This is a genomic window from Tenacibaculum sp. SDUM215027, from assembly GCF_050566205.1.
GTDB lineage: Bacteria > Bacteroidota > Bacteroidia > Flavobacteriales > Flavobacteriaceae > Polaribacter.
In genome coordinates, this window is record NZ_JBNXUE010000004.1 from 288358 (window position 1) to 346028 (window position 57671).

At 31.4% G+C, this 57671-nt stretch carries 58 protein-coding genes, 1 other RNA gene, 1 pseudogene and 1 riboswitch (1 of these 61 running past the window's edge); of the genes and pseudogenes, 29 read left to right on the top strand and 31 right to left on the bottom strand.

From position 1 onward, the window contains the following. Nucleotides 1-320 carry the 3' portion of a carboxymuconolactone decarboxylase family protein gene (locus tag ACQYZ7_RS11360; protein WP_303508322.1) on the top strand. It extends 28 nt beyond the left edge of the window, so 320 of the gene's 348 nt are visible here — the last part of the coding sequence; its start codon lies beyond the left edge, outside the window; the stop codon is at nt 318-320. A gap of 87 nt (nt 321-407) precedes the next feature. Next, a pseudogene (gene lptB, locus ACQYZ7_RS11365) lies at nt 408-1142 on the top strand (LPS export ABC transporter ATP-binding protein); the annotation flags it as partial. Between the two features lie 559 nt (nt 1143-1701). Here lptB and ACQYZ7_RS11370 read toward each other — a convergent pair. Continuing rightward, nucleotides 1702-2454 carry a CDP-alcohol phosphatidyltransferase family protein gene (locus ACQYZ7_RS11370; RefSeq protein ID WP_430729858.1) on the bottom strand — a complete coding sequence of 251 codons (753 nt, stop codon included), beginning with the start codon at nt 2452-2454 and terminating at the stop codon, nt 1702-1704. Between the two features lie 99 nt (nt 2455-2553). Here ACQYZ7_RS11370 and ACQYZ7_RS11375 point away from each other — a divergent pair, with 99 nt between their 5' ends. Together ACQYZ7_RS11375 and ACQYZ7_RS11380 are read left to right on the top strand one after the other, a co-directional pair. Further along, on the top strand, nt 2554-3531 hold the full coding sequence (locus ACQYZ7_RS11375; RefSeq protein WP_430729859.1) for a YheT family hydrolase: 978 nt from the start codon (nt 2554-2556) through the stop codon (nt 3529-3531). An 82-nt stretch (nt 3532-3613) separates the two neighbouring features. Beyond that, nucleotides 3614-4801 (top strand): DUF4105 domain-containing protein, encoded by a 1188-nt coding sequence (locus tag ACQYZ7_RS11380; protein ID WP_430729860.1) that lies wholly within the window; start codon nt 3614-3616, stop codon nt 4799-4801. Here the strand turns inward: ACQYZ7_RS11380 and aroQ are convergent. The 3 genes from aroQ to ACQYZ7_RS11395 form a co-directional block, all read right to left on the bottom strand. Continuing rightward, nucleotides 4778-5194 carry a type II 3-dehydroquinate dehydratase gene (gene aroQ, locus ACQYZ7_RS11385; protein ID WP_430729861.1) on the bottom strand — a complete coding sequence of 139 codons (417 nt, stop codon included), beginning with the start codon at nt 5192-5194 and terminating at the stop codon, nt 4778-4780. The two genes, ACQYZ7_RS11380 and aroQ, sit on opposite strands and share 24 nt — an antisense overlap. Nucleotides 5195-5292: 98 nt before the next feature. Then, nucleotides 5293-5775 carry an outer membrane beta-barrel protein gene (locus ACQYZ7_RS11390; RefSeq protein ID WP_430729862.1) on the bottom strand — a complete coding sequence of 161 codons (483 nt, stop codon included), beginning with the start codon at nt 5773-5775 and terminating at the stop codon, nt 5293-5295. A 196-nt stretch (nt 5776-5971) separates the two neighbouring features. Further along, nucleotides 5972-6463 carry a hypothetical protein gene (locus tag ACQYZ7_RS11395; protein ID WP_430729863.1) on the bottom strand — a complete coding sequence of 164 codons (492 nt, stop codon included), beginning with the start codon at nt 6461-6463 and terminating at the stop codon, nt 5972-5974. A gap of 98 nt (nt 6464-6561) precedes the next feature. On the opposite strand from ACQYZ7_RS11395, the gene ACQYZ7_RS11400 reads away from it, so the two are divergent. Next, the gene (locus ACQYZ7_RS11400; RefSeq protein WP_430729864.1) at nt 6562-7476 is read left to right on the top strand and encodes a tyrosine recombinase; all 915 of its coding nucleotides are present in this window, start codon (nt 6562-6564) and stop codon (nt 7474-7476) included. 28 nt (nt 7477-7504) lie between these two features. Here ACQYZ7_RS11400 and ffs read toward each other — a convergent pair. Beyond that, nucleotides 7505-7603: signal recognition particle sRNA small type (gene ffs, locus ACQYZ7_RS11405), an RNA gene on the bottom strand. A 175-nt stretch (nt 7604-7778) separates the two neighbouring features. Between ffs and ACQYZ7_RS11410 the strand changes: the two genes are divergently transcribed. The 4 genes from ACQYZ7_RS11410 (at nt 7779) to ACQYZ7_RS11425 (ending at nt 12908) form a co-directional block, all read left to right on the top strand. Then, nucleotides 7779-8300: a DUF4199 domain-containing protein gene (locus tag ACQYZ7_RS11410; RefSeq protein WP_430729865.1), complete on the top strand. Its 522-nt coding sequence runs from the start codon at nt 7779-7781 to the stop codon at nt 8298-8300. 79 nt (nt 8301-8379) lie between these two features. After that, complete coding sequence (locus ACQYZ7_RS11415; protein ID WP_430729866.1) at nt 8380-9336, top strand: glycosyltransferase family 2 protein; 957 nt, start codon at nt 8380-8382, stop codon at nt 9334-9336. Nucleotides 9337-9369: 33 nt separating this feature from the next. Next, nucleotides 9370-11079, top strand: coding sequence for a phospho-sugar mutase (locus ACQYZ7_RS11420; protein WP_430729867.1), 1710 nt, complete (start codon nt 9370-9372; stop codon nt 11077-11079). Then, complete coding sequence (locus ACQYZ7_RS11425) at nt 11079-12908, top strand: ABC transporter ATP-binding protein (RefSeq protein WP_430729868.1); 1830 nt, start codon at nt 11079-11081, stop codon at nt 12906-12908. The genes ACQYZ7_RS11420 and ACQYZ7_RS11425 overlap by 1 nt, the downstream gene beginning before the upstream one ends. Before the next feature lie 56 nt (nt 12909-12964). Here the strand turns inward: ACQYZ7_RS11425 and ACQYZ7_RS11430 are convergent, their stop codons facing one another. The 3 genes from ACQYZ7_RS11430 to ACQYZ7_RS11440 are packed head-to-tail and all read right to left on the bottom strand — an operon-like array spanning nt 12965 to nt 15906. Further along, entirely contained in the window at nt 12965-14389 is a 1425-nt protein-coding gene (locus ACQYZ7_RS11430; RefSeq protein ID WP_430729869.1) for a CCA tRNA nucleotidyltransferase, read from the bottom strand. Between the two features lie 4 nt (nt 14390-14393). After that, nucleotides 14394-14939, bottom strand: coding sequence for an L-threonylcarbamoyladenylate synthase (locus ACQYZ7_RS11435; protein WP_430729870.1), 546 nt, complete (start codon nt 14937-14939; stop codon nt 14394-14396). A 10-nt stretch (nt 14940-14949) separates the two neighbouring features. Next, nucleotides 14950-15906, bottom strand: coding sequence for a Stealth CR1 domain-containing protein (locus ACQYZ7_RS11440; protein ID WP_430729871.1), 957 nt, complete (start codon nt 15904-15906; stop codon nt 14950-14952). A gap of 418 nt (nt 15907-16324) precedes the next feature. Here ACQYZ7_RS11440 and pseB point away from each other — a divergent pair, with 418 nt between their 5' ends. The 5 genes from pseB to pseI are packed head-to-tail and all read left to right on the top strand — an operon-like array spanning nt 16325 to nt 21220. Next, complete coding sequence (gene pseB / locus ACQYZ7_RS11445) at nt 16325-17356, top strand: UDP-N-acetylglucosamine 4,6-dehydratase (inverting) (RefSeq protein WP_430729872.1); 1032 nt, start codon at nt 16325-16327, stop codon at nt 17354-17356. After that, nucleotides 17356-18507, top strand: a complete 1152-nt coding sequence (gene pseC, locus ACQYZ7_RS11450) for a UDP-4-amino-4,6-dideoxy-N-acetyl-beta-L-altrosamine transaminase (protein WP_430729873.1) — start codon at nt 17356-17358, stop codon at nt 18505-18507. Before pseB ends, pseC begins: the two co-directional genes overlap by 1 nt. After that, the gene (gene pseF / locus ACQYZ7_RS11455) at nt 18500-19195 is read left to right on the top strand and encodes a pseudaminic acid cytidylyltransferase (RefSeq protein WP_430729874.1); all 696 of its coding nucleotides are present in this window, start codon (nt 18500-18502) and stop codon (nt 19193-19195) included. The genes pseC and pseF overlap by 8 nt, the downstream gene beginning before the upstream one ends. Next, a complete protein-coding gene (locus ACQYZ7_RS11460; protein ID WP_430729875.1) occupies nt 19185-20204 on the top strand; it encodes a GNAT family N-acetyltransferase in 1020 nt (339 codons plus the stop codon). Before pseF ends, ACQYZ7_RS11460 begins: the two co-directional genes overlap by 11 nt. Continuing rightward, nucleotides 20201-21220 (top strand): pseudaminic acid synthase, encoded by a 1020-nt coding sequence (gene pseI / locus ACQYZ7_RS11465; RefSeq protein WP_430729876.1) that lies wholly within the window; start codon nt 20201-20203, stop codon nt 21218-21220. Before ACQYZ7_RS11460 ends, pseI begins: the two co-directional genes overlap by 4 nt. A 106-nt stretch (nt 21221-21326) precedes the next feature. Here the strand turns inward: pseI and ACQYZ7_RS11470 are convergent, their stop codons facing one another. Genes ACQYZ7_RS11470 through ACQYZ7_RS11480 form a run of 3 tightly spaced genes read right to left on the bottom strand, consistent with a single transcriptional unit; the run spans nt 21327 to nt 23270 of the window. After that, a complete protein-coding gene (locus ACQYZ7_RS11470; RefSeq protein WP_430729877.1) occupies nt 21327-22340 on the bottom strand; it encodes a hypothetical protein in 1014 nt (337 codons plus the stop codon). 9 nt (nt 22341-22349) lie between these two features. Then, the gene (locus ACQYZ7_RS11475; protein WP_430729878.1) at nt 22350-22439 is read right to left on the bottom strand and encodes a Stealth CR1 domain-containing protein; all 90 of its coding nucleotides are present in this window, start codon (nt 22437-22439) and stop codon (nt 22350-22352) included. 15 nt (nt 22440-22454) lie between these two features. Beyond that, nucleotides 22455-23270 carry a 2,3,4,5-tetrahydropyridine-2,6-dicarboxylate N-succinyltransferase gene (locus ACQYZ7_RS11480; RefSeq protein ID WP_430729879.1) on the bottom strand — a complete coding sequence of 272 codons (816 nt, stop codon included), beginning with the start codon at nt 23268-23270 and terminating at the stop codon, nt 22455-22457. 119 nt (nt 23271-23389) lie between these two features. Between ACQYZ7_RS11480 and ruvX the strand changes: the two genes are divergently transcribed. The 6 genes from ruvX to ACQYZ7_RS11510 all read left to right on the top strand — a co-directional run bounded on the left by ruvX (nt 23390) and on the right by ACQYZ7_RS11510 (nt 28431). Beyond that, nucleotides 23390-23800, top strand: coding sequence for a Holliday junction resolvase RuvX (gene ruvX / locus ACQYZ7_RS11485; protein WP_274639970.1), 411 nt, complete (start codon nt 23390-23392; stop codon nt 23798-23800). A gap of 54 nt (nt 23801-23854) precedes the next feature. Beyond that, nucleotides 23855-24439, top strand: a complete 585-nt coding sequence (gene def, locus ACQYZ7_RS11490; protein WP_430729880.1) for a peptide deformylase — start codon at nt 23855-23857, stop codon at nt 24437-24439. Nucleotides 24440-24467: 28 nt separating this feature from the next. Then, on the top strand, nt 24468-24890 hold the full coding sequence (locus ACQYZ7_RS11495; protein WP_430729881.1) for a DUF5606 domain-containing protein: 423 nt from the start codon (nt 24468-24470) through the stop codon (nt 24888-24890). Between the two features lie 3 nt (nt 24891-24893). After that, nucleotides 24894-25673: a nucleoside triphosphate pyrophosphohydrolase gene (mazG, locus tag ACQYZ7_RS11500; RefSeq protein ID WP_430729882.1), complete on the top strand. Its 780-nt coding sequence runs from the start codon at nt 24894-24896 to the stop codon at nt 25671-25673. 322 nt (nt 25674-25995) lie between these two features. Continuing rightward, on the top strand, nt 25996-26721 hold the full coding sequence (locus tag ACQYZ7_RS11505; protein ID WP_430729883.1) for a (S)-benzoin forming benzil reductase: 726 nt from the start codon (nt 25996-25998) through the stop codon (nt 26719-26721). Between the two features lie 108 nt (nt 26722-26829). Further along, nucleotides 26830-28431: a YecA family protein gene (locus ACQYZ7_RS11510; protein WP_430729884.1), complete on the top strand. Its 1602-nt coding sequence runs from the start codon at nt 26830-26832 to the stop codon at nt 28429-28431. 83 nt (nt 28432-28514) lie between these two features. Here the strand turns inward: ACQYZ7_RS11510 and priA are convergent, their stop codons facing one another. The 3 genes from priA to ACQYZ7_RS11525 all read right to left on the bottom strand — a co-directional run bounded on the left by priA (nt 28515) and on the right by ACQYZ7_RS11525 (nt 31867). Continuing rightward, nucleotides 28515-30938, bottom strand: coding sequence for a replication restart helicase PriA (gene priA / locus ACQYZ7_RS11515; protein ID WP_430729923.1), 2424 nt, complete (start codon nt 30936-30938; stop codon nt 28515-28517). 143 nt (nt 30939-31081) lie between these two features. Beyond that, entirely contained in the window at nt 31082-31303 is a 222-nt protein-coding gene (locus ACQYZ7_RS11520; protein WP_430729885.1) for a VF530 family DNA-binding protein, read from the bottom strand. An 18-nt stretch (nt 31304-31321) separates the two neighbouring features. Further along, nucleotides 31322-31867, bottom strand: coding sequence for a TlpA family protein disulfide reductase (locus tag ACQYZ7_RS11525; RefSeq protein ID WP_430729886.1), 546 nt, complete (start codon nt 31865-31867; stop codon nt 31322-31324). A 224-nt stretch (nt 31868-32091) separates the two neighbouring features. On the opposite strand from ACQYZ7_RS11525, the gene gcvT reads away from it, so the two are divergent. Continuing rightward, the gene (gene gcvT, locus ACQYZ7_RS11530) at nt 32092-33174 is read left to right on the top strand and encodes a glycine cleavage system aminomethyltransferase GcvT (RefSeq protein ID WP_430729887.1); all 1083 of its coding nucleotides are present in this window, start codon (nt 32092-32094) and stop codon (nt 33172-33174) included. Nucleotides 33175-33447: 273 nt separating this feature from the next. Here gcvT and ACQYZ7_RS11535 read toward each other — a convergent pair whose 3' ends face one another. Genes ACQYZ7_RS11535 through ACQYZ7_RS11550 form a run of 4 tightly spaced genes read right to left on the bottom strand, consistent with a single transcriptional unit; the run spans nt 33448 to nt 37760 of the window. Continuing rightward, a complete protein-coding gene (locus ACQYZ7_RS11535) occupies nt 33448-34554 on the bottom strand; it encodes an efflux RND transporter periplasmic adaptor subunit (protein WP_430729888.1) in 1107 nt (368 codons plus the stop codon). Between the two features lie 22 nt (nt 34555-34576). Beyond that, nucleotides 34577-35821 carry an ABC transporter permease gene (locus ACQYZ7_RS11540; protein WP_430729889.1) on the bottom strand — a complete coding sequence of 415 codons (1245 nt, stop codon included), beginning with the start codon at nt 35819-35821 and terminating at the stop codon, nt 34577-34579. Nucleotides 35822-35823: 2 nt separating this feature from the next. After that, nucleotides 35824-37053 carry an ABC transporter permease gene (locus ACQYZ7_RS11545; protein WP_430729890.1) on the bottom strand — a complete coding sequence of 410 codons (1230 nt, stop codon included), beginning with the start codon at nt 37051-37053 and terminating at the stop codon, nt 35824-35826. 2 nt (nt 37054-37055) lie between these two features. After that, the gene (locus ACQYZ7_RS11550) at nt 37056-37760 is read right to left on the bottom strand and encodes an ABC transporter ATP-binding protein (protein WP_430729891.1); all 705 of its coding nucleotides are present in this window, start codon (nt 37758-37760) and stop codon (nt 37056-37058) included. Nucleotides 37761-37908: 148 nt separating this feature from the next. On the opposite strand from ACQYZ7_RS11550, the gene ACQYZ7_RS11555 reads away from it, so the two are divergent. After that, nucleotides 37909-38322, top strand: coding sequence for a thiol-disulfide oxidoreductase DCC family protein (locus ACQYZ7_RS11555; RefSeq protein WP_430729892.1), 414 nt, complete (start codon nt 37909-37911; stop codon nt 38320-38322). Nucleotides 38323-38386: 64 nt separating this feature from the next. Here the strand turns inward: ACQYZ7_RS11555 and ACQYZ7_RS11560 are convergent, their stop codons facing one another. The 3 genes from ACQYZ7_RS11560 to ACQYZ7_RS11570 all read right to left on the bottom strand — a co-directional run bounded on the left by ACQYZ7_RS11560 (nt 38387) and on the right by ACQYZ7_RS11570 (nt 42506). Beyond that, complete coding sequence (locus ACQYZ7_RS11560) at nt 38387-39457, bottom strand: YncE family protein (protein ID WP_430729893.1); 1071 nt, start codon at nt 39455-39457, stop codon at nt 38387-38389. Between the two features lie 3 nt (nt 39458-39460). Next, complete coding sequence (locus ACQYZ7_RS11565) at nt 39461-41332, bottom strand: TonB-dependent receptor domain-containing protein (RefSeq protein ID WP_430729894.1); 1872 nt, start codon at nt 41330-41332, stop codon at nt 39461-39463. Nucleotides 41333-41363: 31 nt separating this feature from the next. After that, nucleotides 41364-41558, bottom strand: a riboswitch (cobalamin riboswitch). A gap of 9 nt (nt 41559-41567) precedes the next feature. Then, nucleotides 41568-42506 carry an ABC transporter substrate-binding protein gene (locus ACQYZ7_RS11570; RefSeq protein WP_430729895.1) on the bottom strand — a complete coding sequence of 313 codons (939 nt, stop codon included), beginning with the start codon at nt 42504-42506 and terminating at the stop codon, nt 41568-41570. Nucleotides 42507-42607: 101 nt separating this feature from the next. Here ACQYZ7_RS11570 and ACQYZ7_RS11575 point away from each other — a divergent pair, with 101 nt between their 5' ends. The 6 genes from ACQYZ7_RS11575 (at nt 42608) to ACQYZ7_RS11600 (ending at nt 47098) form a co-directional block, all read left to right on the top strand. Beyond that, on the top strand, nt 42608-43111 hold the full coding sequence (locus ACQYZ7_RS11575) for a bifunctional adenosylcobinamide kinase/adenosylcobinamide-phosphate guanylyltransferase (RefSeq protein WP_430729896.1): 504 nt from the start codon (nt 42608-42610) through the stop codon (nt 43109-43111). Between the two features lie 3 nt (nt 43112-43114). Next, complete coding sequence (cobT, locus tag ACQYZ7_RS11580) at nt 43115-44152, top strand: nicotinate-nucleotide--dimethylbenzimidazole phosphoribosyltransferase (protein ID WP_430729897.1); 1038 nt, start codon at nt 43115-43117, stop codon at nt 44150-44152. A 2-nt stretch (nt 44153-44154) separates the two neighbouring features. Further along, complete coding sequence (locus ACQYZ7_RS11585) at nt 44155-44925, top strand: adenosylcobinamide-GDP ribazoletransferase (protein ID WP_430729898.1); 771 nt, start codon at nt 44155-44157, stop codon at nt 44923-44925. Continuing rightward, nucleotides 44910-45437 carry an alpha-ribazole phosphatase gene (cobC, locus tag ACQYZ7_RS11590; RefSeq protein WP_430729899.1) on the top strand — a complete coding sequence of 176 codons (528 nt, stop codon included), beginning with the start codon at nt 44910-44912 and terminating at the stop codon, nt 45435-45437. The genes ACQYZ7_RS11585 and cobC overlap by 16 nt, the downstream gene beginning before the upstream one ends. A gap of 12 nt (nt 45438-45449) precedes the next feature. Then, nucleotides 45450-46562: an ABC transporter substrate-binding protein gene (locus tag ACQYZ7_RS11595; protein WP_430729900.1), complete on the top strand. Its 1113-nt coding sequence runs from the start codon at nt 45450-45452 to the stop codon at nt 46560-46562. Nucleotides 46563-46687: 125 nt separating this feature from the next. After that, nucleotides 46688-47098, top strand: coding sequence for a DUF6896 domain-containing protein (locus ACQYZ7_RS11600; RefSeq protein ID WP_430729901.1), 411 nt, complete (start codon nt 46688-46690; stop codon nt 47096-47098). Nucleotides 47099-47144: 46 nt separating this feature from the next. On the opposite strand, the gene ACQYZ7_RS11605 is transcribed toward ACQYZ7_RS11600, so the two are convergent. The 8 genes from ACQYZ7_RS11605 to ACQYZ7_RS11640 all read right to left on the bottom strand — a co-directional run bounded on the left by ACQYZ7_RS11605 (nt 47145) and on the right by ACQYZ7_RS11640 (nt 54109). Continuing rightward, on the bottom strand, nt 47145-47753 hold the full coding sequence (locus ACQYZ7_RS11605) for an alpha-ketoglutarate-dependent dioxygenase AlkB family protein (RefSeq protein ID WP_430729902.1): 609 nt from the start codon (nt 47751-47753) through the stop codon (nt 47145-47147). 68 nt (nt 47754-47821) lie between these two features. Continuing rightward, nucleotides 47822-48061, bottom strand: a complete 240-nt coding sequence (locus tag ACQYZ7_RS11610; RefSeq protein ID WP_430729903.1) for a hypothetical protein — start codon at nt 48059-48061, stop codon at nt 47822-47824. A 63-nt stretch (nt 48062-48124) separates the two neighbouring features. After that, the gene (locus ACQYZ7_RS11615) at nt 48125-49321 is read right to left on the bottom strand and encodes a hypothetical protein (protein WP_430729904.1); all 1197 of its coding nucleotides are present in this window, start codon (nt 49319-49321) and stop codon (nt 48125-48127) included. 84 nt (nt 49322-49405) lie between these two features. Further along, a complete protein-coding gene (locus ACQYZ7_RS11620) occupies nt 49406-51853 on the bottom strand; it encodes a M1 family aminopeptidase (protein ID WP_430729905.1) in 2448 nt (815 codons plus the stop codon). Between the two features lie 118 nt (nt 51854-51971). Then, nucleotides 51972-52532, bottom strand: a complete 561-nt coding sequence (locus ACQYZ7_RS11625) for a DUF4252 domain-containing protein (protein ID WP_430729906.1) — start codon at nt 52530-52532, stop codon at nt 51972-51974. A gap of 54 nt (nt 52533-52586) precedes the next feature. Further along, the gene (locus tag ACQYZ7_RS11630; protein ID WP_430729907.1) at nt 52587-53102 is read right to left on the bottom strand and encodes a DUF4252 domain-containing protein; all 516 of its coding nucleotides are present in this window, start codon (nt 53100-53102) and stop codon (nt 52587-52589) included. A 40-nt stretch (nt 53103-53142) separates the two neighbouring features. Next, nucleotides 53143-53613, bottom strand: coding sequence for a hypothetical protein (locus tag ACQYZ7_RS11635; RefSeq protein WP_430729908.1), 471 nt, complete (start codon nt 53611-53613; stop codon nt 53143-53145). Then, nucleotides 53600-54109: an RNA polymerase sigma factor gene (locus ACQYZ7_RS11640; RefSeq protein ID WP_430729909.1), complete on the bottom strand. Its 510-nt coding sequence runs from the start codon at nt 54107-54109 to the stop codon at nt 53600-53602. Before ACQYZ7_RS11640 ends, ACQYZ7_RS11635 begins: the two co-directional genes overlap by 14 nt. A 158-nt stretch (nt 54110-54267) precedes the next feature. Here ACQYZ7_RS11640 and ACQYZ7_RS11645 point away from each other — a divergent pair, with 158 nt between their 5' ends. After that, the gene (locus ACQYZ7_RS11645; protein WP_430729910.1) at nt 54268-55716 is read left to right on the top strand and encodes a S41 family peptidase; all 1449 of its coding nucleotides are present in this window, start codon (nt 54268-54270) and stop codon (nt 55714-55716) included. A 52-nt stretch (nt 55717-55768) separates the two neighbouring features. Here ACQYZ7_RS11645 and ACQYZ7_RS11650 read toward each other — a convergent pair whose 3' ends face one another. Then, nucleotides 55769-56662: a DUF72 domain-containing protein gene (locus tag ACQYZ7_RS11650; RefSeq protein WP_430729911.1), complete on the bottom strand. Its 894-nt coding sequence runs from the start codon at nt 56660-56662 to the stop codon at nt 55769-55771. Next, entirely contained in the window at nt 56659-57618 is a 960-nt protein-coding gene (locus tag ACQYZ7_RS11655; RefSeq protein WP_430729912.1) for a patatin-like phospholipase family protein, read from the bottom strand. The genes ACQYZ7_RS11650 and ACQYZ7_RS11655 overlap by 4 nt, the downstream gene beginning before the upstream one ends. Between the last annotated feature and the right edge of the window lie 53 nt (nt 57619-57671).

Below are 57671 nucleotides of genomic sequence, written 5' to 3' on the forward strand. Positions count from 1 at the left end.
ACTACCGTGCTAAAATGAACGAAAAAATTTTAGCATCAGATAATAAAGTAATCAAACGTATTTTTAACTTAGACACTAATGCTTTTACAGAAGGGCATTTACCTGTTAAAACTAAAGAATTACTAGGTTTGGTAGCATCTGCAGTGCTACGTTGCGATGATTGTATTGCTTATCATTTAAAAACAGCATACGAAAATGGAGTAACCAAAGAAGAAATGATGGAAACTATGAGTATTGCTACATTAGTTGGTGGAACTATTTTAATTCCTCATTTACGAAGAGCTGTAGAGTTTTGGGAAGCTTTAGAAAAAGACGCTTAATTTATACTTATATTGATTTAAGAAGTTTTTAAGAAACAGTTTTGTTACTTTTATACTTTAAACAATTCCATTTTTCAACAATAATAAATGAAGTTAAGAGCAGACAACATACAAAAGATATACGGTAGTAGAAAAGTAGTAAAGGGAATATCTCTGGAAGTTGAACAAGGTGAAATTATTGGGTTACTTGGTCCTAATGGAGCTGGTAAAACTACTTCTTTCTATATGATTGTAGGTATGATTAAACCTAATGATGGTCATATTTTTTTAGATAACGAAGAAATTACTACAGATGCTATGTATAAACGTTCTCAAAAAGGAATTGGTTATTTAGCACAAGAAGCTTCTGTTTTTAGAAAATTATCTGTAGAGGATAATATTATGTCTGTTCTTGAATTTACAGATAGAACTAAAACCGAAAGAAAACAACGTTTAGAAGAGTTAATTGATGAGTTTAGTTTGGGACACGTGCGTAAAAACCGTGGTGATTTATTATCAGGTGGTGAACGTCGTAGAACAGAAATTGCACGTTGTTTAGCTTCTGATCCTAAATTCATTTTATTAGATGAGCCTTTTGCAGGAGTTGATCCTATTGCGGTGGAAGATATTCAAGGAATTGTGGCACAACTAAAAAATAAAAATATTGGTATTTTAATTACCGATCACGACGTACAAGCAACTTTAGCTATTACTGATAGGACATACTTAATGTACAATGGAGGTATTTTAAAAGAAGGAACTCCTGAAGAGCTGGCTGAAGATGAAACTGTTCGTAGGGTATATCTTGGAAAGGATTTTGAGCTTAAAAAGAAGAAATTTGATAATAATCAAGCTGTAACACAAAATCATTTCATAATTGAGAACGCAAAAGAAGAAGATCTTTTCTCCTCTTTTTCTAAAGTTTATCATAACCAAAACTTAAAAGATGGTTTTAAGCTGTATAGAAAAAAAGGGAATACTAATTCTTTTCTTGTTATACCTGCGGATAATATGAGCTTCATCGATTTCTGTAATTTATGCATTGATATAGAGAATTTAAGTGTAAAAGGGAATATCAAAGTGTCTGATCATAGCTACAAAAAAATAGCTAATTATAATGATTGGTGTAACTTTGAAATAGGTTCAGATAAAGTTACATTAACCAATAGAAATAACGAAAGCTGGGATATCTACAAAAAAGGAGATTTTACGAAAAATAAACTTATGGATAAAGTCTTTACTGAAGATAAAATATCTTTAGAAAATTATCATTTCATAAGTAACATTTTTGAACCTCAAAAAAACACCTAAAAAATAATTTTCAAAATCAAAACAAAAAAACACGTTGATTCACAACGTGTTTTTTTGTTTCATTTAAGATATAACCTTATTTTTTTGAATTCTATTTTGAAGAAAGTTTTTTATCTGAGTTATTTACAATGGATAATACCACATATGAAAGAATAATCATTGGAATGGCAACAATTTTTAAAGTGATAATTAATATAATTGATAAAACTAAAAACACGTACTTAATCACGTTATCTTTAAAATGAAAGTTTTTAAATTTTAAAGAAAATAACGGAATTTCAGCATTCATTAAATATGTAAATAATACTGTAATTAATATTAAAAAATATTGATTCTCAATTAAACCTATTAAAAACGATTCTTTATCAAACTGAGCAATTAAAGGTAGAGAAATCACAAACAAACTCATTGCTGGTGTAGGAACTCCTATAAAACTATCCGACTGGCGTTCATCAATATTAAATTTTGCTAAGCGGTATCCAGCACCCAATGTTAGTAACAACCCTAAATATGGTAAATTACTTCCTGTTGCACCATATTCGTCTACTCCAAAATATCCAACAGCATCAACATCTAAAGCATTTACTAGCATCTGCATCATTACGATTCCTGGTACTACCCCACTCGTTACCATATCTGCCAAACTATCTAACTGTTTTCCTAATTCACCTTGTACTTTTAACATACGAGCAGCAAATCCATCAAAAAAATCAAAAAGAATCCCTAGCATTACTAAAATTGCTGTTGCAAAAAAATCACCTTTAATAGCAAAAACAGTAGCAATAGTACCACATAACAAATTTCCTAAAGTCAGTAAGTTGGGTATATATTTTTTGATATTCATAGTATTCTTAATTTATAGCGAAAATAAGAAATCATTTAATCAGTTTTACATTTAAGTCTTTTTTTATCATATTTGTTAAAAACCGCTAGTACGAAAAACATGCCTATAATTACCAAAACATTTTTCCCCAGTTTACCCTTTAGAAGTGCACATTTTAATACGGTATATCGTCCTTTGTTTATGAAAGACACAATTAATTACCATCGAAAAAGAGTTACTACTTGGGATGCTGATTTTATTGATTTAGACTTTTCTTTCATAGGTTCTAAGACTTTGGTTTTACTAATTCATGGATTAGAAGGTAGTTCAGAGTCAAATTATATGATTACGACATCTAACCATTTAAACAGTATAGGCTTTGATACAGTTTGTATGAATTTAAGAGGATGTAGCGGAGAGGATAATTTACTTTTAGAAACTTATCATAGTGGAAAAACAGATGATGTTGATTTTGTTATTAAACATTTAACTAATAATTATAACTACGAGAACATTATAATTATTGGCTTTAGTTTAGGAGGAAACTTAACTTTAAAATACTTAGGAGAATATAGCGACATACCTTCAGAAGTAAAAGGAGGTGTCGCTGTTTCTGTTCCAGTAGATTTAACTTCTTCTCAAGCAGAACTAAATAAACTAAAAAACAAAATTTATCTCAGTGAGTTTTTACGCACTATGAAATTGAAACTGCTACAAAAAGCAGAAAAGTTTCCTGATTTTAAACTGAATAAGGAATTACTATTCAAGGCAAGTAAATTCAGACATTTAGAAAAACAGTACACTGTGCCTGTTTTTGATTTTAAGAGTTCGGAAGATTATTGGCAAAAAGCAAGTGCCAAACCTTTCATTCCTGAAATAAAAGCCCCTACATTACTTATAAATGCCTTAGATGATAGTTTTTTATCGCAAGAATGTTATCCTGTAAAAGAAGCAAAAGAAATGAAGAATTTTCATTTACTAACTCCTAATTATGGTGGTCATGTTGGATTTATGTCTTCTTTTTCTAACACAGAAAACAGATGGTTAGAACAACAAATAGCTCAATTTATTCGAGAGACTATCGGAATAACACACTAAAACAATAACATTAAAAAGCTTTAGTTATGTTAATTGTATTTATGATATTTGTAAAACACCAATACATATCTTGTTAGAATTTATGATGATAAAAAAATATACTTTTTTTCTTTTAGCCTTACTTAGTATAAACACTGTTTTTTCTCAAAAAGTAAACTCATTAGGGTTATCTAAGTTCTCTCAAATAAGTATTATCACTTCAGGTCCTGGAGAAGAATTATACGAAAAATTTGGTCATACTGCTATTAGGGTAAAAGATCCTGTTTTACAATTAGATTTACTTTACAATTATGGTATTTTTGATTTTGATGACCCCAACTTTTACGTAAACTTTACGAAAGGTTTTATGAAATATAAATTGGCTCGTTACCCATTTCATCTATCATTAAAAAGCGCACAACAAGATGAACGTTGGGTTAAAGAGCAAATTTTAAATTTAACACAGCAACAAAAAAATGAGTTTTTTCAATTTTTAGAAACAAATGTGCTGCCCAAAAACGCAAGCTATTTTTACGACCCTTATTTTGATAATTGTGCTACCAGACCTCGTGATATTATTCAGAAAATTACAGGTGATAATTTAGTTTTCAAGGATGATTTTGTTACAGAAAATTTATCATTAAGGCAGTTAATGAATAAAGAAATTAACCCTAATACATGGGGTAGTTTAGGAATCAATATTGCTTTAGGGAATAGGTTAGATAAAGTAGCCCCCCCAATAGAATACCTATACTTACCTGATTATGTTTTTGAAGCTTTAAAGTCGTCAAAAATAATGAAAAATGGTAAAGAAGAAGACTTAATACAAAAGACAACTATTTTATTAGACTTTAAAGAAAAACAATCAAAAAGTGATACTTTTAGTCCGTTTTTAGCATTTTTTTTGTTTTCTTTATTTGGATTATTCATCACTTATAAAGACTTTCTAAACTCTAAAAGAACCAAGTGGTTAGACTTTATATTGTTTTTTACAACAGGAATTTTAGGTTTTTTGATTGTTTTCCTATGGTTTTTTACCAATCATTCGACCGCTCCTAATAACTTTAATTTTTTATGGGCTTTTGCTCCTAATCTACTTATCTCTTTTATCTTATTAAAAAATAGCCTACCAAAATGGGTCAATGTCTATGTCAAGGTTTTACTAGTACTTTTAATACTTACACCTTTTATTTGGCTTACTAAAGTACAGCTATACACATACCCTATAATTCCCTTATTTATATTATTGGGAGTTCGCTATTGGTATTTACAGAAAACTTTGAATCGCTAGTTCATATCCTTGTAAACCAAATCCAAAAATAACTCCTTTAGCGTTCGGGGCTATATAACTAACATGGCGAAATTCTTCTCTAGCGTGTATATTTGAAATATGCACTTCAACCACAGGGCTTTCTATACCTTTTACAGCGTCACCAATACCAACAGAAGTATGGGTGTAAGCTGCTGCATTTAGAATGATACCATCATAATCAAAACCCACTTCATGCAATTTATCTATTATTTCTCCTTCGATATTCGACTGAAAATATTCTAAATTTGCATTAGTATAATTATTCTTTAGTTCCTTAAAAAAATCTTCAAAAGAATTTGATCCGTAAATTTCAGGCTCTCTTTTCCCTAACAAGTTTAAATTAGGTCCGTTGATTATAACTATTTTTTTCATCCTTAATATTTATAAGGTAAAAATACTCTTTTTAACTTTTAAGCATAAAAAAAGGAAGCAAATTTGCTTCCTTTTTCTTCTTATTGTAAAATTTCTTACTATAAAGAGAAAGAATAAGTTCCTCCAATTCCAATTGTAGCTGGAGTAGAATTACCGAAATCAGTGTCTAATACAACACTTGTATAATCTACATGTAAGTTAATTTTTTCAGTTACTTGGTAACCAACGATTGGTCTAAAGTAAAAACCACTTTCAATACCAGAAGGTCTAACTCCAATACCGTACCCTAAGTCAGCTCCTACTGAAAATTTATCAGCAAAACTATAACGACCTGCTACAGATACTGGAATAAAAGCAGCATCAGCTCCATCTTGTTGAAAATGTAAGTAAGACACAGATGGTCCTACTTTAAAACCTTCAGCAACATCAAATAAATAATTAGCTTCAATTGCTCCTGTTACATTAGCTTCTTCAGCATCACCAACAGGTAATCCAATAGTACCACCAACGTTTAATTGTCCTTCTTGTGCGTTAACAGCTAAACCGAAAGCCATCATAGCAACTACTAAAAATTTTTTCATAATTTTTGTTTTATAAGTTTTGTTTTGAGCCGGCAAAGATACATTTAATTAAGAATCTAGTTGCTCTTTTTTTTTAAAAAAAGTCTTACAAATGTATTTAAAACCCTAAACTACTAATAACAAACCACTTATATTTAAAATAAAAAAAAAGGAAGCAAATTTGCTTCCTTTTTTTATTTCACTTTTTTGTTTATTCTTAGAAATACAAAGCAAAACCTATAAGCCCTTGAAAAACACCATCTTGATTATCTAAACCTACATTATATCTAACAGCTGGTTTCAAGCTTACGTTTTCTCCTAAAAACCATGCATAACCTGCTTGTAAACCTAACCACTTTAGTTCACTACCTGTGTTTCCTGTGAAATCTACACTTACAGGGAATTGGCTCCCAATATAATATTCAGCACCTATTTTATATACAAATGCATCAGATGAACCATTGTCTCCGTAACCCATTCCTGCTTTTATAGCTAAATCGTCTGCCACAAAATAACCTCCATCTAAACCTAAACTCCATTGCGTATTTCCATTCGAAGTAGCCAAAGAAAAAGAAGTGTTTCCTGTAGTTGCTGAACCTGTGTTCGCTTCAATAACCCACTTTCCTTTAACTGTTTGTCCGTTAGTTTCTTGTGAATTCGCAGTAAAACCTGCAGCTACCATAGCAATTACTACTAATAATTTTTTCATAATTTTTAAATTTATAATTTTAAGTTTGTGCTGCAAAAATAATTTTATTTTTACATCTATCAATATGCTTTTTTAAAAAGAATAGCTATTTTTTTATAATGAACTGGAACCAAGCAATATCCGATTATATCAATTTTTTAAAAATTGAAAGAGGACTTTCGAAAAACTCTATTGATAGCTATCAAAGGGATATAAAAAAACTTGTTTTGTTTCTAGATACATTAGATTCAGCACCTTCTCCAATTCATATAAATTCTGAAATACTACAAAACTTCATTTATGAAACAAGTAAAGTAATCAATGCTCGTACTCAAGCACGATTGATTTCTGGATTACGTAGTTTTTTTGGCTATTTAATTTTTGAAGATTATCGACAAGATAATCCAACCGATTTAATTGAAAGCCCAAATATTATAAGGAAACTCCCTGACACCTTAGAAAAAGAAGATATAGATAAATTAATTGCTGCTATCGATTTAAGTCATCCACAAGGAGAGCGCAACAAAACTATTATTGAAACAATTTATAGTTGTGGTCTTCGTGTAAGTGAGTTAATCAACCTACAACTATCTGATTTATTTTTTGAAGAAGGTTATATACAAATACTGGGTAAAGGAAATAAATACCGTTTTGTACCTATACATATTACCACGATTCGCAGACTTAACTTTTATATTAGTGAAATTAGATCTCAAGTAACACCTAAAAAGGAGGATGAAGATACCGTTTTCTTAAACAGAAGAGGAAAACGATTAACACGACAAATGATATTTATTATTTTAAAAGAATTGGCTCAGAAAATAAATCTAAAAAAAAGTATTGGTCCACATACATTAAGACACTCCTTTGCTACATATTTACTAAAAAATGGAGCAGATTTACGTGTTATTCAACAATTATTAGGACATGAAAGTATTACTACAACAGAAATATACGTGCATTTAGATAATAGCTACCTTAAAGAAGTGGTTGAATTACATCACCCTAGAAGTAATTTGAATTTAAAAGAATAAGAAAATAAACGAAACTATCGGGTACAAAAAAAGGCAAGCTACCTACATCACACCGCTACAACCTAATACCCTTGCTGCGTTCCCGCCCTGGGGGATTCAAAGGGAGCTGGTTGTGTAGGACTTGCCGATGCAAATTTACAACCATTTTTTCGTAAAAAACAACAAAATTTGCATAAAAATTTTGTAACATTTCTAAGTTTTTGAATACTAATAATTTGTTGTCTATATTTTTTGCTTTTAGCAGTAAAAAATAAACATAACAGTAAAAAGAATATATTTGTATCACTAACTAAATTCACAAAATGGAAAATCAAGCAAACAGTAAAAACATTATTTTAAACTACGGATTATATTTAGGAGGAGCTTCTATTTTAATAGCTCTTATAAAATATGCTTTAGGAATGCAGTATATACAAGAATTTATTTCAGGTATTGCAGGTTTTATAGCTCTTGTAGCTTTTATTATTCTTGGTATTAGAAAATATAAATCTAATAATAATGAACTTATTTCATTTGGTAAAGCATTAAAAGTTGGATTAGGTATTACATTAATAGCTACATTAGTTATTATAACTTATTATGCCATTTTTGCTTTTGTAATAGAACCTAACTTTATGAATAATACTATAGAGATGCAAAAAGTTATTTGGGCAGATAGTTTTGGAATGACTCCAGAGCAAATTGAAGAAAGTGAAAACCAATCAAGAAAATTCTTCTTCCTTTCTTTATTCGGTGGCGTATTTATAATGAATATGTTCTTAGGCGGAGTAACTTCTCTCATTGCAGGTGCTGTTATGAAAAAAACAGAAGAAGAACAATATTAATATAGTTTTAAATAGATAAATGTTTTACGTATAACGAATACTTTGTAACTTTACCTTCTTTAAACACTGAACAAAATATATGGATATATCGGTAGTAATACCACTTCTTAACGAAGAGGAATCTTTACCAGAATTATACGATTGGATTGCAAAAGTTATGCAATCCAATCAGTTTTTATATGAACTTATCTTTATTGATGATGGCAGTACTGATAATTCATGGAAAATAATAGAGGAGTTATCACAAAGGCATCAAGAAGTAAAAGGTTTACGATTTCAAAGGAATTATGGTAAATCTCAAGCTTTAGACGCTGGTTTTGGATTAACTCAAGGAAGAGTAGTTATTACCATGGATGCGGATTTACAAGATAGTCCTGATGAAATTCCTGAACTTTATAAATTAATTATTGAAGAGAACTTCGATTTAATATCTGGTTGGAAAAGGAAACGTTACGATAATGTTGTAACCAAAAATATTCCCTCAAAATTATTCAACTGGGCAGCTCGCAAAACTTCAGGCTTAAAGTTACACGACTTTAACTGTGGATTAAAAGCTTATAAAAATGAAGTTGTTAAAGCAGTTAAAGTTAGTGGTGAAATGCATCGCTATATTCCTGTGTTAGCAAAAAATGAAGGGTTCAACCGTATTGATGAAAAGGTAGTACAACACCAAGCTCGTAAATATGGAGTAACTAAATTTGGAATGGATCGTTTTGTTAACGGGTTTTTAGACCTAATCACCATTTCATTTCTTTCAAAATTTGGAAAAAGACCAATGCACTTTTTTGGCTTATGGGGAACGCTAATGTTTATCTTTGGTTTTTTCTCAGCTTTCTTTATAGGAGCTATGAAAATTTACCAGCTTTCTACAGGAGTAAAAGCCATACTAGTAACTAGTAATCCGTGGTTTTACATTGCCTTAACCTCAATGATTTTAGGTACTTTACTTTTTTTGGCTGGCTTTTTAGGTGAGCTAATCATCAAAAGTAATCCGCAACAAAAACACTATATAATCAAAGAAAAACTGAACTTTTAAACCCGTATCTTTGTACGTTTTTTAATTTGATCCATGAAAGAGATTTTAAACAAAGCCAAACAATGGCTATCTGATACATTTGATTCAGAAACACAACAAGAAATTCAGCAGTTAATTGATACTAATGCTGACGATTTAGCCGATCGTTTTTATAAAAATTTAGAATTCGGAACAGGTGGAATGCGCGGAATTGTAGGTGCAGGAACCAACCGAATTAATAAGTACACTTTAGGTAAAGCTACTCAAGGTTTAAGTAATTACTTACACAAAGTACACTCTAATAAGGAATTGAAAGTAGCTATAGGATATGATTGTCGTCACGACAGCAAGTGGTTAGCCAAAATTGTTGCTAATGTATTATCTGCAAACAACATAAAGGTTTATCTGTTTGAAGATATACGCCCTACTCCTGAGCTTTCATTTGCTGTAAATTATTTAGATTGTGATGCAGGAATTGTACTAACTGCTTCTCACAATCCACCTGAATACAACGGTTATAAAGTGTATTGGAATGATGGTGGACAAATTGTTCCTCCACAGGATCAAGGAATTATAGATGAAGTAAATTCACTGGCTTTTGCAGAAATTAATTTTAATGTGAAAGATGAATTAATTACTTCTATTGGAAATGAAGTTGACGAAGCTTTTTGGAAAGCTTCCTTAAAAAATGGAACTTTTGATGTAAAAGAGCGTGAAAATTTAAAAATTGTATTTACTTCATTACACGGAACTTCTATTAAATTAATTCCTGAAGTTTTAAAACGCGCTGGTTATACGCAAGTTCATATTGTTGAAGAGCAAGCTATTCCAGACGGTGATTTCCCTACAGTTAAATCTCCAAACCCAGAAGAACCAGCTGCTCTTAAAATGGCTGTTGATTTAGCGAATAAAATTGATGCAGATATTGTGTTAGGAACCGACCCTGATTCAGATAGAATTGGAATTGCTGTTCGTGACACTGAAGGAAATATAAAATTACTAAATGGAAATCAAACCATGAGTATGATGACCGACTTTTTAATTAATGACTGGAAAAAACAAGGTAAATTAAACGGAAATCAATTTGTAGGTTCTACAATTGTTTCTACCAATTTAGTAAATGAAATTGCCAATTCTTACGGAGTTGAAACTAAAGTTGGGTTAACTGGTTTTAAATGGATAGCTAAAATGATTAAAGACTACCCTGAACTTAATTTTATTGGCGGTGGTGAAGAAAGTTTTGGGTATATGGTTGGTGATTTTGTTCGTGATAAGGATGCGGTTACTTCTGCCTTATTAGCTTGTGAAATAGCCGCTGATGCGAAAGCTAATAGCAGTTCTTTCTATAAAGAATTGTTGAATTTATACACACGTCATCACCTTTATAAAGAACATTTAATTTCTTTAGTTAAAAAAGGAATGGATGGTGCGCAACAAATCAAACAAATGATGGTTGATTTACGTTCCAATCCGCTAACAGAAATTGATGGCTCTAAAGTTGAGTACTTGTATGATTATCAATCTTCAATAAGAAGAAATTTACTAACTGGAGAAGAAACAACAATCGATATTCCTAAATCAAATGTATTGATTTATCATACCGAAGATGGAACCAAAATTGCTGCGCGACCAAGTGGTACTGAACCTAAAATTAAATTTTACTTTAGTATTAAAAGTAAATTAAGTGATCTTTCAAATGCTAAGAAAGTAGAAAAAAAGCTAGACAACAAAATTCAACGTATTATTAAAGAACTTAACTTATAATGCAAAATTTCAAACGAATATTAAAATACACATACCCTTATAAAAAGCATGCCTTTTTAAACATCTTATTCAATATACTTTATGCTATATTTAATGTTTTATCAGTCCTTGCATTTATTCCTGTACTAGGTATATTATTTAATAGTACTGAAAAAGTTAGTGCTCCACCAAAATATAATGGGTTTACAAGTGTATCAAATTACATTCAAGGCAGTTTAAATTATAAGGTTTCTCAATTAATTGAAAACGGAGGAGTTGAGGATGCATTATTATTAGTCAGTGGTCTAACATTATTCTTATTCTTTTTTAAAAATTTATTTAGATATTTAGCTTCATATTTTATTGTTTTCTTACAAATGGAGACAGTTCGTGACTTAAGAAATGTGTTGTTTGAAAAATACATTAGTTTACCCTTATCTTTCTTTTCTGAAAAACACAAAGGAGATGCTATTTCAAGAATAACTGCTGATATTAATGAAATTCAAGCCTCATATTTATCTTCTTTGGAAGCTTTAGTACGTGAACCTTTAACTATAATCCTTACGTTAATATCTATGTTTTTAATTAGCGTAAAGCTTACACTTTTTGTCTTTATTTTATTACCAGTTTCAGGATTAATCATCTCTACTGTTAGTAAAAAGCTAAAAGCAACCTCACTATTATTACAAAGAGAAAATGGGAATTTTCTTTCTATTATTGAAGAAAGTCTCTCTGGTTTAAAAATTATTAAAAGTTTTACTGCCGAAAATTCTTTTATAAAGAAATACAATAAAACAGTAAACGATTTATACAGACTTACCACATCTGTCTGGCAAAGAAAATTAATAGCTTCTCCATTAAGTGAATTTTTAGGTACACTCACTATTGTTGCTATTTTATGGTTTGGAGGTCGCTTAGTACTCACTAATAATAGTGAATTACAACCACAACAATTTTTCGCTTATATTGGTTTATTTTACCTTATTCTAAACCCTGCCAAAGCTATTTCTACAGCCTTTTATGCTATTCAAAAAGGAAATGCTTCGGCAGAAAGAATTCTAGAAATTTTAGATACTGAAAACGCTATCAAAGACACAAAAAGTGCACAAGTAAAAACATCTTTTGAAACAGAAATTGAATTTAAAAATATTTCTTTTAAATATGAAGACGAATATGTTTTAAAAAATTTTTCTCTTAAGGTTCCTAAAGGACAAATGGTTGCTCTAGTTGGACAGTCTGGTAGTGGAAAGTCTACTCTGGCCAACTTATTAACCCGTTTTTATGATGTAAATGAAGGGGAAATATTATTTGACGAAATAAACATAAAAAACATTCAAAAACACTCTTTGCGTCAATTAATGGGGATGGTAACCCAAGACTCTATCTTATTTAATGATACTATAAAGAATAACATTACTTTGGGAATTGAAAATAAAGCTGATAAAGAAACTATAGAGGCTGCTAAAATTGCCAATGCTCATGAGTTCATAAAAGACTTACCTAATGGTTATGATACCAATATTGGGGATAGCGGAAATAAACTTTCAGGTGGACAAAAACAACGTTTAAGTATTGCACGTGCAGTTCTTAAAAATCCACCAATTATGATTTTAGACGAAGCTACTTCTGCTTTAGATACTGAATCAGAAAAACTAGTACAAGACGCTTTAGAAAAAATGATGCAAAACAGAACCTCTGTTGTGATTGCGCATCGTTTATCTACCATTCAAAAAGCAGATATGATTGTAGTCATGAAAAAAGGAAAAATTGTAGAACAGGGAACTCACGAAGAATTAATATCTAAAAGTGGAACTTACAAAAAGCTTGTAGAAATGCAATCTTTAGGGTAACAAATAAAAAAGAGAGGCAAATGCTTCTCTTTTTTATTATGATGTGTCTATTTTATTTACTCACTTATTTTCAACCCTAATTGTACTCCTTTTTCTAACATAAATTGATAAGAAGCATCATGTTCATTTGGAATCTTACCATCTAAAATTGCTTCTTTTATAGCTTCTTTTATCTGACCAATTTCTCTACACGGTTGTAAATTAAAAGTTTTCATAATTTCTTCCCCTGTAATTGGTGGCTGAAAATTACGTACTCTATCACGTTCTTCTACTTCTTTAATTTTATCTCTAACGATTTCAAAGTTCTTATGATAACGTTTAAATTTCTTCGGATTTTTTGTTGTGATATCAGCTTCACATAAAGTCATTAATGATTCTACATCATCACCAGCGTCAAAAATTAAACGTCTTACCGCTGAATCAGTTACTTCACTTGCTAAAACAATTGGGCGAGAGCTCAGTAATACCATTTTTTGAACAAACTTCATCTTATTGTTCAATGGCATTTTTAAGCGCTTAAATAATTTGTACACCATTTTAGCCCCCACAAATTCATGTGAATGAAAAGTCCATCCTATTTTTTTATGGTAACGTTTAGTCGGTGCTTTACCTATATCATGCAACAGTGCTGCCCAACGAAGCCATACATCATCAGTATTTTTAGCAATATTATCGACTACTTCTAACGTATGGTAAAAATTATCTTTGTGTTTTTGCCCTTCTACCTCTTCTACTCCTTTTAAAGCTATCAATTCAGGTAGAAATCTTTCTAACAGTCCTGTTTTTTCAAGTAGTAAAAAACCAATTGATGGAACTGGGGCCTCTAATATTTTATTCAACTCAACCACAATACGCTCACGAGTAATAATATCAATTCTCGTTGTATTTTTTGTGATTGCGTTTAACGATTTCTCTTCTATTTCGAAATTTAATTGTGTTGCAAATCTAATAGCACGCATCATACGCAACGGATCGTCAGAATATGTAATATCTGGACCTAACGGCGTTCTTATAATTTTAGACTCTAAATCAGCTATTCCTCCAAAAGGATCTAATAGCAAGCCAAAATTATCTTCATTCAAACTCAATGCTAATGCATTGATAGTAAAATCACGTCTGTTTTGATCGTCTTGTAACGTTCCTTCAGAAACTTTAGGGTTTCTACTATCTTCTGAATACGATTCTTTACGAGCACCTACAAACTCTATTTCAACGTCTTTATAACGCAGCATAGCTGTTCCGTAGGTTTTAAACACCTGAACTTTTGGTTTATTTGGTAATAAATTCGCCACTTTTTGAGCTAATTCTATTCCACTACCTACCGCTACAACATCGATATCTTTTGCCGTTCCTCGTTGTAAAATAAAATCACGGACAAAGCCACCAATTACGTAACTTTCTAGTTGTAATTCTTTAGCTGCTTTGGATATATATTGAAATATTTCGGCGGAAATCGCTTCCTTAAAATATTGTTCTTGCATACAATTATTCTCTAATCACAATAACATTGTTTCCTTCAATTTTTAATATGGTTGAAGACTTTTCTGTTACTTTATCTTGATGCAAATTTACCACATAATCTACATTCTTTAAAATTGCTTGGCTTATTTCTGAAAATGATTTTGGTGTGGGCTCTTCACTAACGTTTGCTGATGTTGAAACAATAGGTTTCCCTAATTCGTTAATCAACTGAATACAAAACTCATCTTGTGGTATTCGTATCGCAATTGTATTATCTAAAGCAATAGTATTTAATGCTAACCCTTTAGGATTATTATAAATAATAGTAGTTGGTTTTTCTGCTTTATTTAAAATTTGAATTGCTTTTTCGGGTATATATTCAACATACTCTTGTAGCATTTCAATAGAGGCTACTAAAATGATTAAGCTTTTAGACTCTTCTCTATTCTTTAATTCATAGATTTTTTTTACCGCTTCTTCATTTGTAGCGTCACATCCTAGTCCCCAAACAGTATCGGTTGGATATAGAATAGTTTTCCCAGATTTTAGGTTATGTATAACTTCATCCATAATTTTATAACTATTCACCTAGTCTATACTTGTCTTCTAACCAATTTAAAAAGAAATTTCGTTTATCCGTTGGACACTGATCTAAACTTTGCAAGTTTAAAAATAACTTATTTGGATTATTTGCTGTTACTTTTAGCTTAAACTTAGACCACAAAAAAGACTTGTCTTTATGTATGTAAATCAACTGATAATCTTTCTTTAAAACACAGGTTTTATTTTTAATTTCAATATGGTTTGCCAATCCTTGTGGAGTAAACTGAGCTACGTTTCTAAACTTATACTTCACATTGTTAATCTCCGCTTCTCTATTTTTTTCAAAAAAGGATTGAAATGTTGATTTTCTAAGCGGTGCTGGTATATGTTGAAATCTAAAAAAACGCTTTTCAAACCCCACTACTTCTGCAGCTTTTTGTTGTGCCCTTTTATGTTTAGGTTTTGTTTTACTCTCTTCAGAATAATGAAATACCTTTTTATGAAGTTTTTCTTCTTCAAACTTTAACCATTTACCTCTTATTAGAGGTTTTTCGTCAATAAAAAAATCCGTAATCTTTGTTTCTTTTAGCAAGAACATATCATCGTTAAAGTAGAGAAAATGTTCTGCTAAACCTGGTATATTATACAATTTAGTTTCTATAGGTCGATTAGAAAAAACAGGTAGATACAGACTATCTACTTTGAAGATGTCTTTATGATCAACTATAAACACATTTTCATAAGCTCCTTCCTTTTTGTTTTTTATAAAATTGGGGATTTGGTTATCTGTTACAATATAAATGTTTCGTACAAATTTAGCATATTTTAGTATTGAATTTACCGAATATTTTATTTCTTCAACTTGATCTAAACGAGTTCTAAACTCTTTATTAGCAGTTACTCCCTTATTTTTTAGATAAGGAAGCATTTTTTGTTGATGTTGTTCATCTTTTCCATCAACCCAGGTAATAACAGCATCTACAGCAAAACTCATGTTACTTTTATCTTTCAGTTATAATTAAGCTACTTTTTTCAGCTAATTCAATTCCATTACCAACAGTTACAACGTCAATCTCTTTATCTACCCCTCGTTTTAAAATAAAAACACCAATTACATAACTTTCTTGTTGTTACTCTTTAGATGCTTTAGATATATATTGAAATATTCCTACGAAAATTACTCTCTTAAACATTGTTCTTGTATACAATTTGGTCTCAAATCATTACGACTTCTAACTCTTCTATTCAAACATAACTAAAGAGTTTTATGTCATTTTCTTTGCTTGCAAATTTACCATAATATAACACTACCTAAAAATGGATTTAAGTATTTCTTAAAATCCTCTCTCGGAAAAGCTATAAAATATGTACTTTTACGGTCTATTTTATTTGATTAAAGAATCGAAAAATTTATGTTAAACTTAAATAATCAATCTGTTTTAATTACTGGAGGAACAGGATCTTTTGGTAAAATGTTTACTAAACTTATTTTAAGCAGGTTTCCAAATGTAAAACGTCTTGTTATTTTATCTAGAGACGAACAAAAACACTTTCAAATGGCTCAAGAATTCCCTGAGTCGAAATATCCTCAAATTCGTTACTTTATAGGTGATGTAAGAGATGTAAAACGACTTGAAAGCGCCTTTGAAGGTATTGATGTAGTAATTCATGCAGCCGCTATGAAACATGTCCATTTAGCAGAGTACAACCCGATGGAGTGTGTTAAAACTAATATTAATGGAGCCGAAAATGTTATTGATGCTGCTTTAATATCTGGCGTTAAAAATGTAGTTGCTTTGTCTACTGATAAAGCTGCTGCCCCTATTAACTTGTATGGAGCTACAAAATTAGCTTCAGATAAATTGTTTATAGCCGCAAATAATATAAAAGGAAAGAGAAATATTAAATTCTCTGTTGTAAGATACGGAAACGTTATGGGGTCAAATGGTTCTGTTATGCCTTTCTTCTTAAATAAGAAAAAAAATGGTGAAGCATTTTTACCTATAACTGATGCAAATATGACTCGTTTCAATATTTCTTTAGAAGATGGCTGTGAAATGGTTTTTTATGCAATAGAAAAAGCTTGGGGAGGAGAAGTGTTCGTTCCTAAAATATCTTCATATAAGATTACTGATGTAGCAACAGCTATTGCTCCTGGATTAGAACAAAAAATAGTTGGAATTAGACCTGGGGAAAAAGTACATGAAGAAATGATTACATCTTCAGATTCTTATAATACTGTAGATTTAGGTAAATATTATGCTATTTTACCACAACAATCTCCCTATTCTACTTACACCAAAGAAGAGTATAAAAAAGCATTTAATGCAATTGATGTGCCCAAAGGGTTTTCGTATGATTCTAGTAATAATGAAAATTGGGAAACTATAGATAGCTTGAGAGAATTAGTAAAAAAACATGTAGACCCTAACTTTGAAGTGTAATGAAGGATTTTAAAATTCCGTACGGAAGACAAAATATTCAACAAGATGATATAGATGCTGTCGTAAAAACTTTACAGGCTGACTTCTTAACTCAAGGACCAAAAGTTAAAGAGTTTGAGGATAAGTTTGCTAAGTATGTAGGAGCTAAATATGCTTTAGCTGTTAATAATGCTACTTCTGGTTTACATTTATCAGTCTTAGCAATGAACCTTAAAAAAGGAGAAAGAGTTATTACAACTCCTATTACTTTTGCCGCTTCTGCTAACTGTGTACGTTATGCTCAAGGTGAAGTTTGGTTTGCCGATATTGATTCAGATACTTACCTATTATCAATCGAAAGTACTCGTAAACTTATAGAAAGTAAACCTAAAGGTTTTTTTAAAGGTATTATTCCTGTTGATTTTGCTGGTCTACCCGTGAATTTAGAAGAGTTTAGAAAGTTAGCTGACGAACATGATTTATGGATTATAGAAGATGCTTGTCATGCACCAGGTGGATACTTTACAGATTCAAAAAACAGCAAACAGTACTGTGGTAATGGTAATTATGCTGATATAGGTGTTTTCTCTTTTCATCCAGTTAAGCATATTGCTTGCGGTGAAGGCGGAATGTTAACTACGAACTCTGAAGAAATTTATAACAAACTATCTCTATTAAGAACTCATGGAATTACAAAAGAAAACATGAGTGAGAATCATGGTGGATGGTTTTATGAAATGCAAGAACTTGGCTTTAATTACAGGTTAACAGACTTTCAATCTGCGCTAGGTATTACACAATTAACAAAAAACAATTATGGAGTAATTCGTCGAAACGAAATTGCTCAAACATATAAAAACGCATTTCAGGGAAAAATTAAATTTCAAAGTTTACCTAAAGGTAGTTATAATGCTCATCATTTATTTGTAATTGAAGTTGATAACAGAAAAGAATTATATGACTTTTTAAAATCGCACAATATTTTTGCGCAAATACACTACATTCCCGTACACACCTTACCATACTATAAAAATATAGGGTATTCTGAAGCTGAATTAACTAATGCTGAAAAATATTATTCTAGATGTATTAGTTTACCTATGTTCCCTAGCTTAACTAAAGAAGAATTACAGTTTGTAATTGATAAAGTTTTAGAATTTATTAATGACTAGAATAGCTATTATACCAGCAAGAGGGGGCAGTAAAAGAATACCTAAAAAAAATATAAAAACTTTTTTAGGAAAACCAATTATTGCCTATTCAATAGAAGCTGCAATAAAAAGTGATTTATTTAATCAAGTAATCGTTTCTACTGATAATATAGAAATTGCAGAAATAGCTCAACAATATGGAGCTACAGTTCCATTTATTAGAAGTAAAAAAAACTCTGATGATTTTGCTACCACTTTTGATGTTATTAAAGAGGTTTTAAATTGGTATCATGAACAAAATATATCTATTGAATTAGCATGTTGTTTATATGCTACTGCACCATTTATTAACAGTGAATTACTTCACAAAGCTAAAGAAAAGCTAATCTCTAATCAGTTTGATACTGTTTTCCCTGCAATCCGTTTTAGTTTTCCTATTCAAAGAGCTATAAAGATGGTTGACGGGAATGGAAAATTTAATTTATTTCAGCCTGAGTACCTTTCTTCTAGGTCTCAAGATTTAGAGCCAGCTTTTCATGATGCTGGACAATTCTATTTCTTTAAACCTACTGTTATTTTAGAAAATAAAAAACTATGGACAGATAACTCTGGGATTATTGAAATAGATGAACTTTTAGCTCAAGATATAGATAATGAAACAGACTGGAAATTAGCAGAATTAAAATATAAACTTGCTTTTGGAGATTAAAAACACATATACAGTATTAAAAAAACAATCCTTTTCTAAAGGAGACTATTCAATAGTACCTATTCGCTTCAACGATAAGTTACAAATAATGCAATGGAGAAATGAACAAATGTATCATTTACGTCAAGCAAAAGTACTAACAGAAAAAGATCAAGAATTATATTTTAACAATGTTGTTTCCAAATTATTTAATCAAGAACAACCTTCTCAAATTTTATTTTCCTATTTAAAAGGAAATCAATGTATCGGCTATGGAGGTCTAGTTCATCTTAATTGGATTGATAAGAATGCTGAAATCTCTTTTATTATGGATACCTCTTTAGAATATAAATCTTTTAATTTTCATTGGAAAACATATTTAGGACTTATAGAAAAAATAGCTTTTGAAGAACTAAGTTTACATAAAATTTTCACCTATGCCTTTGATTTAAGGCCACATTTATATGTAGCTCTTGAAGAAAGTGGTTATACCAAAGAAGCTGTTCTAAAAGAACATTGCTTCTACAATAATGAATTTAAAGATGTTGTAATTCATTCAAAAACAAATAAGTTAATTAATGTCAGAGAAGCCAATCTAAACGATATTAACCTATTATTTGACTGGGCTAATGACGAGTTAACCCGTAAAAATTCTTTTAATTCACATGAAATTAGTTTCAAAGAACATGAACAATGGTTTACATCCAAATTTAAAAACAGTAATTCTCTTTTTTTTATCGGAATGATTAATAACAAGTCTATTGGACTTGTTCGTTATGAAATTGGTGAAGAAAATACTATTGTAAGCATTAGCATAGATAAAAACTTCAGAGGAAAAAAACTAGCTCCTTCTTTACTTAAAGAATCTAGCAAAAGTTATTTCAAAAAAAGTAAAAAACCTATTTTGGCATATATCAAAAAAGAAAATATTGCCTCAGTAAAATCTTTCGAAAAAGCAGGTTACACCTTTTATTTGGAAGAAAAAGCAAACAATATAGATAGTTATATTTATAAACTAGAATCATTATGATACCATCAGATAAATGTTTTATAATAGCTGAATTGTCAGCTAATCACAATGGAAGTAAAGAAGTCGCTATTGAAACCATTAAAGCAGCAAAAAGAGCTGGTGCTGATGCTATAAAGTTTCAAACCTATACGGCAGATACGATAACGCTTAATTCTAAAAAAGATGATTTTAAATTAAGCCAAGGTACTATTTGGGACGGTATGTATTTATATGACTTATATCAACAAGCATATACACCCTGGGAGTGGTTTAAAGATTTATACGAAGTAGCTAGAAAAGAAGGTTTAGTAGTATTTTCTTCTCCTTTTGATAAAACTGCTGTCGATTTATTAGAATCTTTAGACAATCCAATCTATAAAATTGCTTCATTTGAAATTACTGATATTCCACTAATTGAATATTGTGCTAAAACAATGAAACCAATTATAATTTCTACAGGAATAGCCACTGATGAAGACATTCAACTAGCTGTTGATACTTGTAGAAAAGTTGGAAACAACGACATAACTTTATTAAAATGCACCTCTTCTTACCCAGCCCCAATAGAAGAAGCTAATTTGGTAATGATTAACGACTTAAAAGAACGTTATAACGTTAATTCAGGACTCTCTGACCATACCATGGGAACCGTAGCCCCTGTTGTTGCAGTTACTTTAGGTGCTTCAGTTATTGAAAAACATTTTATTTTAAACAAAGAAATTGGCGGACCTGATGCTTCTTTTTCTTTAGATGAAACTGAATTCACACAAATGGTAAATGCTGTTAGAGCTGCTGAAAAAGCTATAGGGAATATCAGCTATGAGTTAACTGACAAAATGAAAAGTGGAAGAGAATTTTCTCGCTCATTATACATTACTAGTAATGTAAAAAAAGGTGATATTCTTACTAAAGACAATATACGCTCGGTAAGACCCGGTTTTGGGCTGCATCCTAAATATTACAATGAAATTTTAGGTAAAAAATTTAATAATGACTTTGACAAGGGAACAGCTTTAAGTAAAAATTGTTTTGAATAAACTAAGCTCTTAAAGTTTTTATTGAGCCATCTTTCATTTTAAAAGTAATGAAAGATGGTTTTATGTTTATTGATAAAATAATTTTGCGTAATATATATTATCACTTCTAATAATCTAACCTGATATAGTTAATATATTTTTCTTGATACTTATAAACATCAACTACATCTTTCTTCTTATTTTTAAAAATTTTAGTATCATCAAAATTAAAAAAATCTATTACAGATTCTTTATATATACCTTTCAAAGTAATTAAAGCAGTACTAATAGTACCAATGATGTGCGTTGGATATTCATTATTCAACAAGAAATCTAACTCTATGTTAAATTTATTTTTACGAATTTTAAAACTAAGTTCTTTCTCAAAAAGTTTTAAATCCTTACTAGCTTCTCTTGTATGAGGAATATATACAACTTCTTTATCTCTGTAAAACTCTGAAATTCTTTTTAAAGTAGTAAAATAATCTTCAAAAAGTAAAATTTTACTATTTACAACAGCTGTTCCTATAAGATAAACCTTATTATTTTCCTTCTTTTTAGAATCTTTTTTTAATGAATGTAACCAAGTAAAATTATTCTGGACATATTCATGATTTTCGTAATTCGGTAAATTATAAAACGTGAAGAAATTAACGTCAGTTACGTTCTCGTCAATTTTTATTTTATTTGAAGCATAAATTTTTTGAATTAAATCATATTTAAACCCTACTTTATTTTTTCCTTTAAATAATGAAAATCGTTTAGTTAAATCTCCTGTATTTTTATATTCTTTTGCAATAGCAATAGTTGCAGCTCCATCATCTAATATATATAATTTCTCATAATTTAAATTATTAACAAAGTAAGAGGCAATTGGAAACGCACGAGTAAATAAATATTTATACTTTTCTTTCTTTAGTTTCTTTACTAACTTAAGCCAAGAAACACCGTAAGAAGTCTTTTTTTTAGTTCTTATAATATTATTCCAACCTCCCGATTTTTCGATTAAAAAACTTATAGTACTATCTTGCCTTCTATCAGACTTAATAATTAATAAAGTATCGACTATACCAAATTGTTTCCGTGCCTCAATTGCTCCTAACATTTCAAGCGACGTTCTAATAAAAAAAATAGATTTCATTTTTATGAACTAGATTTCATTTTCTAAATGTCGGTTAATTTTATTTCTTAAAACTTCATCTGAACTATCAACCCAAGTTATTACCGCATCTATTTGCATAAAATACTCTTTTTCTTAAACCGCTACATCATACTCTCTAAGAGCATCGTTTAACGACGTTTTCTTATTCGTACTTTCTTTACGTTTACCAATAATTAAAGCACAAGGTACTTGGTATTCGCCAGCAGCAAACTTCTTAGTGTAACTTCCTGGAATTACTACCGAACGAGCAGGAACTACCCCTTTTGTTTCAACAGGTTCATCTCCTGTTACATCAATAATTTTAGTGCTCATTGTTAATACTACATTCGCTCCTAAAACAGCTTCCTTCTCTACTCTCACTCCTTCAACAACAATACAACGAGAACCAATAAAAGCTCCGTCTTCAATAATAACTGGTGCTGCTTGTAAAGGCTCTAAAACCCCTCCAATTCCTACTCCACCAGATAAGTGTACGTTTTTACCAATTTGTGCACAAGAACCTACAGTTGCCCAAGTATCTACCATCGTTCCTTCATCTACATAAGCTCCGATGTTTACATAACTAGGCATTAAAATAGTTCCTGCCGAGATATAGGCTCCATGACGTGCTACAGCATTTGGTACCACACGAATCCCTTTTGCTTCATATCCTCTCTTTAATGGAATTTTATCGTGATATTCAAAAATACCAGCTTCTAAGGTTTCCATTTTTTGAATAGGAAAATACAACACTACTGCTTTCTTTACCCACTCATTTACCTGCCATCCATTATCTGTTGGTTCAGCAACACGTAAATCTCCAGCGTCTAATAAATCTACTACTTTTCTAATAGCATTAATCGTAGTTTCTTCCTTAAGTAAATCGCGGTTATCCCACGCTTTTTCTATAATTGATTGTAATTCTGTCATTTTGATTTTAAATTTTAAGCAAAAATAAAATTGCTTTAAAAATATACCGCGAAGATACATTTTTTAAACAGATATTCCTTCCTTGTTTAATTTAGCTACCTTTGCAAAAAACTTTTTTAATGGGCAGAATATTAGCCATAGATTTTGGAAAAAAAAGAACTGGAATTGCTGTAACTGATGAACTTCAAATTATTGCATCGGGATTAACAACTGTTGATACCTCTGAACTTATCACATTTTTAAAAGAGTATACTCAAAAAGAAAATGTTGAACTTTTTTTAGTTGGAAAACCAAAGCAGATGGATAATTCTGATAGTGAAAGTGAAGTACTCATAACTCCTTTTCTTCAAAAGCTTGAAAAAGCTATTCCTTCTATCCCCATAAAACGTGTAGATGAACGTTTTACCTCTAAAATGGCTTTTCAAACAATGATTGATAGTGGTTTGAAGAAAAAACAACGTCAAAATAAAGCTTTAGTAGACGAAATAAGTGCTACAATCATCTTACAGTCGTATTTATACAACAAATAATTTTCTACCAAAAGCATTCTTTGTATTTTTGCATTCCTTAAAATTAAAAAGTAAATGATTTTACCCATTGTAGCATACGGAGATCCCGTTTTACGTAAAGTAGGAAAAGAAATCGATAAAGATTATCCGCAGTTAGACAAATTAATTGCTGATATGAGAGAAACTATGTACAATGCTAACGGACTTGGTTTAGCAGCTCCTCAGATAGGAAAAGACATCCGTTTATTTGTTATTGATGCTTCTCCTTTTGCAGAAGATGACGATATAAGTGAAGAAGAAAAAGAAGTTTTCAAAAACTTTAATCACGTATTTATCAATGCTAAAATTATTGAAGAAGAAGGTGACGAATGGGCTTTTAACGAAGGATGTTTAAGTATTCCAACCATTAACGAAGATGTTTTTCGTCAAGAAAAAGTTACTATTGAATACCAAGATGAAAATTTTGAAAAACACACAGAAACGTTAAGCGGATTACCTGCACGTGTTTTTCAACATGAATATGACCATATTGAAGGAATTTTGTTTACCGATAAACTTTCTTCTTTAAAAAAGAGATTAATTAAAAAGAAATTAGACAATATTTCTAAAGGGAAAGTAAACGCTGGATATCGCATGCGTTTTCCTAATGCTAAAAGATAATAGTTATACACTAAAAAAACATTAAGACATGGAATTTAACAAAATTATAGCTGTAACAGGTAAGCCAGGTTTGTATGAAATCTTATCACAAACTAAAACAGGAGTTATCGTAAAATCTATTGTTGACGGTAAACGTTTTCCTATTACTGCTACTCATAACGTAAGCTTATTAGAAAATATCGCTATTTACACGTACGAAGAAGAAGTGCCTTTAGCACAAGTACTTAAAAATATTGCTGATAAAGAAGATGGTAAAGAAGCTATTTCTCATAAAGAGAGCGCTAATAAATTAACTACTTATTTTAGCGAAGTATTACCTGGATTTGATGAAGAACGTGTGTACGCTTCAAACATTAAAAAAGTAATTCAGTGGTACAACATCTTAGCGAAAGGTGATTTTGACTTTAGCACGTTAGTTGAAACTGAAGAAACAACTACAGAAGAAGCTTAAATCGTGAATACTCGTAAGCAACAGTTAGCCGCCTTTAATCGTTTGTTAGATATTATGGATGATCTTCGTGAGAAGTGCCCATGGGATAAAAAACAAACCTTAGAAAGCTTACGTCATTTAACTATTGAAGAAACGTACGAGCTTGCTGATGCGATTTTAGACAACGATTTAAACGAAATAAAAAAAGAATTAGGCGATGTGCTTTTGCACATCGTCTTTTATGCTAAAATAGGAAGCGAAAAACAAGCTTTCGATATTGCAGACGTTGCCAATTCAATCTCAGATAAACTTATTGACCGCCATCCACATATTTATGGTGATGTAGTGGTTGAAAATGAAGAAGACGTTAAGAAAAACTGGGAAAAACTCAAACTAAAAGAAGGTAAAAAATCGGTTTTAGAAGGAGTTCCTAAAAGTTTACCTGCAGTGGTAAAAGCCAATCGTATTCAAGATAAGGTTGCAGGTGTTGGTTTTGATTGGGAAGAACCGCATCAAGTATGGGAAAAAGTTCAAGAAGAGCTCTCTGAATTGAACGATGAAATCAAAAACAACAATCAAGAGCAAATAGAAAAAGAGTTTGGAGACGTTTTGTTCTCCATGATTAACTACGCGCGTTTTATTGGAGTAAATCCTGAAAATGCACTGGAAAAAACCAACAAAAAATTCATCAATCGTTTTCAGTATTTAGAAGAAGCTGCCAAAAAAGAAGGCAAGCAACTTTCTGACATGACCCTCGCTGAAATGGATGTGCATTGGGAGGATTCTAAAGAGTTTTTTAAGTAATCTAATTTATACGTCATTCCGACCGAGAGAGAGGAATCTCTCCCAAGGAAGTTCCAAATACTCTTTAGAAACACAAACACTCTATTATAAGGTTTAACTACGCTGAGCCTTGAGATTTCTCAGTCGTACCTCCTTCGAAAGGACAACTTTTATACCGTCATTGCGAATCTTTCGACTGTCGTTCAAGACAGGCTAAAGCGAAGCAATCTTCCTATTTAAAAACACTAACATCCCTTTGAGTAACTAACTCTCTACTAAAAGATAGCCACGTCGTTATCACTCCTCGCTATGACGTTTACTTATATTTCCTTATTTTTACTCTATGAACATTATTATCATCACCGGAGGAAGTAAAGGAATCGGTAAAGCATTAGCCGAAAAATACGCACAAGAAAACTACAGAGTATACTCACTATCCAGAAGCATTGTCGATTTAGAAAATGTGGTACAGCTTTCTGTGGATTTATCTGATACCAAAGCCACACACAACACGTTTAAAATGTTATTAGATGAAATTCAGAAATTGGAGGTTTCATCGATTACCTTGGTCAATAACGCGGGAAGACTCGGTACCATAGCGAACTTAGAAAATATTCCTTCGGAAGATATTGCACAAAGTATTCAACTCAATACCACTACTCCACTGATTTTATCTAGTTTGTTTATCAAAGCCACACAACCGTTAACCTGTAAAAAACAGATTATTAGTATTTCTTCTGGAGCAGCCGTAAAACCGTATGAAGGTTGGAGTATTTACTGTACGTCTAAAGCTGCGATTGATATGATGACCAAAACTATTGCTGCGGAACAAAATGAGCTTGAACATGGAGTAAAATGCAATGCTATTTACCCTGGTGTGGTAGATACCAACATGCAAACTGATATTAGAAGTACCAATGAAAAAGATTTTAAAAACGTACAACGTTTTATCGATTTAAAAGAAAACGACCAGTTGTACACTCCTGAGTACGTTGCAGAAACCATTTTTACCATAGACACCCAAAACAAACTACAAAATGGGGATATTGTGGATATTCGGAATTTTTAAAATATAATTTGATTATAAATTACTTTCTAGTAACTTGTCTGTTATTGAATATAAATCATTAAAATGAATTCATATTCTCAAACGAGTTGCAACAAGTTTTAGAAAATTATGGACGAAAAAGAAAAAATCCTGAATAAATTAAACGAATTATCATCTTATTCTAATTTTCTAAAACTTGTGTTATTTCTTACAGACAAGAATTTAAATTGTAATTTTAAAGAATTAGAAACTAGAGATTTGAAAGTGATACTGAATGAATATGAGATTTCATTCCTTTTAGGTCTTTGGTTAAAGAACAGAAACAAAGTCCTAAACAAAAACTTAACCATTGAAAAGCATGCAAAAATTATCCATCAACTCATGGATGATTATCACATGACTTTTTTATCTTTTTTTCCAAAACTTGACCCTAAAAAAACTGATTATCAAATTGATTTTTTAAATAGTCCTGAAGCTATAAAAGAAACAATATACTATGCTGGTTCAGGTGCATATGATTATCAATATTTTAATTTTTATGAGAAGAAATACAAACTCGATGAAAACTGGATATTGGAAAATAAAGGATTTAAATTAAAAGAGGCTAAAGAGCTTTTTAATTATATTAAAACATTACTGAACTATAAACTCAATACGGAAAAATTCAGAAGAGATATTTCTAAATTTTACACTATTTCTGCAAATAACTATGTGTTCAAAAAGAATCCAAATTTTATAAAAATATTAGATAGTATATCTATAAAAGACGATGAAGTTTTGAATCAAAACTTTAATGAATTTGGAGATTTTAATACTTTTAGAATTAGACCTGTATTAAAAAACGGAAATAATTACACAATTCCAATCCCTTATTTATTAGCAGAAACGATTTATGACAGTCCATTTTATTGGATGAATAATGACAAAAAATATTCGTCTATCGCTCTTAAAAACAGAGGAGATTCAGCAGAAAAAATTGTCAAAGAAATTTTAGAGAGAAAAATTAATAAGACAAGCATACACACAGAACTTGAAGTTAAACAAAAAAAAACAGAAACATTAACCGACATTGATGTTTGCATTATTGAAAATAATAAAATGCTAATCTTTCAAGTAAAAGCTAAAAGATTAACTCAGCTTTCCAAAGAAGGTAACATTAAACAGTTTCATAAAGATTTTAAACTTGCTATTCAAGATGCCAATAATCAAGCTTTGATACCCTATGAATACATATTAAAAAATAATTGCTTTTTACTATCAAAAGAAAGTGGAAAAAAGATTGATTATGGAAAAATTGAAGAAATATATCATGCTTGTATAGTTCTTGATAATTATGCTTCTATAACAGCTCATACAAGATTATTCTTCCACCAAGAAAACACTATTCCAGTCGCAATGAGTATCTTTGATTTAGAAGTCATCTTAGATTACATTAATGATTTTGATAATTTATTTGATTATCTAAAAAAAAGAACAATTAATTCAAAATATTTCTTTGCCGATAATGAATTAACGTATTTTGGAATGTACTTAAAAAATGATTTAAAAAAGTTTCCGAATTCAGATTTTGTTGGAATTGATAACGATTTTGCTCAAAAGTTTGATAAAGATTATTATCCTAAACTCTTAAATAGAAATGAACCTAACTTTATTGAATTAATTAAAAACATTGGTAGAAATGATTTTTGTTTTTGTGGTAGTGGAATTAAATTTAAAAAATGTTGTTTATAAGCTAGTTACCAACAAAGTATATGGTAATTTGCTGCGGTTTCCTCCTACTAACAAATTTTCTTAATCCAATATCAATTTAAATTCTAATAAGCATCCACATCCACAATAAAACGAATCGGTCTAAAATCTTTTACCGCTTCAAAGGTGTTTTTAATTTTTTGTAGCTGCTCTTTTGTTTTTCCTAAGGATTGCTTTGGCGGAATTTTAATCACTAAATTTTTAATATACTGGTTTCGAATACGAGAAACCGCCGGAGCTGTAGGCCCCAATACATTTTCATGAAACACATTCTGTAAAGCTTTTGCTAACCAATTGATACCGTTATCAACACGCGTGTAATCTTTGTGTTTTAGGGTAATTTTTATCAAGCGATAGTATGGCGGGTAATGAAACTGCCAACGATCTTGCAATTGCTCTTTATACATTTCTGTATAGCTATTGGTAGATACTTGCTGTAAAATCTGATGATACGGGTTGTAGGTTTGTATGGCCACATTTCCTTGTTTTTTAGTACGTCCTGCCCTACCCGATACTTGTACCATCAACTGAAAAGCACGCTCATGAGCTCTAAAATCAGGGAAGTTGAGCATAGAATCCGCATTTAAGATTCCTACCAACGATACGTTTTCAAAATCCAATCCTTTAGAAAGCATTTGTGTTCCTACCAAAACATCAATCTCTTGTGCTTCAAAAGCTCCTATTACTTTTTGATATCCATATTTACCACGCGTGGTATCTAAATCCATTCGTCCAATGTTATGATTTGGAAATAGCTCTTTTAACTCGAGTTCTATTTGCTCCGTTCCAAAACCTTTGGTGTCTAAAGTAACACTTCCACAAGCACCACAACTATTTGGCATCGAACGTTGGTAATGACAATAATGACATTTGAGTTCTTTACGGAATTTATGATAGGTTAAACTCACATCACAATTCGGACATTGAGGAGATACTCCACAGGTAGTACATTCTACCACTGGCGAAAATCCGCGTCGGTTTTGAAATAAAATAACCTGCTCTTTTTCCTCTAACGCTTCCGTAATCATTTTTAGCAATCGATCAGAAAAATGACCTTTCATTTCCTTTTTTCGATGCTTTTCTTTAATGTCTATCAGCTCGATTTTAGGCAACTGAATATTTCCAAAACGACGGGTTAATTCAACAAATCCGTATTTAGATTGTGTAGCATTGTAATAACTTTCTATCGATGGTGTTGCTGAACCCAACAATACTTTAGCTTGGTGTAAATGACCTAATACTACCGAGGCATCACGTGCGTTGTAACGTGGTGACGGTTCAAATTGTTTGTAGGAAGTTTCGTGCTCTTCATCCACCACAATCAGTCCTAAATTTGAAAATGGCAAAAACAACGAAGAACGTGCGCCTAAAATAATTTGCGCCTTCGGTTTATTTTCTAATACATTATTCCACACTTCTACGCGTTCGTTCATCGAGTATTTAGAATGGAATACCGAAATGAAATTCCCAAAATAGTTTTGTAAACGGGTAATAATTTGGGTTGTTAAAGCAATTTCAGGTAGTAAAAACAATACCTGTTTTCCTTCAGCAATCACTTCTTTAATTAGTTTTACATAAATTTCTGTTTTACCAGAACCTGTAACACCGTGTAATAAGCTTACTTGTTGCGTTTCAAAAGAAGTTTTTATTTGATTGAAGGCTTCCTGCTGAAATTCATTGAGTTCTTTTATCTGATTTGTTTCTCCTTGATAATTGATTCGGTCGGTTTGAATATGATAAATATCAAAGATGTCTTTATCAACCAATGCTTTTATAACTGCAGAAGAAGCTCCCGATTGCTCTTCTAAATCTTTTGCTTTTATCGGCTTTTTAGAAGCCGCTAACTGAAAATAGGTTAAGACGGCTTCTCGTTGCTTTTTAGCTCTGGAAAGTTCTTCTAAAAGTGTTTGTAAACCTTCTTGCGAGTTGTAATTAGCATGCAAACGCACATATTTAACTAATTTCGGCTTATAGGTTTCGTAAATTTCCTCTTTTATATAAATAGCACTTTTCTCAATCAACCCATTGATGATTGGCAATACAGTTTTCTTACCTAAAATATCAGCAACTTGATGAATCGTTAATTGTGAATGATGTTGTAATGCTTCAAAAATTAAAAACTCTTCATCGGTTAAAATAGTTTCCTCAGTGAATTCATCGTTTTTATAGACAATCGTTTCACTTTCTAGCAAGAATGCTGATGGTAAGGCTGCTCTGTATACATCACCTAACGAACACATATAATAGCTCGAAATCCACTGCCAATGTTGTAGTTGCTGTTCCGTTATAATAGGAGTATCATCTAATATTTGATGAATGTCTTTGGCTTCGTATACTTCGGGTGCAGTTTGGTGAATGTTAAACACCAACGCGGTATAGATTTTACTTTTTCCAAAAGGAACCGCTACACGCATTCCTTTTTTTAAGAAAGCGGCTTCTGCTTCGGTTACCAAATAGGTAAACGTTTTTTGCAACGGAATGGGTAATATGACGTCGATGAAATGGATAGAAACTTATTTTACAATGAAATCAAAACTACACAAAAATCAGTAGACTATAAACACTAAAATCTGTGTATTTATAACTTCATTAGAATAGAAAAACAACGATAACCTCTAAAGAATTGAGTTAATTAATTACTTATCATTTCTAAATACAATTTTTCTACTTTCTCTCTTGCCCACGGTGTTGTTCTTAAAAACTTTAAGCTTGATTTATAGGTTGGGTTCTTTTTAAAGGCATTTATATTCAACATCTCTCCCATTTCTTCCCAACCATATTCTAGGTATAGTTCTTCTAACATGGTGGCTAATTTTATTCCGTGAAGCGGATTGTTTGGCTGTTCTTGACTCATGCTACAAAGGTAAATATTCTATTGTAGTAATTCGTCTAACAAAATTCTAATTTTATCACTATTCCAATCTGCTGGTCCTTTTTTATCTACAACAATAGTTCCTTCTTTGTTAAGAATAAACGTAGCTGGAATTGAGTTACTCACCAATTGGTCAGGTACTTTTGATAAAATATTATACGTTGGTAAATCATAGCCTTTATCTTTATAAAAAGCATCAATAGTTGTCCAATCTTCGTTACTTATAAAAACAAATTCAACCTTGTCTTTATAATCATCGTATAGTTTTTGAATACTTGGCATTTCGGCAATACAAGGTGGACACCACGTTGCCCAAAAATTTATAAAAACTACTTTATCCTTTGTTTCATTAAAATCTATATTGGTTGTGTTTAAGCCTTTAAGATTCCAGTCATAATCATTTAATGTTTCTCTTTTTTCTTCAGTAATCGTTGAAGGAGAAAACGAAACTAATCTAATAAAATACACTTTAGTTGGCGGATACAATAACAAACCAATAATTACTACAAATACAATGTTTGAAATCGTTTTTCTATTTAGTTTCATTAAAATTATTTTTAGCTAAATTGTCGTTTTAATCACTAGAGCATTACAAGTAATTATCTTTTCCTCTTAATCTTTCTCAAATCTACCATTCTTTGCTAAGACAAAGAAAACATTAACAAACATTTGGGTACTATACTATTATAATATTACACAGATTCGCCCGTATTGTTTGCTATTTTTTCAATACTTTAGCATCACTTTTTTTAAACAAACAATACACAATAATGAAAAATACAGCTTTATCACATGTACATGAGGCTTTAGGAGCAAAAATGGTTCCTTTTGCAGGTTATAACATGCCTGTACAATACGAAGGGGTTACTATTGAACACGAAACTGTTAGAAAAGGAGTTGGTGTTTTTGATGTAAGTCATATGGGAGAATTCTTTTTAAAAGGAGAAAACGCATTAGCTTTAATTCAAAAAATATCTTCTAATGACGCTTCTAAATTAGTTCCTGGAAAAGCGCAGTATAGCTGTATGCCTAATGCTGATGGAGGAATTGTAGATGATTTAATTATTTATATGATTGCTGAAAATGAGTATATGTTAGTAGTAAATGCTTCTAATATTGAAAAAGATTGGAACTGGATTTCTCAACATAACGACTTAAAAGTTGAGATGGAGAACCGTTCTGAAGAGTGGTCATTATTAGCTATTCAAGGACCTAAAGCTGCCGAGGCTATGCAATCGTTAACCTCAGTAGATTTATCTACTATTAAGTTTTATACATTTCAAATTACCGATTTTGCAGGAATTCCGAATGTAGTAGTTTCTGCTACTGGGTATACTGGTTCTGGTGGTTTCGAAGTATATGTAAAAAATGAAGATGCTGAACAACTTTGGAACAACGTTTTTGAAGCTGGAAAAGATTGGGGAATTAAGCCTATTGGTTTGGCTGCTCGTGATACTTTACGTTTAGAGATGGGGTACTGTTTATACGGTAACGATATTGATGATACTACCTCTCCTTTAGAAGCTGGTTTAGGCTGGATTACAAAGTTTACTAAAGACTTTGTAAATGCTGAAGCTTTAAAAGCTCAAAAAGAAGCTGGTGTTACTCGTAAACTAGTAGCTTTTGAATTAACTGATCGTGGTGTACCTCGTCATGATTACGAAATTGTAGATGCTGATGGGAATAAGATTGGTCGTGTTACCTCTGGTACTATGAGTCCTTCTTTAGGAAAAGGAATTGGATTAGGATATGTTACTAAAGAAAACTCTAAAGTTGATAGTGATATTTTTATACAAGTTCGTAAGAAGCAAATTCCTGCTAAAGTGGTTAAACTACCTTTCTACAAAGGATAAACCAAAAATATTTATTACAGAATAAAAAAAGCAGCTTTTTCAAGCTGCTTTTTACCCCTTATTTAAAATAATTTAATTTTCCCCAAAAAATTAAATTAAGTACTCCTTATTTCTTTGAGCACTTCAAATATCTAGAACTAAAGTGCCTTTTTAGCTTTAACTTCCATAAATGATACCTTTTTAGATATAAGTGTATTATTTCATGCCCTAAAAGTAAAAAAGCAGCTCTTAAAAGAACTGCTTTATAACTATTAGTCAATAGTTTAAATATTCTTAGTCTTTCTTCTCATCATCTTTTGATGCTTTGTTCCATATTTTAATTTCATCTTCAACAGTTACACCTTCTAAAACTTCAATATTTACTCCATCAGAAACTCCTAATTTTAATTCTCTTTTTTCAAACTCATCATCACCCTTTTTTATCTCTACATATGGTTCTTCTGTTTTCTTATCAAAACGTAACAATGATTCTTTAATAGACAAAACACTATCTTTTTTCTCTAAAACTATGTCTGCATTGGCACTATAACCTGCTCTTACAAAATAGTTTTCATCAAGTTTAACATCTGCCTTAATTTTAAATTGTACAGCTCCGTTTTCTTCTGTTCCTTTTGGAGCTATAAAGTTTAATATTGCAGGGAACTTTTTGTTTTCAATAGCTCCTAATGAAACTTCTATGTTTGAACCTTTTATTAATTTTCCTACTTCAGATTCATCAACTTGCCCTTCAAAAATCATTTTTTCCATATCCGCAATTGTTGCGATGGTAGTACCTTCATTAAAGTTATTTGATTGAATAACTTGGTATCCTTTTTTTACAGGAATTTCTACAACCATACCAGATGTTGTTGCTCTAATATTAGTATTTGCTCCTGCTGAACCTACTGATCCCTTCTTAATGATTTGGTAATCATTTTGAGCATTTCTTAAATCATTTTTTGCTTGATTGTATGACAATTGTGATGTTTCAAACTCTTGACTAGAAATTACACCTTTATCAAACAAGTTTTTATTTCTATCGTATTGCGTTTTAGCATTGTTTAATTGAATTTGTACTGAGTTTATTGTTCCTCTAGCACTTTGTAACGATTGTTCGTTTGGTACTACTCTTACTGTTGCTAATAAGTCTCCTGCTTTTACTATTTGCCCTTCTTCAACAACAATTTTATCTATAATTCCTGCAATTTGAGGTTTAATCTCTACTTCTTCTAAAGGAACAACTTTTCCTGTAGCTACTGCTTTTTTTACGATGGTTGTTTTAAATGGTTTCTCTGTTTCATAGGTTACCACACTTTTTTGATTTTTCTTCCCTAACCAAATTAGGATGACTACAAATAATAGTGCTACTATTCCTAAGATAATTTTTGCTCTTTTGCTCATGATTAATTGATTATTTCTTTTTTTATTCTTCTCTTAATGCTTCTATTGGTTTTACTACTGTTGCCATATATGCTGGTATTAATCCTATTAAAGTTCCTAAAATTACTAGGATTGAAAAAGCCAACATTACTATGGGTATATTTACGGTTGGATTTACTAATGTTGGATCGTCTCCACTTCCTACTGTAAAATCTAATAGAAACAGTACGAGTCCTCCAAAAATAATTCCTAACATTCCTGCTACAGTGGTTAAGAAAACAGACTCTAATACTATTTGTCTTCTTATACTTCTTGGTGTTGCGCCTAAAGCTCTTCTAATCCCAATCTCTTTAGTACGTTCTTTTACGGTAATTAATAAGATGTTACCAATCGCAAAAACTCCTGCTATTAAGGTTGCAATACCTACAAACCATGTTAAAAACTGCATTCCTGTTAAAAACCCCATTAGTTTATCTATTTGGTCTCCTAAGTTTACGCTACCAAAGGCTCTGTTATCTTCTGGGTGTACTTTGTGCAAACTTTTTAAGGTTAACAAAATATCTTTTTCCATTTGTTTGATGTCAACTCCTTCGTTGGCCGTAATCATCATCCAGTCTACCTTGTTAGAAGTATTATATACCTTTTGAAAAGTTGTAAACGGAATGTATGCTGTATCTCCATCAATATCTATAGTATTTGAAGGTTTATAAACCCCTATAACCTTATAGTTTACATTACTAATTTTAACATACTGCCCAATGGGTATCTCTTTTTTATCAAACAACTGTTTGTACATATCTTCAGAAATAACACAAACTTTTGAGTTGTTCTTTATGTCATTTTGATTCAAAAATCTTCCGTAGATTAAATCTTTCTTTTGCACTCGATCTAAAACGGGATAGTCTCCACTAACCTGAAAATCGCCTGATTTAAAATCTTTAACAACAGTACCGTTAGTTTGATTTCTAGGTGCTAATAGCTTTATTTCATTACTATATTCTTTTTCAAGAACTTCAATATCCTTAAACGTTAGGTCAAACCTTCTTCCTTTTTGAAATCCTTTGAAAGGCATATCTGTTCTCTGTGTCCATAAAAAAACACTATTGGTAGCAAAATCTCCAAAAATTCTTTTAAAGTTATTCTCCATACCACGAGCAGCTCCTAATAAAACTACTAATATGAAAATTCCCCATAGTACACCTACAATGGTGATACCTGTTCTTAATTTATTTTTACGAATACTTCCGTAAATTTCTTGCCAAGTGTCTGAATCAAATAAAAACTTCATAATTAGTCTGCTCTTAGTGCTACAATTGGTTTAATTTGTGCTGCCTTTTTTGCTGGTAAATACCCTGCAATTAATCCTGATAAGATTAAAATAATGGTAGCTCCTATTACAATTCCTGGACTTACACTTGGATCTTTTATAAAGTATTTTTCTAAACTATCTCCAATAGCACTTAATATATAGGTTCCTAAACTTAAACCTAAATACCCTGCTATTGTTGTTATTAAAATAGATTCTTGAATAACCATACCAATAATTGAGGAAGGTTTAGCTCCTAGTGCTTTACGGATTCCAAATTCTTTGGTACGTTCTTTTATTACAAAAATCATAATATTACTAATACCAATAATTCCTGCAATTAAAGTTCCTGAGCCTACAAATATGACAATGAAATACAATGCAAACATAAATTGGTTAATTCCTTTGTTTGCTTCTGCCATATTTCTAACTGATAAAGCACTTTGGTCATCTGGATGAATATCTAACTTCTTACGTAAATCTCTTTCTAGTCGATTACCGAATGTAATAGCTTGATCTAAATTTAATTTTGGATCGTATCCTATATTAATTTGACTGATATAATCATTGTTTCCATATAATTTCTGTGCCGTTGTTACGGGCATATAAGTCAATCTTTCTTCATTATCTCCACCCTTATCAGAAAATATTCCGACTACTTTATACGAAATCCCATCAACATTTACTCTTTTTCCTAAAGCTGGTTTTTCTCCAAATAAGTCTTGCTTTACAAGTCTACCAATTACAATTACTTTAGATTTATTTTTTAAGTCTAATTCGTTAATATACCTTCCTTCATCAATAATTGTTTTTTCTAAAAATTGATGATCTGGGTGTACAGCTCGTAATTGATAACTATTTTGGTTGTTCTTATAAGCAATATTTACACTTTTATATATTCTTGCTGTTAAGTGTTGAATTTTGTTTTCGTATTCATCTTTAACATAATCAAAATCTTTATTTTTTAACTGAATTCTTCTTCCTGTTTGTAATCCTTTATAGGGTTTAGATGTTTTCCATACTCTTACAAACATAGCATTGGTTGCATCGTCTACAAAAGCCGATTTAAACTGATTTTGTAAACCTGATACAATTCCGAATAATAGCGTAAATAGTAAAATAGCGAAAGCTACGGTGAATCCTGATAAAACAGAACGCAGCTTATTTTTACCAATACTTTGAAATATTTCTCTCCAGCGATCTAAATCAAACATAATTAAATTGCTTTTGCTTTATTCGTTGCTGCTTCTGTTAACTCATCACTAATTATAACACCATCTTTTAAACGAACAATTCTATTAGTTTGTGCTGCTACTTCTTCTTCGTGTGTAATTACAAAAACCGTCATTCCTTCATCGTTAATTTCTTTTAGTAAATCCATTACCGAATCTGTTGTAGTTGAGTCTAACGCTCCTGTTGGTTCATCCGCTAATACAACTTTTGGTTTTGTTACTAACGCTCTTGCAATTGCTACACGTTGTTTTTGACCTCCAGAAAGCTCATTTGGTAAATGATCTGCCCATTCCTTTAACCCTACTTTTTCAAGATATTCTAAAGCTGTTTCTAATCGTTCTTTTCTAGAAATCCCTTTATAGTATAACGGTAATGCTACATTTTCTAAGGCTGATTTGTAAGAAATTAAGTTAAAAGATTGGAAAACGAATCCTAAAAATTTATTACGTAATACAGCTGCTTTCTTTTCATTTAGGTCTTCAATTAGCTGTCCGTTTAAGTAATACTTTCCTTCATCATGTGTATCTAATAAACCTACAATATTTAATAATGTAGATTTCCCTGATCCTGAAGACCCCATAATAGATACAAACTCGCCTTCTTTTATATGTAAGTCTAACCCTTTTAAAACGTGAAGTGAGTCTTTTCCTATAGGGTAAGATTTGTGAAGATTTTCTATTCGAATCATAGTGTTAGTTAATTTTTAAATAAAAATAAATACTAATTTATCTAATCTACTAATAAATTATTGTTAAATCATTATTTACTTTCTTACAAGACGCTTAATTTTGATTTATGTTACAAGTTAACACTTAATTTTTCTCAAAAAATTAAATATGAACAATTTACCTAGTAATAAAAAAGTGATTTTATTTGATGGTGTCTGTAATTTTTGCAACGATAGTGTGCTAAAAGTTATAAAGTATGACACTAAAAATATGTTTGTTTTTACTTCACTTCAATCGGATATAGGAAAAGAAATTACACAGTATTTAGGGGTAGATACCTCTAAAATTGATTCTATTATATTATATGAACCAAATGTGGCTTATGATATTAAATCATCAGCGGCTTTAAAAATTATGAATGGTTTTGGTGGAGTTTGGAAGTTAACTCAAGTTTTTTGGATTCTACCTGAAGGGCTTAGAAATATTGTATACGATTATATTGCTAAAAATCGTTATAAATGGTTTGGTAAAAAAGAAGCGTGCATGATTCCTTCTAAAGAAATACAAGAAAAATTTTTATAAAAAAAAGCTCACCAAGTGGTGAGCTTATTCATAGCAATATTTCCCTGTCTATTGGGGGACCGACTTAATTAAAATAAATTTTTGAAGCTCCTAAAGCTACTTCTTTAGTATCTTTTTTAGTCTTTCCTGATAAGTCATAAACATCTAATTTACTATTACCCAAAAAATTAGCATCTAATACAAAAACTTCATTGTCTCTTACAGCTAAGCCATAAAGGATAGCTGAATCTGTAGCTAAAAACTCGGTAGTTGGTAAAGAATTAGCGTTCACATCCGTTTTATAGATGTCATTTCCTAAACTATAGTAAATATCATTTCCCTCTAAAACCATTTGAGATGGATGCTCGCCTTCATTAAAAGTTAATTCTGATTCAACCTCATTATTGCTTGTGTTTATAAAAGAAATAGCTGCCAGTGTATGTCCTACTACATCCCCATTCGCATCATAAATAGTTTTTCCTTGAGATAAAACGACTAACTTACCTGAACTATCTATATACAACTCATCTGGTCTATCTTTAACAGTCACCTCTTTTACCACTGATTTCGTAGCTATATCAATTACAACTACTTTATTATTTGTTCCAAATGCTCCTAAATGAGAAACATATAATTTTCCATTTTTAGCAATAATTCTTTCTGGTCCTAAAGCTACGTCTACTTTTCCTTCTACTTCTAAAGAGTTTAAGTCTACAATTGCAACAAAATCATCACTATCATTATCTGTAGCTCCCCAGTTAGTTACATAACCTTTATTTCCTACTACGGTCATATACCTTGGTTTTGATAAACCTGTTGTAATGGTTCCTGCTTTATCAAAAGTATATCTATCTACTACTGTTACTGTATTTTGATTATCTGTTACGATGTAAGCTCTATCATTATCAAATGCTATTGATTGAACATATTCTCCAAACTCTGCATTATTTACTTTTTTATAAATTGTGTTTTCTACTGTAGTTAAATCATTCGAAACGAAAGAAACAGAACCAGAAATTGATCTATTTCCTTCACCACTTATTAAAATTCCGTTTTCATAATCCCCTTTAGGTAAACTTGGACTTCTATCATCACTACATGATGTAAAAAGAATACTCCCTAAGAATAATACTCCTAATAGTTTAGTTATTTTCATTTGTTAAAATTTATAATTGATATTTATGTTAAAATTTCTTTGTGGCATAGGCCTCCTTGGCATAACCATGTATTTTTCTCCTAATAGATTATTTACTTTGACTCCTAATAACAGCTGATTTCGTTTCTTTTGGTATACCTTATATTCTGCTCCTACATTAACTATAAAAAAATTAGGAACTATAAAATCATTAGAGTTATCTTCGGTCGTATATACTTCTCCATTATAAAGTGACTGAGTAAATAGGTTAACTTTTTTACGACTTATCGATAAGTTACTATTCAATAAATGTTTAGGCACAAAAGTTAAATACTTATCTGTTTCACTATCTTTAGCTAAAGCATAAGAATAGTTAGAGGATATATTAAATCTATACTCTCCAAAAACAACTTCATAACTTAAACTAGCTTCTATACCTTTATTCTGAGTTTCATTTAAATTGATGGGAACCCAAACCCCAGGTCTGCTTGAATCACCAGAAGGTGTCCAGACTATCTTGTCTTCTGTATTAATTAAATAAGCTCCTAGATCAAAGTTTAAACCTTTACTTGAATACCCTAATCCTACTTCTCCCTGAACAGAAGTTTCTGGAATCAAATTTTCATTTCCTTGACCTGGCCAAAATAAATCGTTATATGTTGGTACTCTATAGTTTTTCGATCCGTTGACTCTTACATACCATTTTGAAATAGGAGTTACTTTTATTCCTGCAGCATAAACTAACGGAACCTTATAATCTGAATTAAAATCTTTCCTTAACTTAACATTAAAGGAAACATTTTTATGTATATCTTGTCTATAAACAAAGTACTGAGAAAACTGTCTTCTATTTTTTTCTTTGATAACGTCAGTACTACCAAAAGTAGATTCATACTCTGAATAAGAAGATATATCTGCTTTAATTTTTGGAAGTTTATAATTTATGTTATAGGACATTATAAATCTTCTCGATTTTCCGTAGTTGAAGTTTTCAGAAAGCTTATTAGAGAAATATTGATATTTCTGTGTTAGATATGCTAATTTGATTTCTTGTCTTATCTTCCCTTTTTCTATACCATATACCAGTAAATTTCTTTGATTAGAATCAATATATTTTTCTCTTGCTGATGTCGGGTTAGGCAATGTTCCTGAGAAAAGACGTTCTCCAGAAAAGCTTGTGCTATAAAATTTTAATTCAGATTGATTGTTAAGCTTATGCCCAAAACCTAAGTTAATTCCATAGTTTTCATAAGCTCCATTGGTATTTTTGTATTCAGAATCGAATAATTCAAAATCGTTTTCTGAAGAATTTCTAGAAACTCCCACACCTATACTATACTTTGAATTGGAGATTTTTGACTTAAAAATTGAATTGAATGTATTGTAACTTCCTCCTGTTAATACAAATTGATTTTTTACATTAAACTCTTCTGTGTAATTTAAAACATCATTTAAATGCACAGTCCCTCCTATTGCACCTGAACCATATTCTATACTTCCTCCTCCTTTTCTTACATCAATAGCGTCATTTAGACTTACTGTTAAAGAATTAAAGCCTGTTTGTCCATTGTTTATAGAGTTAATATTTATTCCATTCCATACAACAGCTGTATTGGAAGCACTTGTGCCTCTAAAGCTTACAGAACTTGTTCCTCCTTTTCCGTACTCCTTTAAATAAATTGATGAATTATATCTTATTAAATCAGTAAAAGACTCAATATTTCGTGTCAACACAGAATCTGAAAGACTAACCACATGTTGACCTATAGAGTTTTCTTTTAATTTTTTTGTAGCGTCGATGAATACTTCATCCAATCGATAAGAAATTGTATCGTTTTGCCCTACCAGAACAACCACATAAAAAAAAGAAAAAAATGTAATTACTTTTTTAGCCATATTCTACCAAACTTTTATCCCGAAAGTTTTAATTAAATTATAATAATTGGCAGGTCTCCTGGCTTGCATCTTGTAACATACCTTCCCATTTAAAAAACAGTGGTAAGAGTGATTGTTACAAGCTTAATAGCTTACAGTTGCGGGAACAGCTTCGGTTTTGCACCGAATTCCCTTTTAATTCTCTTTAATAGATGATTAAAGAAAAACCAAAAATCACGGCAAATGTATAGTATTCTTATAAATTAGCAACCATCAAGTCATGATAATTTGCGAATTTTGTTTTTAAGTTCTCTGGTAGTGTATAATAATCTGGATGAATCATTTTAGCTAAACATTCCACTCCTTCTACTAAAGTCCCTGCAGACGATTGTGTAAACATAGCAAAGTCAGCAATATAAACTTGTTCGTTTTTTACAGCTCTTAAAGACTTCCATTCTTCTCTTTCTTCTAAAAACTTCATATCTTCAAGAGTTCTGTCAATTCCGTATCCACAAGGAGCAATAATTAACACCTCAGGATCGTATTTTACGATTTTATCCCAAGAAATTACAATACTATCTCCTGATGGATGTGACAATAAATCAATACCTCCAGCATATCCTATCTGATGAGGAATCCAGTGTCCGCAATTAAATAACGGATCAATCCACTCTAATAACATCACACTTTTCGACTGGATTTTATGTTCACGTTGCACATCAACAATATCATAAACACGCTTTTTCAATCCATTCACATACTTCTCTCCTACCTTTTCTTTTTTCATCGCTTTTGCAATGGTTAATGCATTATCAAAAACGTCTTCTAAAGAGTTTGGTGTTATAGAAATTAACTCTGGAATCTTCGGTAATTTATACGCTGATTTTGCCACAGATTCTGTGTCTATCTGGCAAACATCACAAACATCTTGTGTAAAAACAATATCGGGTGCTATACTTTCCAAAACAGGCTCGTCAACATAGTATAAAGTTTTCCCTTCTGCCTTTGTTTTTGAAAAAATAGCTGTTATTTCTTTACTTGTTAAGACTTTTCCTTCTAGCTTATATCGAACAGCGACCTCTTTTTCTTGTAAAGCTACTTCAGGACATTCAAAAGTAATTCCGTTTAAATAATCTTGTAAGCCCATATCATAAATCATTTGAGTTACTGCTGGCATAAAAGAAGATACTGTCATAATTCATTGTTTTAGTTCAGCAAAAATAAACAGTTATCTATTTTAATTTGCTTTTTATTAAAAATCTTTCCAATCTTTGTGTCAACATAAAATACGATTTCATGATACATTATATCTCAGGAGGTGAACGTTCAGGTAAAAGTAGCTATGCTCAAAAGCTAGCCGAATCTTTATCCGACACCCCTATTTACCTAGCCACTTCTCGTATTTGGGATGAAGATTTTCAGCAGCGAGTTGATAGGCATGTTTCTGATAGAGATGAACGCTGGACAACGGTTGAGGAAGAAAAATGGTTAAGTAAAGTAATTTCTGAAAAACAAACTGTGGTTATTGATTGTGTTACACTTTGGTTAACCAACTTCTATGTAGATACGAAATATGATATTGAAAAAGCGCTAGAAATCGCCAAAGAAGAAATCAACAAGTTAGTTGAAATTGACGCCAATATTATCATCATTTCTAATGAAATTGGCATGGGATTACATGCCAATTCTGAATCTGGAAGAAAGTTTACACAACTACAAGGTTGGACAAATCAACACGTAGCAAAACTAGCAGACAAGGCTACTTTTATGGTATCTGGACTCCCTTTAACTTTAAAATAACACATGACAACAACAATAACTCCCCTATCAAAAGATTTACAGAACGAACTCCAAGAAGAAATCAACTACAAAACCAAGCCTATTGGTGCTTTGGGTGATTTAGAAAAAATCGCCATGCAAATTGGTTTGATTCAAAATACGACCACACCTGTGCTATCAAAACCTACAATTATGGTTTTTGCAGGAGATCACGGAATTGCTACTACTGGTAAAGTAAGTCCGTATCCTCAAGAAGTTACGCAACAAATGGTATTCAACTTTTTGCAAGGAGGTGCCGCTATTAATGTGTTTTGTAAACAAAATAATATTCATTTAAACATTGTAGATGCTGGTGTAAATGCTGATTTTGAAGCACATCCACAACTTACCAATGCCAAAATAGCGAAAGGAACGCAAGATTATAGTACTACCAAAGCTATGACCTCTGAGCAATGCCTAGAAGCTTTAGAAAAAGGAAGACAATTGGTAAGAAAGGTATATAGTGAAGGGGGCAATGTTATTGGTTTTGGTGAAATGGGTATTAGCAATACTTCATCTGGGGCTTTGTTAATGAGTTACTTTACCAATACACCTATTGAAAACTGTGTTGGTAGAGGTACTGGAGTGGATGACAAAGGGCTACAAACAAAAATCGACACATTACGTGAAGTATATAACTTACATATTGATGCTATTTCAACACCTATGGAAGCATTGACTGCTTTTGGCGGATTTGAAATTGTAATGATGTGTGGAGCCATGTTAGAAGCCGCTTCTTTAAAAATGACCTTACTAATTGATGGTTTTATTGTTACTGCTGCCCTATTAGCGGCTCATGCAATGGAATCTGATATTCTAGACTATTGTATTTTTTGTCATAATTCAGGAGAGCAAGGACATCAAAAAATGTTAGAGTTCTTAAATGCTGAACCGCTTTTAAATTTAGGCTTACGTTTAGGTGAAGGAACAGGTTGTGCAGTTGCATTTCCTATTATTCAATCGAGTGTAAACTTTTTAAACGAAATGGCCACTTTTAAAAGTGCCAATGTTAGCGAAGCCTAGTTATGATAAAAAGACAAATCCATTATTTTTTAACTGCTGTATTGTTTTTTACACGAATTCCGTGTCCTAAATGGGTGAATCACTCGCCTGAAATACTCAACAAAAGCAGTCGTTATTTTTCTTTAGTAGGAATTGTAGTTGGAAGTATTGCAGCACTAGCCTACTTCACTTTTTCTTATATTTTTCCTACGGATATTGCTATTGTTATCAGCATGATTAGTTCTATTTGGATTACAGGAGCTTTTCATGAAGATGGGTTTGCCGATGTATGTGATGGTTTTGGTGGTGGATGGACCAAAGAAAAGATTTTAACCATTATGAAAGATTCCAGACTTGGAACTTTTGGAGTGAGTGGCTTGGTGTTTATTCTAGCTATAAAGTTTTTAGCTCTATATCATTTACAAAACCTATCCGTTAATTTAATTCTAGTAATTATCTCAGGCCATAGTATGAGCCGATTTATTGCAACTGTATTATTGTATACACATGAATACGTGAGAGATATTGACAGCTCTAAAATAAAACCAACCACCAAACAAATGAGTAGTAAATCGCTACTCATATCTGCTATTTTCGGAGTAGTTCCCTTATTTTTCTTTCAAAAACCAATGATGTTTTTAGTCTTGCTTCCATTACTTGTTACCTATTTATATATGGGACATTTCTTTAAAAAATGGATTGGTGGTCAAACAGGAGATTGCGCGGGTGCTTTGCAACAAGTAGCTGAAATTGTTTTTTATCTAAGCCTACTCGCCTTATGGAAGTTATTTTAGTACGACATACCACACCTGATATTGCCAAAGGTATATGCTATGGTCAAGCAGATATAGAGGTTACGACTACTTTTGAAGAAGAAGTGAGCGGTATTCTAAAAAAAGTTCCTGTTAACGATACTGATGTAACGTATTACAGCAGTCCTTTACAACGTTGTAAACTTTTAGCTGAAAAACTTTCGTCCACTGTAATTTTTGACAACCGATTGAAAGAACTTGATTTTGGTGATTGGGAGCTACAAAAATGGAACGATATTGATAAAAAAGAACTCGATATTTGGATGAACGATTTTGTGAAAATGCCTGCTAAAAACGGAGAATCTTATATCGATTTACACAACAGAACCACCAATTTTTTAACCGAATTAACAACCAAAAATCATCAAAAAGTTGTACTTGTTACCCATGCGGGAGTAATGAGAAGTCTTTGGGCTTATACAAACAATATTCCGTTGGAAAAATCATTTGAACTTAAACTGAACTACGGGGATACCCTTACTTTCCACTTATAAAAACCTATTACTATGAAACGTTATTTACTTATTTTTTCTTTATTACTTCTGTTTGTACAATGTAAGCAAGAAACTAAAAAAACTACTGAAAAGAAAACCACACAAAGCTCTGTAAAATACGCTAAGGGGTTTGATATCATATCTGAAAACGGTCAAAAAAAATTAGTGATAAAAAAAGCTTTTCAAAGCGCTCACGAATATTTTTCTTACACACTTACCAACAAAACCAACCTTTCTAAAAATGAAATTAAAGTTCCTATCGAAAAAATGGTCGTTACGAGTACTACTCATATTCCGATGTTGGAACTTTTGAATGCTGAAAATACTATTGTTGGTTTTCCGCACACCAAATATGTTTCTTCAAAAAAGACAAGAAATAGAATTGACGAAGGTAACATTGTTGAATTAGGCTTGGAGCAAGACATGAACACTGAAAAGTTGATTGATATTGAGCCTGAATTAGTTGTTGGTTTTGCTTTACATCCAAACACAAAATTGTATCAAAACATCAAAAAAACGGGAATTCCTGTCATTTTTAATGGAGATTGGCTGGAAGAAACTCCTTTAGGAAGAGCTGAATGGATTAAGTTTTTCGGAGCTTTATACGGAAAAGAAAAGGAAGCAGATAGTATTTTCACCAACATAGAAACAGAATACTTAAAAGCGAAAGAAATTGCTAAAAACAGTGCTAAACAACCTACTATTTTATCTGGGAGCATGTTTAAAGATGTTTGGAATGTTCCTGCGGGTGAAAGCTTTATTGCAACATTTTACAACGATGCGAACTTAAACTACTTATGGAAAGACACCAAAGGAACGGGTAGCTTACCACTAAGTTTTGAAAGTGTATTGGAAAAAGGGCAACACGCTGATTTTTGGTTTAACTGTGGCTTGTATGCTACCAAAGAACAGTTAACTACTGCAAATATTCACTACAAAGAGTTTGATGCATTTAACAATAATAAGATATTTTCTATCGGACACAACAAAGGTGAAACTGGTGGTTTGATTTACTTTGAACTCTCTCCTGTACGACCAGATTTGGTGTTAAAAGATTTGATTAAAATTACGCATCCTAATTTGTTACCAGAATACGAATTGACTTTTTATAAGGAAGTGGAGTAAGTTTTTGAATTACGATTGATGAATTGTCTAAAAAAGATTTAGTTTATATTTATTATCGATTGTAAACTATAAAACTTGTTAATAGTTAATATGAATCATTAAAATAAGCTTCTAATACCTATAAAATGACATTAGAAATACTAACCAAGGCTATTAAAGACTACAGAACAGAAGGAATTGAACTAATGGAACGACTGGGAAGGAAGTTTGGTTATGAAATTTCTATTAAAGAGCAATATGAAGAACTTATTTGGAAAGGGAATTCAAAAGTTCCTAGAAAAGGGCTACTTTCACAAAGGGTTAATTATGCTTTTCATGGTGGAGAATGTCATTTTCATAAAAAAAAGACTCAACAAAATATTGAAGTTATACTCACCAACCCTCCAAAATTTGGAAAAATTGATGCTTGGTTTTTAAAATCATTTTTAGATAGTACCAAAGAATATTCAGAGCTGACTAAGAATATAGATTGGAAAGATTTGAAGTTAATGGTAAACGAGTTATATAAAACTGGTAAAATAGAAGAAATAAAATAAATGTAAATAAAGATAGGAAACTCAAAAGATAACTGTTCTCTTTACCCTACCTCACAATCGTTCTAAACGTTAAACTCACCCGAGGTCGGTGGACTTTTTTTGTAGGTGGTAACCGATGTAGCCAATGGGTTTGGGTTTCGTCTTTCATCACCAATAACGAACCGTGTTCTAAAACTTTATAAACTGTTTCTTTAGTTTGTTTGTGTTTAAAACCAAAACGTCGTTCTGCTCCAAAACTTAACGAAGCAATTGCTCCGTTCTTTTTTAAGTCTTTTTCTCCATCACTATGCCACGCCATTCCTTCTGAACCATCATGGTATAAATTCAGTAAACAAGAGTTATACGTTTCACCAGTTTCCTTTTCAACTAATTCTTTTAATGCTATTAATTCTTCTGTAAATGGTAAGGCTGTTTTGGTAATGTTTGAATACGAATATTCAAAAGGTTGTTCGGCATACCAAGCTACTTTTCGTTTGGTTACCATGCGTTTTCCAAAAATAATAGCTTCGTCATTGCGCCACTCAATAGAGTTAAATAAATCCTCGTAATAATGGTCTGCCTCCTCTTTTGATAGAATAATTCCGTAATAGTTTACTCTTCCATCTTTCGGAAGTAAGTTTTTAGGTACATCATCAAATTGTGAGAATAAATCCATCGTTATAAAAATAAAAATCTCCTGTTAAAAACAGGAGATTGTAATCTAATATGAATTACTATACTATTTTAATATTGTTGCTCTTCTGTATCATCACCACAATTACCAAAATAATCACCATGAGCTAAATGCGCTTTTAAAGCTTTTTTACTAATAGTTATCGAATGAACGTTACTAGGATTTCCTGGTGGTACATGGCAAATAGTAACTTTTGAGTCTTTACCCTTTGATTCTTTACTCTTTAAAGTAGTTTGATTTGCTAACAAAGGGATTAAAATAAAACTAAAAATTAATGTTGTAATTTTCATATTTAATAAAATTTAGGGATTAATCCCTCAAATATAGAAAAAAGTAACTAATCAACAACAAAACTAGTTTCTAAACTTATTTCGTGTGATAATATGTTTGAGTTTCTGTTTTAAATCAGTCCCTGTATCGTACACCATTTGCTCATTAGAAGGAAATTCTACCGATGTTTCATCAAGTAAATCTATAAACGATTTATCCAACGCTCTTCTGTCTCCATCATAATCAGCATAAATGTGTTCAAAAACAAACTCGCTTTGTATAGGAAAACGTTGTAATAATTGATTCGCTCTGTTATCAATATACTTTACAACACCTGTAACTTTACTACTCTTAAATTGTGTAAACTGATAAAAGTTACAACGTATTCTTTTAAACTTATCTACTTTTATTTTGTTTCCTAAACTGTCCTTTACATAATTACCGTTATTATCTCTTAAGTACTTAAACCCATCTTTTATGCGTCGTTCTTTAATAACTTCCTTTTCATGTACCTGTTCAGGAGAAACTATAATATCTCTAAAATCTAACTCTAAATCAAAGTCATATCTAATACTTCTGTCTCTTTTAGCATGATACTGTGTCCATAAATCATTCAATCCATACGTATCAATCGCTAGTAAGTCTCTTTCTAATCTTCTAGGAATTATTTGATCTGTCCTATTTCTAACAGAAACATGTACATAATCTATTCCTTTTGCGTGTGCTTCTTCTATTAAGTTTCTTGTATCTCTATAGTTAGGGCTAATTTTATCTAAGTGTCTTAACTCATCAAAAGCTCTTCTGTAGTTAATTTTATTTCGGTCTCCTTCATTTAACAAGGCTACACCATTCTCGTACAAGTAACCAGCATAGTTTTCTTTTGCTGCAAGAATTCTATCAGTATAACTAACAAATTTAAACTTGGCGTTTCTTCCTGAAGATAAAATTCGTAATGGCAATAATGGTTTTATGCGCTCTTGTCTACTATTAAGACGTTGATACAGCGTATAAATTGCTTCGAAGTTTTCAGGATTTCGTTCTTTCTCTAAAAAAGAAATTCTATCCAAATCTCTATTCGTAGCTTTTCTAAAAGCTTCTTGAAGCATCAGTACATGCGGCTGATTTTTTTCTTTGGTTTTGTTCTTGGCTAATTTTTCAATAGATAATGAAATTGCCTTGTCATAATTACCAGAATTAAGCGCTTTTTCTGTAGTTTTTACACTACTACAAGACGCTAATACTAGTACCGATAAAATAAGTAGTAAAGTAGTTTTTCTCATAAAGTTTAAGTTTCGCAAGAAAATTCAATTATTGTGCCAAAACTAAGTATTCTTTTTAACTTAAACTTTATGAAATCACACTATTTATTCAAGTAGCTTCGCCATTGCTATTTGAATGACTTTAAGGTGCTTTTCTTTGTTTGATGGTTTGTTTGATTTTTGCATTTGAACCATTTGACGTAATAAATTAACTCCTACCTGATCGAAATTATACTGCTTGTATTGAAGTCCTTTGGCAACAATATCTTCTGATAAATTTTTAATAGCCTCTGTATTATTACTTTTTCCAATCTTATCGAATGCTTTTTTATATAATGATTGAATCTTCTTGTTCGGGCTTAAGAACATTCCAGACATTACATTACTCGCAATAAAGCTTAACTCATCATCATCATTTTCTTCTAAATAAATACGCGTTAACGGTGTTGCGATAATCTTTTTTACTTCTAATGGTAATGTTTTTGATTTTTGAATAGCCAATTGCTTATCAATATAGTATATTCCAACTAACGACTTTCCTAAAACTGAATACGACTTACTCTCTAATCCTTTTTCAAACACCATTTTTAATGCAGGATCTGTTAACTTTCCTAAAGTTTCAATCGCAGCTGCTTGCACCAACGTTTTCTTATCGTTTTGAGCTATTCTCATAATCTTATCAATTACATTCTTTTTTGAATTTTTATTAATAAGGTTAATATTTTCTAAGGCTAAAATTCTGATTTTATAAAAGTTATTATTCAAAGCATCTGCTACAGCGTTAAACGCTTTTTTATCATCTTGATGTTTAGCTACTTCTAACAAGGCTTCTCTTTTATGCACATAGTTTTTAGCATACTTTAATTGATGAATATAATCGCTCAGCACTTTATTTTCGTTAATGTCGCACAACAACACTCCATCAGCATTTACTTGGATTAAATCTGGATGGTTATCATATGGAAATGTAACAGAAGTATCTCTGTTTTCTACGAAAATACTATAACGGTGACGTTCACTTCCTTCAAAAACATCTATAGAGAATGGAAATTTAAAATCGTTTGGTTGTGTTTGAAGTATATTTACGGTTACTGTTTTTCTTAGCTTGTTATAATCGTACGAAATAGACAACTTAGGATGTCCACCATTAAAATACCATTGATTAAAAAACCAGTTTAAATCTTTTCCGCTTATTTTTTCAAATGCCAAACGCAATTGATGTGCTTCTCCTGTACTGTATTTATTATCGGTTAAATAGGTATTCAATCCAGCATAAAAAGCTTCATCTCCTAAATAATTTCGTAGCATGTGTAAAATCGCTCCTCCTTTATTGTAACTCACCGCATCAAACATATCTTCTTTATCGTTGTAGTTAAAACGAACTAAGTGTTTCTCATAGTTTTGTCCGTTTTTATAACCTTCAATATCTTCAAACAAATGCGCCTCTGCCTCATCTTTTCCATATTTATGCTCTAACCACAAATACTCGCTATAATTAGCAAAACTCTCGTTTACAGTTAAGTTACTCCAACTTTCGGCCGTTACTAAATCGCCAAACCAGTGATGAAACGCTTCGTGTGCAATCGTATTTTCTTGCACGTTCTCATCTATTAATTGTCCCGTCGTTTGATATGCTCTTTCTCCATGAATTACTGCTGTAGTATTTTCCATCGCGCCACTTACATAGTCACGACCTACAATTTGTGCATATTTATTCCACGGATACTCAACTCCTGTAATTTTTGAAAAGAATGCCAGCATTTCTGGAGTATTTCCAAAAATCTCTTTTGCATATGGAGCATATTCCTTTTCTACATAATAATCAACAGGAATATCCTTGTATTTGTCTTTAACAATTTCATACTCTCCTACTCCCATAAAAAATAAATACGGAGCATGTTTTTGAGTAAAATTCCAATAATCAGTACGAGTTCCATTAGCATTGGTCGTTTCTTTTTCTAACTTTCCGTTAGAAAGTGTTACATATTGCTGTGGAACGGTTATGTAAATTTCTTGTGATGTTTTTTGATTTGGTGAATCTATTGTTGGAAACCAACAACTACTTGCTTCTGTTTCACCTTGAGTCCAAATTTGAGTAGGTTTATTTTTATCTAATCCTGTTGGGTTGATAAAATACAATCCTTTAGCTGAAGTTATCGCAGCGCTTCCTTTTTGCTTTACTTTTTCAGGACGTGCGGTATATTTAATGTAAAGTGTAAACTCTTCGTTTCGTTTATATTTACGAGGTAAATCGATAATCAATTCATAATCGTCGTAATTAAAATCTAATGGTTGGTTATTCATCGTTATCTTATGAATCACCATTGCTTTGGCATCTAATGTAACCTTATCCGTTTCATAAAAATGAGGTGTTAAAGTTACCCACTCTTCTCCGTTCATTTCTTTTTCTTGAAAGTTAAAATCTACTTTTAACTTCGTATGAATTAAGTTTAGAACTTTATCTTTTTCTGCTCTATATACTTTATCTGATTGGGAAAATAAGCTTGCTGTAAAGAAAACAGCGATAAAAACAAGGAGTTTATTAAATTTCATGTGTTTTTGTTTAAAGTTCAAAAATATGAAATTCTATTGGGAGGCTTGTTAATGAGCCGTTAAAAAGAAAAAGCCATCAGATAATCTGATGGCTTCTCTATATTTTAAATACTAATTTTTATTCTGTTTCTTCTGAAGAACGATGCTTTTCGTCAAAAATCATTTTAAATTGCTTTAAATCTAGATTTCCTGCATCCATCTTAGCTTTTTGCACCATTTCCATAATCTTCCCAACATTCATGTTTTCTCCTAAAATTCGTGCAACTCCCACTCCCATTTCTTTTCCGTAACCAAAAGCTACAATTTCATCGATAGCATCTGCTTCTCCTGAATAATAAATTGCTGCATTAGCTCCATCTTTTTTAAATTTCATTAACTGTTTATAGCCTGATTTTTTAAAGATAGATTTCAATTTCTCCTTTTCTGTTTCATAACCTGCTTCATCTAAATTCTTATAAGGAACACCTGTAATGTTAATCTTTTTTATGCTTTCATACGCTTTTTTATCTTCTTCAGATGCTTTATCCATGCTTAATTGTAACACACTAGCTGGTACATCAAACGTAATAAAGCCTTCCTTTTCTTGGCTCTCTACCAAATAGCTTTGTAAAGATTCTGTTTTACAAGAAACAGCAACAAAGGCTATTAGTAACATTGAATATATAAGTAGTTTTTTCATTATTGTTAGTTTTTGATTAAAAGCAGCGCTAACTCGTTAACGCTGCCTTGTTTTTTATTTATTTTTCTTCCCGTCTTTAGAGAATGTTTCTGCTAGTTTTGACATTTTATTGATATCAATATTACCTGTTAACGAAACAATTACAGACTCTGGTGAACCACCATTAGAGTTTTTGTCTTTTACAAACATTAGCACTTCACTTACAAAATCTTTGTTTTTAGTAGACTTCACATAGATTTTAACACGAGAATCTTTGTCTTTTACACGCATTAACTCTATTAAATTACTCTTTTTAATGGCAGATTTTACCATGCTTTCCATTTGAGCAGATACTTTTGCACTTTCAGTTGAAAATACCTTTAATTCTTGTAAGTCTTGAATCATTTTAAAAACTTCCATCGCTTCATTGTCTTCAGATTCTACCTTAAATTTAGATAAAATTTCAAAAGCATCTTTATTTACTACCACTGATGATACCTCATCAAGGTCTTCTAATTTATCGAACATTGACTGTCCGAAACTTACATTAGCTATAAATACGAATGCGAATAATAATATTACTTTTTTCATGATTTTCTTGGTTTATAAGTACTTGGTTTTACTTTCTTAATTAATTTACTGTGTTTATTACTTTGTTTACTGTTTCTTCATAGGTTCCTAAATGTTCAATAGCATCATTTCCTTTTTTTAGGTTGTTTGAAACTGCATATAATGCATCGTTTCCTTTGTTTAAATTGACTGAAACTAGTTGCAATGCTTCTTTAATTTGTGCAAACTGTTTACGTTGTTGATGCTTTTTGTATTCTTCATTACCTATGAATACACTAAATAGTAAGACTACTGACGCTGCTACTGATAACCATTTCCAGTTCTTCTTAGTTTTCTCAGGTTTTAACTGAATGGTTTTGGTAAAGGTTTCGTCTTTACTTTGTTTAAAATAACCAAACATCATACTATACTCTTGCAAATGCGGTGCCACGTCGTTTGATGTAAAATACTCTTGTAACGTTTGCTCTTCTTGCAATGTTGTTTCTGCGTCTAGATATTTATCTAATAATTTTTCTATGTTAGCTAACTCCATAGTTGTGTTGTTTTATTAATTCTTGTCTTATTACTTTTCTAGCTCTTGATAATGCTACTCTTACAGCTGTCGGTTTCATATCAACCATTTTACATATTTCATCAAAATCATATTGTTCAATATCTCTTAATTGTATGATTATTTTTTGCTGCTCTGGTAACTTCTCTATAAGCTCATGTACTCGGTTTACACTGTCGTTATGTTCTACTCTCTTCTCTAAAGGAGTATCTTTCTCTTTATAATTACTATGAACCAATGTTAAATTACTTGCTTGTTTAGACTTTAATCTGTCATAACAGTAATTCTTCGTCATGGTCATTGCAAATGCCTCTACATTTTTATAATTAGAGAGCTTTTCTCTATTTCTCCACAATTTAAAGTACAGCTCTTGTGTAGCGTCTTCAGCTTCTTCAGTAGAAACCAACAATCTTTTCGCTAAGCGAAAGACTTTGTCTTTAAATGGTAATACAACTTTTAAAAAGTCCGATTGGTTCATGGTTTGGTTAATTAGTTCTGTAAGCCTATTAAAACAATTGCGTCTTATTTAACAGGTTTACATATCTACGACGACGCAGTTTTAAGTTTGTTACATCAATACTAAAAAAAATAATATTATTCAGTAAATTGCGTTGTTGTTACAACTAATATACTCTTATGAAATTACTTAAAGCATCCCTAATCATCTTTTTTTCAATACTACTTATTTCGTGCAGTGAAAAAGACGATGCCCCGAAAAATATTGAGGTACAAAATTTTGTTTGGAAAGGTTTAAACGCCTACTACTTATGGCAAGATTTGGTTCCTGGTTTAGCCGACAGACGTTTTAGTAATGATAGTGAGTTGTACAGTTACTTATCAGGGTATGACGATCCTGCTAATTTATTTTACAATTTATTATACATGCCTAATGAATATCCTAAAGACCCTAATAGAACATATTCTTGGATTGTAGACGACTATATTGCTTTAGAAGAAGCTTTTGCTGGTACACGCTTAACAAGTGGTATGAAACTAGAAGGAGCTAACTATGCAAATGGTTCTGGAGGTTATTATATATATGTATACGATGTTGTAACTGGTTCTGATGCCGATGCACAAGGAGTTACTCGTGGTATGATTATTACCGAGATTAACGGAACAACTATAACCAGAGATAATGTAAATGATTTATTAGACAATGATACATTTACTATTCATTTAGCTGATTATAATGGCGGAAATCCAGTTAGTAACGGAACAACTATTACAGTTACGAAATCTCAAGTAACAGAAAATCCTGTAAAAGTTACCAATGTAATTACTAATGGTAGCCATACCATAGGCTATTTAATATATAATCAATTCTCTAAAAACTTTGATGGAGAATTAAATGCTGAGTTTGCCAAGTTTCAATCAGCTGGTCTTACCGACTTAATCATCGATTTACGTTATAATGGTGGTGGATCTGTACAAACTGCAACTTATTTAGGAAGTATGATTACAGGACAGTTTCCTGGCGATTTGTTTGCTAAACAAGTATGGAACCATAAAGTGATGGAAGTAACAAATCCTGATTTATTGATTAATAACTTTACAGATCAAATTTTAAATAAAGACCAACAAGGAAATGTGGTGCTAGATGAAGCTATTAATAGCTTAAACCTAACTACTGTATATTTTATAGTATCTGGTGATTCTGCCTCAGCTTCTGAATTGGTTATCAACTCGCTTAAACCTTATATTGATGTAAAGCTAGTAGGAACACAAACTTACGGAAAACATGTAGGTTCTATAACCTTATACGATTCTGATGATTATACCCGTAATGGTGACAACTTAAAGAGCCACACTTGGGCAATGCAACCTATTGTATTAGAAATTCAAAATGTAGATGGTGAAAATGCTCCTGAAGGATTTATTCCTGAAGTTATTATAGACGAAGATCCAGGTAATTTAGGGATTTTAGGAGATCCTAACGAGCCTTTATTACAAAGAACCATTCAATACATTACAACTGGAGCAAAAGGAGTACCTACCATGAAAAAAGGAGTTCAATTCTCTCCATCCTGGAATTCAAACATGATGCGCCCTGATTATAACAGTATGTATGTGGAGTTGAAATAGAGAACTAAACGATATAAAATAAAATCCAGCTGAGTAAGCTGGATTTTTTTTATTACAACAAACTCATTTGTTGATTATTCTCTTCATTAGGAATCTTTAAGTCAACTCCTAACTCCTTGTTTAGCTTTTTTATAAAATACCCTGCTAATAATGGTGATTCTACTTCTAAATTTTGATGTATAAAAAAGTGAATATTTTCTAAGCCTAAATCGTTCCATTCTTTTAAACGAACCACCCAATCATCCAAACGCGCATAATCAGACGGGTGATTTGCTCCAACATAACGAACAAAAGCTTCGTTGTTCGTTAAACGCATATGCATCATATCTCTTCTACCTGCTGTGTCTACTAACACATTGGTTATATTATGTTCTTCAAACAACTGTGTAAACTCACCAAACACAACCTCATCTTCAAACCAATCTGGGTGACGAACTTCAATTGCTAATGGTATACCTTTAGGCCAACTCACCACAAAGTTTTGGAGTCTTTCAAAGTTTTTATTTCCAAAATTAGCGTGTAACTGTAAAAAGATGGTGCCTAACTTCTCTTGTAAATGCGAGGCATTATCTAAATAAACATTTACCGCATCTTGTACACCCTGTAAACGCTTCCAGTGGCTTATCTCCTGCCCTAGCTTGGGAAAGAATTTAAAGTTTTTAGGAGTTTTAGCTTTCCACTTTTCAAACTGTTCTGCAGGAAACTGTCGGTAAAAAGTAGCATTGAGCTCTATTGAGTTAAACTGCTTTGAATAATATTCCAGTTCATCTTTAGTACCTCTTGGATAAAACCCTTTTAAATCTGCTTTATTCCATTTTGCACAGCCCACATACACATTAGGCGTACTACTCTTTTCAAAGGAGCTTAATAGTTCTATTGTTTTAGGGTGTGTTTCAGGTAATGTAAAATCTATTAACTCTGGTTGTGCTACTTTTCCAAACTTCATACTTCACTATTTTCTATTCCTTCCTCTATTTCTTGATTATCTACCATCTCTGGTCTAAACTCTGTCATTCTATCATCATTCAGCTTTTTCGCATACTTATAACCGGATTTCCACCATTTTTTCATTTTCTCCTTATCAAAAACTAATGAATTGGTTGTTAATACCGTTGGTGTATAATATAAATTTAACTTCACATTGTGTTGTTTTGCAGATAATTTACCTATAGTAATATTATGTCGTTCAACATTCTCAAGCATAAAATCAAAGGTATCCATCATCAGCGAAAAAGGGTTTTTAGCAGGCAATCGATTCATTTGTGTTACCTCCGTAGCTAAAATAATTGCATCTACCTCTGTAGCTCCTCTTGCTATAGCCTCTCGAATAGGTATTAAACTTCCAAAACCACCATCAGCATACTGACAATGATCTTTTTCTAACAAACTCATAAAAGGCACATAATTACACGAGCCCCAAATCCAATCACAAAAATCTTCATATTCACATTCTAAGATAGACTTGTACTCAATTTGATTTGCTGTTAAGTTAGATACCGTTACTACTACTTCTTTATTCAGCCTTCTAATTTCATCGTACATATCTTTGGTGATATTATTCTTAATAAGCTTTCGTAAGTTCTTACTCTCACCAAACGTTTTACGACCATTTAAAAAGTTCCAAAAAGTATTTCTATGTCGTATAGAAACCACTTTTTCTCCATGTACCGATCTTATTCTAAACGGACTATTACTAAAAATAGCTTTTTGATCTACTGAAGTATACAACTCTTTCAATTCATCAACCATTCCTAAAGCCAAATGCGAAACCATTAAACTACCAGTTGATGTTCCTAAAAACATATCATAATCTTTATCTTTACTTTTCATTAAGTACTGCGCAACACCACCTGCAAAGGCTCCTTTACTTCCTCCTCCTGAAATTACTAAGGCTTTTTTCATTGATTTAAGTTTGGTTTTCCTATTTTTAGTTCTGTAAAAATATCAAAAATATG

What these genes read in the sequence shown, in the direction of transcription:
- ACQYZ7_RS11630 (WP_430729907.1), bottom strand. Translation starts at nt 53,102, where the DNA reads ATGAAAAAAGTAATATTATTATTCGCATTCGTATTTATAGCTAATGTA.
- ACQYZ7_RS11650 (WP_430729911.1), bottom strand. Translation starts at nt 56,662, where the DNA reads ATGAAGTTTGGAAAAGTAGCACAACCAGAGTTAATAGATTTTACATTA.
- ACQYZ7_RS11505 (WP_430729883.1), top strand. Translation starts at nt 25,996, where the DNA reads ATGAACATTATTATCATCACCGGAGGAAGTAAAGGAATCGGTAAAGCA.
- pseC (WP_430729873.1), top strand. Translation starts at nt 17,356, where the DNA reads ATGAAGGATTTTAAAATTCCGTACGGAAGACAAAATATTCAACAAGAT.
- ACQYZ7_RS11570 (WP_430729895.1), bottom strand. Translation starts at nt 42,506, where the DNA reads ATGACAGTATCTTCTTTTATGCCAGCAGTAACTCAAATGATTTATGAT.
- pseB (WP_430729872.1), top strand. Translation starts at nt 16,325, where the DNA reads ATGTTAAACTTAAATAATCAATCTGTTTTAATTACTGGAGGAACAGGA.
- ACQYZ7_RS11635 (WP_430729908.1), bottom strand. Translation starts at nt 53,613, where the DNA reads ATGGAGTTAGCTAACATAGAAAAATTATTAGATAAATATCTAGACGCA.
- ACQYZ7_RS11605 (WP_430729902.1), bottom strand. Translation starts at nt 47,753, where the DNA reads ATGGATTTATTCTCACAATTTGATGATGTACCTAAAAACTTACTTCCG.
- ACQYZ7_RS11595 (WP_430729900.1), top strand. Translation starts at nt 45,450, where the DNA reads ATGAAACGTTATTTACTTATTTTTTCTTTATTACTTCTGTTTGTACAA.
- ACQYZ7_RS11370 (WP_430729858.1), bottom strand. Translation starts at nt 2,454, where the DNA reads ATGAATATCAAAAAATATATACCCAACTTACTGACTTTAGGAAATTTG.
- pseF (WP_430729874.1), top strand. Translation starts at nt 18,500, where the DNA reads ATGACTAGAATAGCTATTATACCAGCAAGAGGGGGCAGTAAAAGAATA.
- gcvT (WP_430729887.1), top strand. Translation starts at nt 32,092, where the DNA reads ATGAAAAATACAGCTTTATCACATGTACATGAGGCTTTAGGAGCAAAA.
- ACQYZ7_RS11435 (WP_430729870.1), bottom strand. Translation starts at nt 14,939, where the DNA reads ATGGATGAAGTTATACATAACCTAAAATCTGGGAAAACTATTCTATAT.
- ruvX (WP_274639970.1), top strand. Translation starts at nt 23,390, where the DNA reads ATGGGCAGAATATTAGCCATAGATTTTGGAAAAAAAAGAACTGGAATT.
- ACQYZ7_RS11655 (WP_430729912.1), bottom strand. Translation starts at nt 57,618, where the DNA reads ATGAAAAAAGCCTTAGTAATTTCAGGAGGAGGAAGTAAAGGAGCCTTT.
- ACQYZ7_RS11615 (WP_430729904.1), bottom strand. Translation starts at nt 49,321, where the DNA reads ATGAGAAAAACTACTTTACTACTTATTTTATCGGTACTAGTATTAGCG.
- ACQYZ7_RS11510 (WP_430729884.1), top strand. Translation starts at nt 26,830, where the DNA reads ATGGACGAAAAAGAAAAAATCCTGAATAAATTAAACGAATTATCATCT.
- ACQYZ7_RS11565 (WP_430729894.1), bottom strand. Translation starts at nt 41,332, where the DNA reads ATGGCTAAAAAAGTAATTACATTTTTTTCTTTTTTTTATGTGGTTGTT.
- ACQYZ7_RS11525 (WP_430729886.1), bottom strand. Translation starts at nt 31,867, where the DNA reads ATGAAACTAAATAGAAAAACGATTTCAAACATTGTATTTGTAGTAATT.
- ACQYZ7_RS11560 (WP_430729893.1), bottom strand. Translation starts at nt 39,457, where the DNA reads ATGAAAATAACTAAACTATTAGGAGTATTATTCTTAGGGAGTATTCTT.
- ACQYZ7_RS11440 (WP_430729871.1), bottom strand. Translation starts at nt 15,906, where the DNA reads ATGAGTTTTGCTGTAGATGCTGTTATTACCTGGGTTGATGGAAAAGAT.
- ACQYZ7_RS11545 (WP_430729890.1), bottom strand. Translation starts at nt 37,053, where the DNA reads ATGTTTGATTTAGATCGCTGGAGAGAAATATTTCAAAGTATTGGTAAA.
- cobT (WP_430729897.1), top strand. Translation starts at nt 43,115, where the DNA reads ATGACAACAACAATAACTCCCCTATCAAAAGATTTACAGAACGAACTC.
- ACQYZ7_RS11420 (WP_430729867.1), top strand. Translation starts at nt 9,370, where the DNA reads ATGAAAGAGATTTTAAACAAAGCCAAACAATGGCTATCTGATACATTT.
- ACQYZ7_RS11555 (WP_430729892.1), top strand. Translation starts at nt 37,909, where the DNA reads ATGAACAATTTACCTAGTAATAAAAAAGTGATTTTATTTGATGGTGTC.
- ACQYZ7_RS11640 (WP_430729909.1), bottom strand. Translation starts at nt 54,109, where the DNA reads ATGAACCAATCGGACTTTTTAAAAGTTGTATTACCATTTAAAGACAAA.
- ACQYZ7_RS11410 (WP_430729865.1), top strand. Translation starts at nt 7,779, where the DNA reads ATGGAAAATCAAGCAAACAGTAAAAACATTATTTTAAACTACGGATTA.
- ACQYZ7_RS11375 (WP_430729859.1), top strand. Translation starts at nt 2,554, where the DNA reads ATGCCTATAATTACCAAAACATTTTTCCCCAGTTTACCCTTTAGAAGT.
- ACQYZ7_RS11470 (WP_430729877.1), bottom strand. Translation starts at nt 22,340, where the DNA reads ATGAAATCTATTTTTTTTATTAGAACGTCGCTTGAAATGTTAGGAGCA.
- ACQYZ7_RS11430 (WP_430729869.1), bottom strand. Translation starts at nt 14,389, where the DNA reads ATGCAAGAACAATATTTTAAGGAAGCGATTTCCGCCGAAATATTTCAA.
- ACQYZ7_RS11535 (WP_430729888.1), bottom strand. Translation starts at nt 34,554, where the DNA reads ATGAGCAAAAGAGCAAAAATTATCTTAGGAATAGTAGCACTATTATTT.
- ACQYZ7_RS11645 (WP_430729910.1), top strand. Translation starts at nt 54,268, where the DNA reads ATGAAATTACTTAAAGCATCCCTAATCATCTTTTTTTCAATACTACTT.
- ACQYZ7_RS11390 (WP_430729862.1), bottom strand. Translation starts at nt 5,775, where the DNA reads ATGAAAAAATTTTTAGTAGTTGCTATGATGGCTTTCGGTTTAGCTGTT.
- ACQYZ7_RS11400 (WP_430729864.1), top strand. Translation starts at nt 6,562, where the DNA reads ATGAACTGGAACCAAGCAATATCCGATTATATCAATTTTTTAAAAATT.
- ACQYZ7_RS11540 (WP_430729889.1), bottom strand. Translation starts at nt 35,821, where the DNA reads ATGAAGTTTTTATTTGATTCAGACACTTGGCAAGAAATTTACGGAAGT.
- ACQYZ7_RS11520 (WP_430729885.1), bottom strand. Translation starts at nt 31,303, where the DNA reads ATGAGTCAAGAACAGCCAAACAATCCGCTTCACGGAATAAAATTAGCC.
- ACQYZ7_RS11495 (WP_430729881.1), top strand. Translation starts at nt 24,468, where the DNA reads ATGGAATTTAACAAAATTATAGCTGTAACAGGTAAGCCAGGTTTGTAT.
- ACQYZ7_RS11600 (WP_430729901.1), top strand. Translation starts at nt 46,688, where the DNA reads ATGACATTAGAAATACTAACCAAGGCTATTAAAGACTACAGAACAGAA.
- pseI (WP_430729876.1), top strand. Translation starts at nt 20,201, where the DNA reads ATGATACCATCAGATAAATGTTTTATAATAGCTGAATTGTCAGCTAAT.
- ACQYZ7_RS11475 (WP_430729878.1), bottom strand. Translation starts at nt 22,439, where the DNA reads ATGCAAATAGATGCGGTAATAACTTGGGTTGATAGTTCAGATGAAGTT.
- cobC (WP_430729899.1), top strand. Translation starts at nt 44,910, where the DNA reads ATGGAAGTTATTTTAGTACGACATACCACACCTGATATTGCCAAAGGT.
- ACQYZ7_RS11625 (WP_430729906.1), bottom strand. Translation starts at nt 52,532, where the DNA reads ATGAAAAAACTACTTATATATTCAATGTTACTAATAGCCTTTGTTGCT.
- def (WP_430729880.1), top strand. Translation starts at nt 23,855, where the DNA reads ATGATTTTACCCATTGTAGCATACGGAGATCCCGTTTTACGTAAAGTA.
- ACQYZ7_RS11425 (WP_430729868.1), top strand. Translation starts at nt 11,079, where the DNA reads ATGCAAAATTTCAAACGAATATTAAAATACACATACCCTTATAAAAAG.
- ACQYZ7_RS11575 (WP_430729896.1), top strand. Translation starts at nt 42,608, where the DNA reads ATGATACATTATATCTCAGGAGGTGAACGTTCAGGTAAAAGTAGCTAT.
- ACQYZ7_RS11480 (WP_430729879.1), bottom strand. Translation starts at nt 23,270, where the DNA reads ATGACAGAATTACAATCAATTATAGAAAAAGCGTGGGATAACCGCGAT.
- ACQYZ7_RS11380 (WP_430729860.1), top strand. Translation starts at nt 3,614, where the DNA reads ATGATGATAAAAAAATATACTTTTTTTCTTTTAGCCTTACTTAGTATA.
- ACQYZ7_RS11395 (WP_430729863.1), bottom strand. Translation starts at nt 6,463, where the DNA reads ATGAAAAAATTATTAGTAGTAATTGCTATGGTAGCTGCAGGTTTTACT.
- ACQYZ7_RS11550 (WP_430729891.1), bottom strand. Translation starts at nt 37,760, where the DNA reads ATGATTCGAATAGAAAATCTTCACAAATCTTACCCTATAGGAAAAGAC.
- aroQ (WP_430729861.1), bottom strand. Translation starts at nt 5,194, where the DNA reads ATGAAAAAAATAGTTATAATCAACGGACCTAATTTAAACTTGTTAGGG.
- ACQYZ7_RS11610 (WP_430729903.1), bottom strand. Translation starts at nt 48,061, where the DNA reads ATGAAAATTACAACATTAATTTTTAGTTTTATTTTAATCCCTTTGTTA.
- ACQYZ7_RS11620 (WP_430729905.1), bottom strand. Translation starts at nt 51,853, where the DNA reads ATGAAATTTAATAAACTCCTTGTTTTTATCGCTGTTTTCTTTACAGCA.
- ACQYZ7_RS11415 (WP_430729866.1), top strand. Translation starts at nt 8,380, where the DNA reads ATGGATATATCGGTAGTAATACCACTTCTTAACGAAGAGGAATCTTTA.
- ACQYZ7_RS11585 (WP_430729898.1), top strand. Translation starts at nt 44,155, where the DNA reads ATGATAAAAAGACAAATCCATTATTTTTTAACTGCTGTATTGTTTTTT.